55 protein-coding genes (2 of these 55 only partly in view) are annotated in these 55,029 nt (G+C 62.8%); 21 read left to right on the forward strand and 34 right to left on the reverse strand.

Annotated features, from left to right (window positions below):
* From HT585_RS22450 to HT585_RS22475, 6 genes are all read right to left on the reverse strand, one after another.
* Nucleotides 1-136: the 5' end (the start) of an NAD(P)(+) transhydrogenase (Re/Si-specific) subunit beta gene (locus HT585_RS22450; protein ID WP_176355011.1), read on the reverse strand. The gene continues 1,265 nt to the left of window position 1, outside the view; the window shows 136 of its 1,401 coding nt (coding positions 1-136); it begins with the start codon at nt 134-136; its stop codon lies beyond the left edge, outside the window.
* A 9-nt stretch (nt 137-145) separates the two neighbouring features.
* Nucleotides 146-565, reverse strand: a complete 420-nt coding sequence (locus HT585_RS22455; protein WP_173423688.1) for a proton-translocating transhydrogenase family protein — start codon at nt 563-565, stop codon at nt 146-148.
* Entirely contained in the window at nt 565-1,713 is a 1,149-nt protein-coding gene (locus HT585_RS22460) for a Re/Si-specific NAD(P)(+) transhydrogenase subunit alpha (protein ID WP_176355012.1), read from the reverse strand. Before HT585_RS22460 ends, HT585_RS22455 begins: the two co-directional genes overlap by 1 nt.
* A gap of 340 nt (nt 1,714-2,053) precedes the next feature.
* Nucleotides 2,054-2,278, reverse strand: coding sequence for an aa3-type cytochrome c oxidase subunit IV (locus tag HT585_RS22465; protein ID WP_176355013.1), 225 nt, complete (start codon nt 2,276-2,278; stop codon nt 2,054-2,056).
* A 287-nt stretch (nt 2,279-2,565) separates the two neighbouring features.
* On the reverse strand, nt 2,566-3,339 hold the full coding sequence (locus HT585_RS22470; RefSeq protein ID WP_176355014.1) for an N-acyl amino acid synthase FeeM domain-containing protein: 774 nt from the start codon (nt 3,337-3,339) through the stop codon (nt 2,566-2,568).
* Nucleotides 3,340-3,567: 228 nt separating this feature from the next.
* The gene (locus HT585_RS22475) at nt 3,568-5,877 is read right to left on the reverse strand and encodes a putative bifunctional diguanylate cyclase/phosphodiesterase (RefSeq protein WP_176355015.1); all 2,310 of its coding nucleotides are present in this window, start codon (nt 5,875-5,877) and stop codon (nt 3,568-3,570) included.
* A gap of 419 nt (nt 5,878-6,296) precedes the next feature.
* Between HT585_RS22475 and HT585_RS22480 the strand changes: the two genes are divergently transcribed.
* Nucleotides 6,297-7,055: a gamma-glutamyl-gamma-aminobutyrate hydrolase family protein gene (locus HT585_RS22480; RefSeq protein WP_176355016.1), complete on the forward strand. Its 759-nt coding sequence runs from the start codon at nt 6,297-6,299 to the stop codon at nt 7,053-7,055.
* Here HT585_RS22480 and HT585_RS22485 read toward each other — a convergent pair.
* From HT585_RS22485 to HT585_RS22495, 3 genes are all read right to left on the reverse strand, one after another.
* Nucleotides 7,052-8,020 (reverse strand): 2-hydroxyacid dehydrogenase, encoded by a 969-nt coding sequence (locus HT585_RS22485; protein WP_176355017.1) that lies wholly within the window; start codon nt 8,018-8,020, stop codon nt 7,052-7,054. The two genes, HT585_RS22480 and HT585_RS22485, sit on opposite strands and share 4 nt — an antisense overlap.
* 26 nt (nt 8,021-8,046) lie before the next feature.
* A complete protein-coding gene (locus HT585_RS22490) occupies nt 8,047-9,069 on the reverse strand; it encodes a LacI family DNA-binding transcriptional regulator (RefSeq protein ID WP_115419198.1) in 1,023 nt (340 codons plus the stop codon).
* 93 nt (nt 9,070-9,162) lie between these two features.
* Nucleotides 9,163-9,660: a MarR family winged helix-turn-helix transcriptional regulator gene (locus HT585_RS22495; protein WP_176355018.1), complete on the reverse strand. Its 498-nt coding sequence runs from the start codon at nt 9,658-9,660 to the stop codon at nt 9,163-9,165.
* 113 nt (nt 9,661-9,773) lie between these two features.
* Between HT585_RS22495 and HT585_RS22500 the strand changes: the two genes are divergently transcribed.
* The 3 genes from HT585_RS22500 to HT585_RS22510 all read left to right on the forward strand — a co-directional run bounded on the left by HT585_RS22500 (nt 9,774) and on the right by HT585_RS22510 (nt 13,033).
* Nucleotides 9,774-10,565, forward strand: coding sequence for a creatininase family protein (locus tag HT585_RS22500; protein WP_176355019.1), 792 nt, complete (start codon nt 9,774-9,776; stop codon nt 10,563-10,565).
* A 100-nt stretch (nt 10,566-10,665) separates the two neighbouring features.
* Nucleotides 10,666-12,063, forward strand: a complete 1,398-nt coding sequence (locus tag HT585_RS22505) for a polysaccharide biosynthesis protein (protein WP_176355020.1) — start codon at nt 10,666-10,668, stop codon at nt 12,061-12,063.
* Nucleotides 12,064-12,154: 91 nt separating this feature from the next.
* Nucleotides 12,155-13,033: a glycosyltransferase family 2 protein gene (locus HT585_RS22510; protein ID WP_176355021.1), complete on the forward strand. Its 879-nt coding sequence runs from the start codon at nt 12,155-12,157 to the stop codon at nt 13,031-13,033.
* 31 nt (nt 13,034-13,064) lie between these two features.
* On the opposite strand, the gene HT585_RS22515 is transcribed toward HT585_RS22510, so the two are convergent.
* A complete protein-coding gene (locus tag HT585_RS22515) occupies nt 13,065-14,156 on the reverse strand; it encodes a glycosyltransferase (RefSeq protein ID WP_176355022.1) in 1,092 nt (363 codons plus the stop codon).
* A gap of 198 nt (nt 14,157-14,354) precedes the next feature.
* Between HT585_RS22515 and HT585_RS22520 the strand changes: the two genes are divergently transcribed.
* On the forward strand, nt 14,355-15,458 hold the full coding sequence (locus tag HT585_RS22520; protein ID WP_176355023.1) for a CobW family GTP-binding protein: 1,104 nt from the start codon (nt 14,355-14,357) through the stop codon (nt 15,456-15,458).
* 120 nt (nt 15,459-15,578) lie between these two features.
* Nucleotides 15,579-16,568: a WD40 repeat domain-containing protein gene (locus HT585_RS22525; protein WP_176355024.1), complete on the forward strand. Its 990-nt coding sequence runs from the start codon at nt 15,579-15,581 to the stop codon at nt 16,566-16,568.
* Nucleotides 16,569-16,808: 240 nt separating this feature from the next.
* On the opposite strand, the gene HT585_RS22530 is transcribed toward HT585_RS22525, so the two are convergent.
* The 3 genes from HT585_RS22530 to HT585_RS22540 all read right to left on the reverse strand — a co-directional run bounded on the left by HT585_RS22530 (nt 16,809) and on the right by HT585_RS22540 (nt 19,887).
* Nucleotides 16,809-17,996: a ZIP family metal transporter gene (locus HT585_RS22530; RefSeq protein ID WP_176355025.1), complete on the reverse strand. Its 1,188-nt coding sequence runs from the start codon at nt 17,994-17,996 to the stop codon at nt 16,809-16,811.
* Nucleotides 17,993-19,126 carry a multicopper oxidase domain-containing protein gene (locus HT585_RS22535; RefSeq protein ID WP_246707848.1) on the reverse strand — a complete coding sequence of 378 codons (1,134 nt, stop codon included), beginning with the start codon at nt 19,124-19,126 and terminating at the stop codon, nt 17,993-17,995. The genes HT585_RS22530 and HT585_RS22535 overlap by 4 nt, the downstream gene beginning before the upstream one ends.
* A gap of 317 nt (nt 19,127-19,443) precedes the next feature.
* Complete coding sequence (locus HT585_RS22540) at nt 19,444-19,887, reverse strand: glyoxalase superfamily protein (RefSeq protein WP_425513777.1); 444 nt, start codon at nt 19,885-19,887, stop codon at nt 19,444-19,446.
* Nucleotides 19,888-20,147: 260 nt separating this feature from the next.
* On the opposite strand from HT585_RS22540, the gene HT585_RS22545 reads away from it, so the two are divergent.
* The 3 genes from HT585_RS22545 to HT585_RS22555 are packed head-to-tail and all read left to right on the forward strand — an operon-like array spanning nt 20,148 to nt 21,784.
* Nucleotides 20,148-20,777 carry a LysE family translocator gene (locus HT585_RS22545; RefSeq protein WP_176355027.1) on the forward strand — a complete coding sequence of 210 codons (630 nt, stop codon included), beginning with the start codon at nt 20,148-20,150 and terminating at the stop codon, nt 20,775-20,777.
* Between the two features lies 1 nt (nt 20,778).
* The gene (locus HT585_RS22550) at nt 20,779-21,351 is read left to right on the forward strand and encodes a winged helix-turn-helix domain-containing protein (protein WP_176355028.1); all 573 of its coding nucleotides are present in this window, start codon (nt 20,779-20,781) and stop codon (nt 21,349-21,351) included.
* A gap of 25 nt (nt 21,352-21,376) precedes the next feature.
* Nucleotides 21,377-21,784, forward strand: a complete 408-nt coding sequence (locus HT585_RS22555; RefSeq protein ID WP_176355029.1) for a VOC family protein — start codon at nt 21,377-21,379, stop codon at nt 21,782-21,784.
* A gap of 96 nt (nt 21,785-21,880) precedes the next feature.
* Here HT585_RS22555 and HT585_RS22560 read toward each other — a convergent pair whose 3' ends face one another.
* Complete coding sequence (locus HT585_RS22560) at nt 21,881-22,471, reverse strand: GNAT family N-acetyltransferase (protein ID WP_176355030.1); 591 nt, start codon at nt 22,469-22,471, stop codon at nt 21,881-21,883.
* 89 nt (nt 22,472-22,560) lie between these two features.
* Nucleotides 22,561-23,694: an ornithine/lysine decarboxylase gene (gene odc2 / locus HT585_RS22565; RefSeq protein WP_176355031.1), complete on the reverse strand. Its 1,134-nt coding sequence runs from the start codon at nt 23,692-23,694 to the stop codon at nt 22,561-22,563.
* A 704-nt stretch (nt 23,695-24,398) separates the two neighbouring features.
* On the opposite strand from odc2, the gene HT585_RS22570 reads away from it, so the two are divergent.
* From HT585_RS22570 to HT585_RS22580, 3 genes are all read left to right on the forward strand, one after another.
* Nucleotides 24,399-25,292 carry a LysR family transcriptional regulator gene (locus HT585_RS22570; protein WP_176355032.1) on the forward strand — a complete coding sequence of 298 codons (894 nt, stop codon included), beginning with the start codon at nt 24,399-24,401 and terminating at the stop codon, nt 25,290-25,292.
* A 106-nt stretch (nt 25,293-25,398) separates the two neighbouring features.
* The gene (locus HT585_RS22575) at nt 25,399-26,043 is read left to right on the forward strand and encodes a DUF1007 family protein (RefSeq protein ID WP_176355033.1); all 645 of its coding nucleotides are present in this window, start codon (nt 25,399-25,401) and stop codon (nt 26,041-26,043) included.
* Nucleotides 26,037-27,098, forward strand: a complete 1,062-nt coding sequence (locus HT585_RS22580; RefSeq protein ID WP_176355034.1) for a nickel/cobalt transporter — start codon at nt 26,037-26,039, stop codon at nt 27,096-27,098. Before HT585_RS22575 ends, HT585_RS22580 begins: the two co-directional genes overlap by 7 nt.
* 24 nt (nt 27,099-27,122) lie before the next feature.
* On the opposite strand, the gene HT585_RS22585 is transcribed toward HT585_RS22580, so the two are convergent.
* The 4 genes from HT585_RS22585 to HT585_RS22600 all read right to left on the reverse strand — a co-directional run bounded on the left by HT585_RS22585 (nt 27,123) and on the right by HT585_RS22600 (nt 29,676).
* Nucleotides 27,123-27,359, reverse strand: coding sequence for a hypothetical protein (locus HT585_RS22585; RefSeq protein ID WP_057207582.1), 237 nt, complete (start codon nt 27,357-27,359; stop codon nt 27,123-27,125).
* Nucleotides 27,360-27,361: 2 nt separating this feature from the next.
* Complete coding sequence (locus HT585_RS22590; protein ID WP_176355035.1) at nt 27,362-28,051, reverse strand: GNAT family N-acetyltransferase; 690 nt, start codon at nt 28,049-28,051, stop codon at nt 27,362-27,364.
* Nucleotides 28,052-28,143: 92 nt separating this feature from the next.
* Nucleotides 28,144-28,851 carry a tellurite resistance TerB family protein gene (locus HT585_RS22595; protein WP_176355036.1) on the reverse strand — a complete coding sequence of 236 codons (708 nt, stop codon included), beginning with the start codon at nt 28,849-28,851 and terminating at the stop codon, nt 28,144-28,146.
* Nucleotides 28,852-29,037: 186 nt separating this feature from the next.
* The gene (locus HT585_RS22600) at nt 29,038-29,676 is read right to left on the reverse strand and encodes a 2-dehydro-3-deoxy-phosphogluconate aldolase (protein ID WP_176355037.1); all 639 of its coding nucleotides are present in this window, start codon (nt 29,674-29,676) and stop codon (nt 29,038-29,040) included.
* Between the two features lie 201 nt (nt 29,677-29,877).
* Here HT585_RS22600 and HT585_RS22605 point away from each other — a divergent pair, with 201 nt between their 5' ends.
* The 3 genes from HT585_RS22605 (at nt 29,878) to trhO (ending at nt 32,278) form a co-directional block, all read left to right on the forward strand.
* Nucleotides 29,878-30,351 (forward strand): CYTH domain-containing protein, encoded by a 474-nt coding sequence (locus tag HT585_RS22605; RefSeq protein WP_176355038.1) that lies wholly within the window; start codon nt 29,878-29,880, stop codon nt 30,349-30,351.
* Nucleotides 30,348-31,256: a CHAD domain-containing protein gene (locus tag HT585_RS22610; RefSeq protein WP_176355039.1), complete on the forward strand. Its 909-nt coding sequence runs from the start codon at nt 30,348-30,350 to the stop codon at nt 31,254-31,256. The genes HT585_RS22605 and HT585_RS22610 overlap by 4 nt, the downstream gene beginning before the upstream one ends.
* A 77-nt stretch (nt 31,257-31,333) precedes the next feature.
* A complete protein-coding gene (trhO, locus tag HT585_RS22615) occupies nt 31,334-32,278 on the forward strand; it encodes an oxygen-dependent tRNA uridine(34) hydroxylase TrhO (protein WP_176355040.1) in 945 nt (314 codons plus the stop codon).
* A gap of 295 nt (nt 32,279-32,573) precedes the next feature.
* On the opposite strand, the gene HT585_RS22620 is transcribed toward trhO, so the two are convergent.
* From HT585_RS22620 to HT585_RS22635, 4 genes are all read right to left on the reverse strand, one after another.
* On the reverse strand, nt 32,574-33,350 hold the full coding sequence (locus HT585_RS22620) for a MetQ/NlpA family ABC transporter substrate-binding protein (protein WP_077500452.1): 777 nt from the start codon (nt 33,348-33,350) through the stop codon (nt 32,574-32,576).
* Between the two features lie 38 nt (nt 33,351-33,388).
* Nucleotides 33,389-34,054, reverse strand: a complete 666-nt coding sequence (locus tag HT585_RS22625) for a methionine ABC transporter permease (protein WP_176355041.1) — start codon at nt 34,052-34,054, stop codon at nt 33,389-33,391.
* A complete protein-coding gene (locus HT585_RS22630; protein WP_176355042.1) occupies nt 34,044-35,126 on the reverse strand; it encodes a methionine ABC transporter ATP-binding protein in 1,083 nt (360 codons plus the stop codon). Before HT585_RS22630 ends, HT585_RS22625 begins: the two co-directional genes overlap by 11 nt.
* Nucleotides 35,127-35,504: 378 nt before the next feature.
* Nucleotides 35,505-36,137: a TerC family protein gene (locus HT585_RS22635; protein ID WP_176355043.1), complete on the reverse strand. Its 633-nt coding sequence runs from the start codon at nt 36,135-36,137 to the stop codon at nt 35,505-35,507.
* A 242-nt stretch (nt 36,138-36,379) separates the two neighbouring features.
* Here HT585_RS22635 and HT585_RS22640 point away from each other — a divergent pair, with 242 nt between their 5' ends.
* The gene (locus tag HT585_RS22640; RefSeq protein WP_176355044.1) at nt 36,380-37,270 is read left to right on the forward strand and encodes an NAD-dependent epimerase/dehydratase family protein; all 891 of its coding nucleotides are present in this window, start codon (nt 36,380-36,382) and stop codon (nt 37,268-37,270) included.
* A 46-nt stretch (nt 37,271-37,316) separates the two neighbouring features.
* Here HT585_RS22640 and HT585_RS22645 read toward each other — a convergent pair whose 3' ends face one another.
* The 4 genes from HT585_RS22645 to xylA form a co-directional block, all read right to left on the reverse strand.
* On the reverse strand, nt 37,317-38,684 hold the full coding sequence (locus HT585_RS22645; RefSeq protein ID WP_176355045.1) for a GH1 family beta-glucosidase: 1,368 nt from the start codon (nt 38,682-38,684) through the stop codon (nt 37,317-37,319).
* 163 nt (nt 38,685-38,847) lie between these two features.
* Complete coding sequence (locus HT585_RS22650) at nt 38,848-40,029, reverse strand: Gfo/Idh/MocA family protein (RefSeq protein ID WP_176355046.1); 1,182 nt, start codon at nt 40,027-40,029, stop codon at nt 38,848-38,850.
* Between the two features lie 260 nt (nt 40,030-40,289).
* Complete coding sequence (locus HT585_RS22655) at nt 40,290-41,342, reverse strand: sugar phosphate isomerase/epimerase family protein (protein WP_176355047.1); 1,053 nt, start codon at nt 41,340-41,342, stop codon at nt 40,290-40,292.
* 551 nt (nt 41,343-41,893) lie between these two features.
* Nucleotides 41,894-43,204, reverse strand: a complete 1,311-nt coding sequence (gene xylA, locus HT585_RS22660; protein WP_176355048.1) for a xylose isomerase — start codon at nt 43,202-43,204, stop codon at nt 41,894-41,896.
* A gap of 137 nt (nt 43,205-43,341) precedes the next feature.
* Between xylA and HT585_RS22665 the strand changes: the two genes are divergently transcribed.
* Nucleotides 43,342-43,701, forward strand: coding sequence for a nuclear transport factor 2 family protein (locus HT585_RS22665; RefSeq protein WP_176355049.1), 360 nt, complete (start codon nt 43,342-43,344; stop codon nt 43,699-43,701).
* 38 nt (nt 43,702-43,739) lie between these two features.
* On the opposite strand, the gene xylB is transcribed toward HT585_RS22665, so the two are convergent.
* From xylB to HT585_RS22690, 5 genes are all read right to left on the reverse strand, one after another.
* Nucleotides 43,740-45,194, reverse strand: a complete 1,455-nt coding sequence (gene xylB / locus HT585_RS22670; protein ID WP_176355050.1) for a xylulokinase — start codon at nt 45,192-45,194, stop codon at nt 43,740-43,742.
* Nucleotides 45,195-45,269: 75 nt separating this feature from the next.
* Nucleotides 45,270-46,307 (reverse strand): LacI family DNA-binding transcriptional regulator, encoded by a 1,038-nt coding sequence (locus HT585_RS22675; RefSeq protein WP_176355051.1) that lies wholly within the window; start codon nt 46,305-46,307, stop codon nt 45,270-45,272.
* Between the two features lie 88 nt (nt 46,308-46,395).
* On the reverse strand, nt 46,396-47,511 hold the full coding sequence (locus HT585_RS22680) for a metallophosphoesterase (protein ID WP_176355052.1): 1,116 nt from the start codon (nt 47,509-47,511) through the stop codon (nt 46,396-46,398).
* Nucleotides 47,512-47,643: 132 nt separating this feature from the next.
* Nucleotides 47,644-49,233 carry a DHA2 family efflux MFS transporter permease subunit gene (locus HT585_RS22685; RefSeq protein WP_176355053.1) on the reverse strand — a complete coding sequence of 530 codons (1,590 nt, stop codon included), beginning with the start codon at nt 49,231-49,233 and terminating at the stop codon, nt 47,644-47,646.
* 69 nt (nt 49,234-49,302) lie between these two features.
* Entirely contained in the window at nt 49,303-50,520 is a 1,218-nt protein-coding gene (locus tag HT585_RS22690; RefSeq protein WP_176355054.1) for an HlyD family secretion protein, read from the reverse strand.
* A gap of 158 nt (nt 50,521-50,678) precedes the next feature.
* Here HT585_RS22690 and HT585_RS22695 point away from each other — a divergent pair, with 158 nt between their 5' ends.
* The 3 genes from HT585_RS22695 to HT585_RS22705 all read left to right on the forward strand — a co-directional run bounded on the left by HT585_RS22695 (nt 50,679) and on the right by HT585_RS22705 (nt 53,204).
* Nucleotides 50,679-51,386: a TetR/AcrR family transcriptional regulator gene (locus HT585_RS22695; RefSeq protein WP_176355055.1), complete on the forward strand. Its 708-nt coding sequence runs from the start codon at nt 50,679-50,681 to the stop codon at nt 51,384-51,386.
* A gap of 108 nt (nt 51,387-51,494) precedes the next feature.
* Complete coding sequence (locus tag HT585_RS22700) at nt 51,495-52,334, forward strand: AraC family transcriptional regulator (RefSeq protein WP_176355056.1); 840 nt, start codon at nt 51,495-51,497, stop codon at nt 52,332-52,334.
* Nucleotides 52,335-52,448: 114 nt separating this feature from the next.
* A complete protein-coding gene (locus HT585_RS22705; protein ID WP_176355057.1) occupies nt 52,449-53,204 on the forward strand; it encodes a TerC family protein in 756 nt (251 codons plus the stop codon).
* 281 nt (nt 53,205-53,485) lie between these two features.
* Here the strand turns inward: HT585_RS22705 and HT585_RS22710 are convergent, their stop codons facing one another.
* Together HT585_RS22710 and HT585_RS22715 are read right to left on the reverse strand one after the other, a co-directional pair.
* Complete coding sequence (locus HT585_RS22710) at nt 53,486-53,866, reverse strand: VOC family protein (protein WP_176355058.1); 381 nt, start codon at nt 53,864-53,866, stop codon at nt 53,486-53,488.
* A 233-nt stretch (nt 53,867-54,099) separates the two neighbouring features.
* Nucleotides 54,100-54,447: an ArsR/SmtB family transcription factor gene (locus HT585_RS22715; protein WP_176355059.1), complete on the reverse strand. Its 348-nt coding sequence runs from the start codon at nt 54,445-54,447 to the stop codon at nt 54,100-54,102.
* Nucleotides 54,448-54,703: 256 nt separating this feature from the next.
* Between HT585_RS22715 and gltX the strand changes: the two genes are divergently transcribed.
* Nucleotides 54,704-55,029, forward strand: the start of a protein-coding gene (gene gltX, locus HT585_RS22720) for a glutamate--tRNA ligase (RefSeq protein WP_176355060.1). Its footprint extends 1,132 nt past the window's final position; 326 of the gene's 1,458 nt are visible here — the first part of the coding sequence; the start codon lies at nt 54,704-54,706; the stop codon falls past the right edge of the window.

Consider the following 55,029-nt stretch of genomic DNA (forward strand, 5'->3'; position numbering starts at 1 on the left):
CGATGGCGATGCCCATGCCGACCATGCCGTAGGTGTTGCCCTTGCGGCTGGTGGCCGGGTGCGACAGGCCGCGCAGTGCCATGATGAAGAGCACGCCGGAAACGAGATAGAGGAAGGCTGCGAAGTTAGCGTTCATCGGCCGGCCTCACTTGTCTTTTTTCTTGTACATGGCGAGCATGCGCTGGGTAACCAGGAAGCCGCCAAAGATGTTGACTGAGGCGAGCACGAGCGCGATGAAGCCGAAGCCGGTCGCAAGCCCGGAGGCCGAGATGCCGACGGCGAGCAGTGCACCGACAACGATGACCGAGGAGATCGCGTTGGTGACCGCCATCAACGGCGTGTGCAGGGCCGGCGTCACCGACCAGACGACGTAGTAGCCGACGAAGATCGACAGGACGAAGATCGCCAGACGAAAGACGAACGGGTCGATCGCGCCGCCGGTGGCGCCATGTGCCAAGGCACCGGCCGCTTCCGCGGTATCAGGAAGGTTCAGCGCTGCCTGCTGGACGGCGGCCACCGCCTTGTCGAGCGCATCGAGCGCTTTTTCCAATGCTTCGTTCGCCATCAAAGATCCCCCTTCTTCTTCGGCTCGAAATTCGGGTTGACGATGGCGCCGCCATGGGTAAGCGCCGTCGCCTTGACGAGCTCGTCTTCCATGTTGAGTGCCAGCGCCTTGGTTTCCTTGGAGACCATGGTCTCGAGGAAGGTCACGAGGTTCTTGGCGTAGAGACCGGACGCCGATGCGGCAATCCGGCCGGGCACGTTGAGATGGCCGATGACCTTGACGCCTTCGACATCGGCAACCTTGCCGGCTTCGGCGCCCTCGACGTTGCCGCCGCGCTCGACCGCAAGGTCGACCGCGACCGAACCGGGCTTCATGGCCTTCAGCATCTCGCGGGTGACGAGGCGTGGTGCCGGCCGGCCCGGGATCAACGCCGTGGTGATGACGATGTCCTGCTTGGCGATGTGCTCGGCAACGAGGGCTGCCTGTTTCGCCTGATACTCTTTCGACATTTCCTTGGCGTAGCCGCCGGCGGTTTCGGCCGCCTTGAATTCTTCGTCCTCTACGGCGATGAACTTGGCGCCGAGCGAAGCCACCTGCTCCTTGGCGGCGGGACGCACGTCGGTCGCAGAAACCACGGCGCCGAGACGGCGGGCGGTTGCGATCGCCTGCAGGCCGGCAACGCCTGCGCCCATGACGAAGACCTTTGCCGCAGGAACCGTGCCGGCCGCCGTCATCATCATCGGCAGTGCCCGGTCATATTCGTAGGCCGCGTCGATCACCGCCTGGTAGCCGGCAAGGTTTGCCTGGCTCGACAGCACGTCCATCGACTGTGCGCGGGTGATGCGCGGCATCAGTTCCATGGCAAAGGCGCTGAGGCCGGCTGCAGCCATTTCGGCCACCGCATCCTCGTTACCGTAGGGATCCATGATGGCAATGACGATGGCACCGGATTTGTAGCCCGCGATTTCGGCACTGTTCGGCCTGCGAACCCTGAGGACGACATCGGCCGTCTTCGCATCGGCGACAGCACCGATCCGGGCACCCACCTTCTCGTATTCCGTATCCGGAACACGCGACAGAAACCCGGCGCCAGCCTCGACAACCACGTCGAAGCCGAGCCCCTTCAGTTTCTTCACGCTATCCGGCGATGCCGCGACGCGACCCTCGTTCGGATCCGTTTCCTTGGCGATAAAGACAATTTCGCTCACAAGTCCCCCTCCCTGACCGCAATCGAGCCAAGGCTGGAATGCGGGCATCCTGTCCGACTGCAAAGCGGCCGCTCAAACGAGCAGGCGCCCTCCCATGTGCAAAGCACACATTCCCCTGGAGACAGGCCGAGCCCGTCCTCCACTCCCCCTCACGCGGTGAGGATAAAGCGCCGCGCGTTCATCTATAAACGCTTCGAGGCGCTACGAACTTTCATGAGCCTTAAGCAAAACCATCGACGCTCCCCGTCGATGCCATGCGGCTTCAGTCCGGACATCCGGTCCGGCAGCCACGGGCAGGCCTCCCCGGCCTGTCCATGGCAAATCGTGGCAGTAATACCGATTAACGAAGGAAGAAGAAACCGGCGACGTTGAGAAGGATGAACAGCACCAGCGCGCTGAAGAAGCCCATGGTGGTGAAGAAAGCTGCCGCCATGGCGATCAGCAGAACCACGCAGAACATCGTGCCGTATTTCGTTGCACTGAGGAAGAAATTGTACGTCTTCTCATGTTCCGCATAATCCATCGGAGCGCCCATTTCGACCGGTCCAGAATGATGCTCAGCCATCGTCCAATTCTCCCAGAATGCTGCGGCGCGACCCTTGGCCCTCGCCGCCCTTCAACCTTGATCCACGAACGACTTCTGCGGAAAACCGCGCAGAAGTCCATTAGCTGCCCATACACAATGCCGGGGCCGCACGCAACGAAAACCCGTCGCTGCGCCCGGCCTCCTGGGGCGATATGCCGCGCGCATCTCCATTGCGCATCGCGATAACCGCGGATCGCTGTCTGCGCTTCTGCTTCTCCTTCGCAAATCGCTGCAGCAAGATCGCCGCAGGCCCTGCGTGACGGGCGCTAGCGGAAAACGGATGTACGATAGGAACGCCCGGAACCGTTCTGCGCGATGCGCGCCGTCGGCAGGATCGTCAGAGGCGCGAACGGCACTTCGTGGCGGTCCGCGAACATCAGGCGACGCTCGAACGGCTCGGAATCGAAGATCGGGTAGCGGTCGAGGATCGAGGGCCGCTGCCCCCTCACCTGCGCGACAAGCAGCGCACCGTCGGCATTGTAGACCCCGAGGTTCTCCCGCTTGGCGACAACGGTCTCGGACGCAAAGATGCGCTTGTAGAATGCCGCGTGCCGAGGCCGGCAAGCGGTCAGGCAACGATCGGCGGTGAAGTATTCGCACGCCATCGCCACTGGCCTGAGCGTCAGGTAGGGGAGCGCCCGCATCTCGTCGCCGGTGACGTCAGGATCGACCGCCAACCGGCCGGGATCGACCAGCACCATGCCGGCATCGAGAAACACATCGATTTCAGGCGCGAAGATCAGCCCCGAGGTGCTGGCCCTGTGCTCGGGCGTGACGTGATGCACACGCACCGTGCTGACAAGGTTCTCGTCGAGATAGATGCCGAAGACATAGGCATGGCTGTCGAAATCGAGATCGTCGATGAGGGTCGAGCCGGTCAACTCCATCAGGTTGACGGCTTTGTAGGCCTTGTAGCGAAGCCTGGCGATATCCTCCATGTCCTCGCCTGTCTCGACCCGCCGATATTCGACGCGATCGAGAAGAAGCATCAGCTTCTCAGAAAAACTCCCAGGCTCCGCCCGGTGAAGACCTTCACCCATTTCCTGCCCCTCATAGTTAACAAATCGTTAACCTATTGACGGGCGGCCGAGCGGCAACAACAAAATGGCACAACTTGCCTTTAACTTATTGTTAACCTTAATATTTCGTTAATTTCTTTGGTTAACCGAACGTTGCATTGAGGGCTGCGCTGGGCTCTGCAGGCGGCAACTCAAGGCTTGCACCGAGAATGGGGGAAAAGGACCGAACGAAGGCGCTCTGCGCGCGTGTCAGGCGATGCGCTTGCTCGTCGGCGTGGCGACCGGTTTCTGGACACCATTGGTGCAGAATGCCTCGATGGCGGAGGCGGGCATGGGCGCTGCGAACAGAAAACCCTGTATCAGATCGGCACATTGGTAGTCATTGATCAGCTGCAGCTGATCCGCCGTCTCGACACCTTCGACGACGATCTTCAGGCCCAGAGCACGACCGAGGTTGGCCGTGCCGCGCAGCAGCTTGAAGCGGCGCGAATCCTCGCGAATGTTGCGCACGAACGAACGATCGATCTTGATGATGTTGACCGGCAGCACGTCGAGGTAGCTGAGGCTGGAATAGCCGGTGCCGAAATCGTCGATGGCGATGGTTATGCCGCTGTCGCGCAGCTCGCCAAGAATGGCCTGCACTTTCGCCGGTTCATCCATCAGGCAGCTTTCGGTGACCTCAAGATGCAGACGCGAGGCATCGAGACCGGTCGCCTGAAGCGTGTCTGCCACCACGGTGACGATGTCATTGCTGCGCAGATCGAGCACGGAAAGGTTGACGGAAACGGAAACGTGGCTCGGCCAGCTCATGCAGTCTCGGCAAGCCTGCTCCAGCGCGAAGCGCGTGATCTCCGTGACGAGGCCCAGCTCCTCGGCAAGCTGGATGAAGACGTTCGGCGGCACTGGCCCGCGCTCGGGATGTGTCCAGCGCGCCAGAGCCTCGCAGCATTCGAGGCGCGCGCCGTTCGGCGTGAACATCGGCTGGTAGGAAAGCGTCAACGCACCGGCATTGATCGCGTCGCGCAGGTCACTCTTCAGCTTCTGCCGGTCGAGATAGCGCGCATCCATCTCGTCTTCGAATACGGTGCAACCACCCTTGTTGCGCGCCTTGGTTTCCGACAGGGCCAGATCAGCCTTGATCTGCAGCTCTTCCAGCCGGAAGGCGCTGCTCGGCACCAGAACGACGCCGGCGCTCATCGTCATGTTGAAGGTGAAGCCACCAGCCAGATAGGCGCCACGCATTCCCGCATGGACCGCGCGCATCTCGTCTTCGAGATCAGGCGAATGCATCCGGTTCGGGAAGAAGACAACGAACTCGTCGCCCATCAGCCGGGCGGCGATCGCCGTATTGCCAACCAATGTCTTCAACCGCCCGGCTATCGCCTGCAGCAACCGGTCGCCGACGATGTGGCCGCGCATATCGTTGACATGCTTGAACTCGGCGACGTCAAGCACCATCAGGCCGACTTCGACGTCGCCCTTTCCTTCGAGCGCCACGGCGTTATGCGCAAGTTCGGCGAAGTAGTCGCGGCTCGGCAGACCGGTCAGCGTGTCGAAGCGAACCATCTGCAGGATCTGCCTGTCGGCCTGCACGCGCGCGGTCACGTCCTCGAAAATCAGCACGACCTCACCGTTTTCGTGCCGACCGGCGGAAAACTCGAGAAAGAGGTCATTGGTAACCGGCACCAGAACCTGGGTCTTCTTGCCCTTGATCAACAGGTCGAGCTGCCGCGATATCGCGCGCGTCTCTTCGACGCTCAGCGACATGCGGCGCACACCGCGACGCACGACGTCGTCCAGCAACCGATCCCTGAGATCAGCCTTGTCGCCGAGCATCAGCAACGCGCAGGCGCGCTCATTGGCAACCACGATCCGGTTGTCGCGGTCGAGCATAAGCAGCCCGTGCGTCATGTTGTTGAGCGCGGCATCGAACTGGCCGGCAATCGTGGCGATCTCGCGGGCGGCCAGCACGTTTTCATAGAGAAACGCGCGCACATTGTTGGCCATCATCCAGGTCGAGAAGATGAAGGGCAGGATCAGAACCGCGAGGATCAGCATGAAGGGATCCTGCAGCGTGATCAGCCCGATCACGATCGGCAGGCAGGCGGACGAGGACAGAAGCAGCACCGCGCGTTCGGAGCCGTAGTTTCGCCCGACCAGCGAGATCATCGAGGCGAGCGTCACGGAGATGCAGGCAAGCTCCGAGAAAGAATCCTGACTGACGGCAATCGCATAGCCGCAGGCAATCCCGCAGGTGAGTGTCACGCTGACACCGCCGAGAATGTAGCGGTTCTCCCATTTCCTAACCGTCGCCCGGTCGGCGTTGGAGAAATCCTGGCGATCGAAGCGCGCCATGTCGAGGTTGCGCAAGACCCAGAGCACGACGATGGCTGCAGTGCAGATGAGATAGAGCGGATCGGAAGTCTTGAGATAGACGAGCGCGAAAGTCACGACATGCGACAGCATGCCGATCAGCAGAGTCCTGCGATGTTCGTAGAGCGAGCTCACAGACGACAGATAGACATCCGTCGGTAGAGCGCCCCGTTCATTGCGCGTCATGAACCCATAGCTCCGGTTTTCCGGATTTTTAGAGACGATGGTTTAACGAAAGATTTCGTGAAATCACCGGCTCTACGCCTTGTATTGCAACATTTTAACAGCGCCCAGCGGGAGTTTTTCCGGAACTCAACCTAGTATTGCGAAAACCAACGAATGATAGATGCGCCTACAACCATGCATAGACAAAACCGCATTATACCTTCTGACATTGTATTTAAGGCAATTCTGCTTGGCAAACATCATATCCACCGATTCACTCAGGATGTGGTTACCCAAAGCTGAAGAAAAGACATCGATTCCTGCCGGCTGACCGCGGGCCTGGCACCGGCCCACGTCACCACCGGATCATGCACCTTCCCAGTTGACTTTCGGCCGTATCTGGCGGCAAGGCTTTGCTAAGCGAGATACGGAGCCTGATGATGTCGAAACCTGTCGTTGCCATCCCCTGCGATTTCCGCGAATTCGACGGCAATGTCTGGCATGTCGTTGCCAATCAATATGTCCGCGCCGCGGTTGAAGGCGCCGGCGTCATGCCCTTCCTCATTCCAGCGCTCGAGACGGGCAACGATATCGACGAGATCCTCGATCGTGTTGACGGCGTGCTGGCAAGCGGCGCCCGCTCCAACGTTCATCCCTCGCTCTATGGCCGCGAGGCAAAAGACACCGACGGCCCCTTCGATCCCGGCCGCGATGCTACCAGCCTGCCCTTGATCCGGCGCGCGCTCGAGCGCGGCGTGCCGCTCTTTGCCATCTGCCGCGGTATCCAGGAGCTCAACGTCGCGCTTGGCGGTACGCTTGCAACGGAAATCCAGGAGCAGCCCGGTGTCTGGGACCACCGCAAGCCCGACGTCTCCGAGCTGGATGTCGCCTACGGCATCCGCCAGGACGTCGTGGTCAAGGAGGGCAGCTGTCTCGCGCCGGTGCTGGGTGTCGGCCGCGTGCGCGTCAACTCCCTGCATCGCCAGGCCATCGGCGCCGCCGCCCCGCGTCTCGCCGTCGAAGCGGTTGCCGACGACGGCACGATCGAAGCGGTCTCGGTGATCGGCGCCAAGGCTTTCGCGGTCGGCGTTCAATGGCATCCGGAATACTGGGTGCGCACGGACGCTCCGTCGGCGAGCCTGTTCAGGGCTTTCGGCGATGCCGTCCGCGCCTATGCCGCGCGCCGCATGGCGGCCTAACGCTTACGTCGCTCGAAAGGCGTTTCCGGCACCGGCGTCAGCGCCTTGCCGGTCGAAAACCAGGCCTTGAGGTTGTCGACCACCAGATCCGCCATGGCGTTGCGGGTGACGACCGAAGCCGAGGCCACATGCGGCAACAGTGAAACGTTCGGCAGCGCCAGAAGTGCGTCGGGCACATGCGGTTCGTCGTCGAAAACGTCGAGCCCCGCCCCGGCAATGACGCCGTTCTGAAGCGCCGAGACCAGCGCTTCCTCGTCCACGGTCGAGCCGCGGCCGACATTGATGAGAACGCCATTCTTCCCCAGCGCCGAAAGCACCCCGGCATTCACCGTCTTTCGCGTCGCCTCGGTGCCGGGAACGATAATGACAAGCGTATCGACGGCCTCGGCAAGCCCTTCGAGCGTCGGGTGATAGGCGTAGCCAAGGCCCTCGCGCTGCGTGCGCGTATGGTAGGCGACCGACACACCGAAGGCTTCGAGCCGCTTGGCAATGGCAAGCCCGATGCGGCCGAGGCCGTAGAGCCCGACAGTGCGGCCCCGAAGCGACAAGGGCGACAGCGGGAATGCCCCCTCGCGCACCCAGCGCCCCTGACGCAACCATTCCTCCGCCTGCGGCAGAAGGCGCAGCGTATTGATCAGCAGGCCGACAGCGGTGTCGGCGACCTCTTCGCTGAGCACGTCTGGCGTGTTGGTAACGGCGATGCCCTTGGCGGCAGCGTGTTTTACGTCGACCCCGTCATAGCCGACGCCGAAATTGGCGACGATTTCGAGGCCGGGCAGTGCGTCCATCAGGCCGGCAGGAATGCGCCCGGAAACGGCGATACCCTTGATATCGGCCATATCGGCCGTGACGAGACCGGCGTCCGGGCGCTCCAGTCGCACGATTTCAAACATCTCGGGCAGCCGCTGAAGCACCCGCTCGTTGATTTTTCCGGGCACGAGGATGCGGGGAAGGTTCGCGGACATGGGCACTCCTGGTCTTTGGGATTTCGTCAGGCGGGGACGCGCAACGGTCCGGTGGACTGGCGGATGCGCATTTCCGGCTTGATCAGGTGGATGCCATCAGGCTCGTGGCTGCCGGACAACTTGTCGAGAAGCGCGCGGGCAGCACTCCGGCCGACATCGGCCTGGCCGTTCCAGACGGTGGTCAAAGCCGGCGTCGCGATCGACGCCTCCTCAAGATCGTCATAGCCGGTGACGGAGATATCGACGCCGGGGACAAGCCCCGCACGCGCGATGCCGTTCATCATGCCGATCGCCACCAGATCGTTCCAGCAGACGACCGCGGTCGGCTTCTGCGGCAGCGACAAGAGATGCACCGCCGCCTCGAAGCCACCCTGCTTGGAGCGCGGGCCGGGAATTCGCAGCTCCGGATCCACCTCGATATTGGCCTTGCGCAGCGCGTTGACGTAGCCTTGATAGCGGTCACGACCGGTCGACGTCTGGTCGGTGCCGCCGACCATGGCGATACAGCGGTGCCCAAGGCCGATCAGATGGTTGGTCGCCAGCGAGATGCCATAGGCATCGTCGCCGCGGAAGATCGGCACGTCGAGCCCCTCGATCGAGCGGGCGATCAGGATCGCCGGCATGCCATTGTCCTCGGCAAGCTGGATATCCTCCGGCGGGGTGCCGATGGCCGGCGACATGATGACGCCGTCGCCGCCGAGCTGCAGCAGCGTCTCGATGAAATCGCGCTGCTTGTCGACCGAGTCGTAATGGTTGGAAAGAATGAAGGTCTGCTTGTCGCGGTCGAGTTCCGCTTCGATCGCCTTCAGGATTTCCCCGTAGAACGGGTTCATGATGTCGTGCACGACGACACCGATAATGCCGGAGCGCGAGGTCCTGAGGCTGGCGGCGCGGCGGTTGTAGATGTAGCCGAGCGCGCGGGCCTGCTCCTTGATCTTGTCGCGGGTGAGGGTCGCCACCAGGGGACTGTCACGCAATGCCAGAGATACCGTCGCCGTCGAAAGACCGAGTGTTTCCGCGATCGTCGAAAGCTTGACCTTTTGCGCCACGATGCCCCCTGCTTAAGCCTAGTTGCCTACCCTCAAATTTAAATCCTATTTAAACTGTTTAAATCGCCGCCGCAATACGCCGTGAAACGAGGCTCAGTCTGCGGCCCGCGCCGCCTGCAGGTTGCTGTCGACGGCCCGCAAAAGCTTCATAAGCGTGCGCACCTGCTTGTCGGTCAAACCGCGCGTGGCAAGGTTTTCCGAATGTTGCCCGGCTTCGGCAATCGTCTGCAGCCGGTTACGCCCAGGCTCGGTGAGGAAGACCTTGGTCAGCCGCGCATCGTCGTCATCAGGGCGGCGCTCGAGGAAGCCCTGCGCTTCCATGCGGCCGATGGTGCGTGTCATCGTCGGCGCCTTGACCCCGAGCTTGGCCGCAAGCCCGCCCGCCGTCAGCCCGTCGGTTTCGGCAAGCGCCAGCATCACGCCGTCCTGGCCGGCATAGAGGCCACTTTCGAGCAGGTTGCGCGACAGAACGGTACGCATGGAACGCGCCGCCTGGACAAGGATCGAGGCGAGATCGTGCGGTTCGGCGAGAAGCTCGTCCTTCTTCTTGCCGTTCTTGCTCTTCTTTTCGGCCTTGTTCTTCTTGCCCATTGGACCTCCTGCCGAATCCCGTCTCAGACATTTATAGCAATACAGCTTGCGATTACGAACTGTATGACTCAAATAACATTTCTACGACAATTGACGTGAAGGATCGAAGAGAAATGTCGATGCCCAAGGCCCGATGGCAGGACAATTCGACCGCTCTTCCGCAACGGGCTCGCCGCGACTGGATCGCCGTGCTGCCCCTCGGCGCCCATGAGCAGCATGGCCCGCACCTGCCCTTCGACACGGACACGCTGATTGCCGACGGGATCGTCGAACGCTCGATCGCCGCCCTGCCCGAGACCCTGCCCGCGACCTTCCTGCCGACAGAACCGGTCGGCTATTCGATCGAGCATATGGATGTCGCCGGCACGCGCTCGCTCGGTTATGACGACGCCGTGCGCCGCTGGCTCGGCATTGCCGAAAACCTGCACGCGCTCGGCATCCGCAAGTTCGTGATGCTGAACGCCCATGGCGGAAATTCGCCCCTGATGACCATCGTTGCGACCGAGGCACGGGTGCGTTTCGGCATGCTGGCGGTCGCGACCAGCTGGACCCGCTTCGGCCAGCCCGACGGCTGGATCGCACCGGACGACAAGGCGATCGACATTCACGGCGGCGATATCGAGACCTCGGTGATGCTGGCGCTCCATCCGGAGAAGGTGGCGATGGAAAAGGCCCGCGCCTTCCCCTCGCGCCAGAGCGACTATGCCGAACGCTTCAGACATCTGCGCGCCTATGGCCCGCATGCCTTCGGCTGGAAGATGTCCGACCTCAATCGCGAAGGCGTGGCCGGCAACGCATCCGCCGCCACCGCCGCGCGCGGCGAGCAATTGTTGGCCCACGCGGTCAACGGCGTGATCGAACTTTTGACCGATGTCGCCGATTTCGACATGGCCGAATTCACCTGAACAACCGGGCCGCCCGCGACGGCAAACACTTTGTTTGTGCTTTTGCGCTATCAGCATCAACAGCAGCAAACGACGACAGGCGGCACTGAGCCGAAACACTATGGCGAAGATCATCGCGCTCGGCGCCTATTTTTATCAGGCCCTAATCGCCTTCGGCCTTCTGATCATCGTCGCCCATTGGCTGGCCCCGGTCGATTACGCCGCCTATTCCCTCTTCATCTCGCTCAGCCAGTTCGGTGCGATCGCCGCCTTCGAATGGGTGCGTTACTCCTGCATGCGTTTCTACCCCGGCCAGACGGCGGAAAGCGAAGCGGCGGAGCGGCGGACGATCGTGGCCGAGGCGGCAGCCTGCGCGCTTTTCTGCCTTGTCGCCGCCGCCGTGTCGCTCGCCTTCGGCGTGACGCCGCTTGTGGCGCTGGTCGGTGGCCTCGTTGCCGTTGCTCAAGGGGGCAGCGACCTGCACCTGACCATGCTGCGCTTCCGCCAGGATTTTCGCGCCTTCTCGGTGCTGCAGGGGTCTCGCGCCACAATCCTGGCCGCAGGAACGTTGCTCGGCACGCTGGTATCGCCAACCTTCCTGTCGACGGTTATTGGCCTGCTCGCCGGCTACGCGCTCTACGCGCTGCTCGCCGCGTTACTGTCGCGCAGATCCGCCCCCCAGCCTTCCGCCCATCTCGACATGGAGCGCGTAAAAAAACACCTCGTCTATGGCAGCGTTTCGGCAGGTGCGGCCACCGCCTCGATGTTTGCGCCGCTTGCGCTGAAGGCGATCTTCACCTCGGCCCTCGGGCCGGCCGGTGCGGCCGGTGCGCTGCTCGCACTCGACCTGCTGCAACGCCCCTTCGTGCTGATCGTCTCCGCCCTGCAGGCGATCCAGTATCCCGAAATCGTCGCCGCGCACGACAAGGCCGGGGAAACCTCGGCGCTTCGCCACCAGCTCGGGCAATACTATGCGCTTTTGACGAGTTTCGCGCTGATGATGGCGGCCGGCATCTTTGCCGTGCTCACGCCGGCGACGTGGTTGGTGATCACCCCCGATCTGCAAGCCGGCTTCCTCGCGACGGCCCCGTTCGTCATTCTGCTTTCGCTCGTCCGTGTCCTGACCCAGATCATGCTGCCGACGCCGCTGCACCTGAAGCAGCGCCTGGCCGCGATCTTCGCGCTTGCCGCCATCGACTGTGCGCTCCTCAATCTGGGCGCCCTTGCCAGCGGCTTTCTGCTGGCGCCGACCGACGCCACTATGATGGCCGGCAGCGCACTCGGCGCCCTTATGGCAGCGTTGATCGGCCTGCGGCTGATGGCGATATTGCCCTTCGACTTCACCTGGCCGCCGGTCCTGCTCGGTGCCGCGGGCCTCGTCGTGACCATTGTCGCCTTCGTCCTGTCGTACCGGTCTGCTTACCTCGCCACCGCAGCCGGGATCATCGTTGGCGGAGCCTGCTGCCTGCTGGCGCTCGATCGGCTACGGATTGGCATGCGCGCTGCAAACGCAGCTTGAACTCGGGCGTGAAAAACGCCACCCGGGCGCGATAAGGAAAATTGAACCTCTTTCGGATTAGATCAGAGCAAAGCAAGAGGCGACGAACACCATGAAGATCATTGTCGGAATAGCCACGGCGGGTCGCCGCGAGGTGCTATCCGAAACGCTTCTGCACCTGACCCGGCAGGATCGCAAACCGGATGCGATCCTCGTCTGCCCTGCTTCGCCTGATGATGTCGATCTCGACCTTGTCCGCACACTCGCTCCCGACGTTACCGTGGTCAGCGGCAGAAAAGGTTCCTGCGCGCAGCGTAACGCCATTCTCGACCGGACAGGAACCGCCGATGTTGTCGCGTTTTTTGATGACGACTTCCTGCCCCGGCATGATTTTCTGGCTAAAGTCGAGGACCTTTTCAAAAGACAGCCCGACATCGCCGTGGCGACAGGCCTGGTCTTGGCCGATGGCATTCATGGCCCAGGCATCTCGGTCAAGGCAGGGTTGGACATCCTCGAACAAGATCAGGCGGCAACGCCCCCGACGACACTCGAACCTGTCTACAACGCCTATGGCTGCAACATGGTGTTCCGTGTGTCGGCTATAGAAGCCGACGCAACCCGCTTCGACGAAAGGCTGCCGCTTTACGGCTGGCAGGAAGATGTCGATTTCTGCCGCCGTCTCGCGCGCCACGGCCGCATCGTTCGAAGTGGCCAATTGCGTGGGGTGCACCTCGGCAACAAGCGCGGCCGCACCTCGGGCCTGCGCTTCGGCTACTCTCAGGTCGCTAACCCGCTCTACCTCTTGCGCAAGGGCAGTGTCGGCCTGAGGTGGACCCTCCACCTCATGGGGAGCAACGTCGCAGCGAACACGATCGGCAGCCTGAAGCCACAATCCCTTGTCGACCGGCGGGGTCGGCTCAAGGGAAACCTCATTGCCTTCGCCGATCTCCTGCGCGGCAGACTAGACCCCTCGCGCGTGCTCGAACTGTGATTGCGTGTTTATCTCCGACCTGACAAGTTGATCAGCCGCGCCCTGCCGCCAAGAGGTTGAGCAGAACCACGGCGCTTGCATCCCATGAAAACCGCTCGGCATTGTCGTGCCCGGCGCGCGCAAGCTGCCGCCGGAGCGCGCCATCGGCGGATATCGTCCGCATCGCGTTGACCAGTGATTCCGGCTTTGTCGGATCGAAGTAGAGCGCCGCCTCGCCGCAGGCTTCCCGGACTGGCGGGATATCGGCGGCAAGCACGGGGCACCCTTGCGTCATCGCCTCAAGCGGCGGAATGCCGAAGCCTTCATAGAGGCTTGGAAACAGGAAGGCGGTGGCGTGGCGCTGCAGCCCGGCGATCTCCGCGTCCGACAGTCGCCCCGAAAAGATCAGGTTGCCGCGCGACGTCGGAGCGATATCGCGAAAGACGCTCGGATCCGTGCCGCCGACGACCACGAGCTTGCCGCCCGCATCCCCCAGGTCCTCGAAGGCACGCACCGCGAACTCGACATTCTTGTTGGGCTTCAAAGTGCCGACGAGAAGGAAGAACGGGCGATCGGCAAGGCCCAGCTTCGCAACGATATCCCGATCCGGCTGAAGGTCGGAAAAGTGGTCGGTGGCGTTGTAGATCACGTCGATGCCATCAGCGGGAACGCGAAAGACATCCGCCAGTTCGCGGCGCGAAAAACAGGAAACCGTACCGATCTTCGCGCGACGCGTCAGGATGTAGCCAAGCGCTCCGTGAAAGAGCCGATAGCCGCGACCGAAGGAGGCCGGATGGCGAAAGAGCGTGACGTCGTGGATCACCACCACCTGGTCGGAATGCAGCACCGGTCCGCTGCCGCCAAGGCCAATCAGCGTGTCGCGCCGTGCCCGCCAATAGAGCGGCCCCTGTTCCCAGAGATGACCAGGGCCCGAGCCGAAGCGTTCGATCGAGATCGCCGACAACGGCAGGTCATCCGGTGCTGACGCCGGCGCCAGCAGCCGCCAGCGCACGTCCTTCAGCGCCGCCGGCACGTCGCCGGCCGCAATGCGGGCATCGAGCGCGCGGGTGATCTCACGGGCAAAGCGCTGTACGCCGGTGAGCGGCTGGGTCAGGAACCGGCCGTTGATGGAAATCGTCTTCACGCACGCACCCTTTCGACAGGATGCGGACTCTCCCCGATTTTGATGAAAGGAGCGTTATCGCAGCCGGGTTCCGCCGTTTCGACAGTGGCAAAGGCGTGGCCAAAATGGGCTTGGCCATTTGCGCATCGCCGCTGCATCTCCTATATGAAACGCGACATGGATGCCCGCTCCCCGCATCCCGAGATCCCAGAGGTTCCCATGACCGAAACATCCCCGCAGAAGCCGATTCCCGTCACCGTGCTCACCGGATATCTCGGCGCCGGCAAGACGACGCTGTTGAACCGCATCCTCACCGAGAACCACGGGCGCAAATACGCCGTCATCGTCAACGAATTCGGCGAGATCGGCATCGACAACGACCTGATCGTGGAATCCGACGAGGAAATCTACGAGATGAACAATGGCTGCGTCTGCTGCACCGTGCGCGGCGACCTGATCCGCGTGGTGGAAGGCCTGATGCGCCGGCCCGGCCGCTTCGATGCCATCATCGTCGAGACCACCGGCCTTGCCGACCCGGTTCCGGTCGCCCAGACCTTCTTCATGGACGACGACGTGCGCGCCAAAACCGAGCTTGATGCCGTCGTCGCGCTGGTCGACGCCAAGCACCTGCCGCTCCGGCTGAAGGACAGCCGTGAGGCCGAAGACCAGATCGCCTTTGCCGATGTGGTGCTCCTCAACAAGACCGATCTCGTCAGCCCGGAAGAGCTGGAGCGGATCGAGGCGACGGTTCGCGTCATCAACCCGTCGGCCCGCATCTACAGGACGCAACGCTCCGAAATCGACCTGACCAAGGTTCTCGACCAGGGCGCGTTCAACCTCGAGCGGGCGCTGGAAAACGACCCGCACTTCCTCGACCAGGACGATCACGAACACGATCACACCTGCGGTCCCGATTGCGGCCACGATCACCATCATCACCACGATCATGACCACCATCATCACGACCACGATCACGATCATGGCCATCACCACCATGATCACGCTCCGTCGCCGATCCATGACGTGACGGTGCAGTCGATCTCGCTGCGCGGCGGCGAGATGAACCCCGACCGCTTCTTCCCCTGGATCCAGAAGATCACCCAGACGGACGGCCCGAACATCCTGCGCCTCAAAGGCATCATCGCCTTTGCCGGGGACGCCGAGCGCTATGTCGTGCAGGGCGTGCACATGATCATCGAGGGCGACCATCAGCGCGCCTGGAAGGAAGGCGAAAAGCGCGAAAGCCGCCTGGTCTTCATCGGCCGCGACCTCGACCGCGAAAAGCTGGAGCGCACGTTCAAGGCCTGCGAAGCTTCAGCCTGATTTCGGAAGCCGCGCGGCGGCCATGATCAAATAAGGAGAGCATGATGCCGGCGGAAAACCGCTTGCACTTTCGGCATCACGCTCTAACCGCATGCCCAACCAGGGGACCAGAACAATCTGATGCCGACAGTCGCTCCGCTCGATCTCGAAGGCCACGTCGTTGGCGTGACCTTTCTCAAGGGTATACCTTTCTTTGCCGAAGCCACCGGCGCCATCCACCGTCTCGACCTCGGCCACAAGACAACGGAAGTCCATGAGGGTCTGCTGTCGCTGGTTGTCGACGAGGCGAACGAGACGCTTCTCACCGGCGGCGAGGACGGCAAGGTGATGCGCACGGCCGCCGACGGCACGACGACGCTGGTCGCCGAGGCGCCGCGCAAGTGGATCGCCCAGGTCGCCGCCGGACCTCAAGGCTCGGTCGGTTACGCCTATGGCAAGACCACGCACGTGCGTCTCGCCGACGGCAAGACCAAGGAATTTGCCGAGGAGCGCACGGTCGAGGGCATCGCCTTCGCACCAAAGGGCCTGCGCGTCGCCGCTGCCCGCTACAATGGCGTGTCGATGCACTGGGTCGGCACCTCCGGCCAGCCGATCGATCTCGACTGGAAGGGCGCCCATACCGGCGTCACCTTCTCGCCCGACGGCCGCTTCCTCGTCACCACCATGCAGGAAAACGCCCTGCATGGCTGGAAGCTCGACGCCAAGCCCGGCGCCGAAGCACGCCACATGCGCATGACCGGATACCCCGCCAAGGTGAAGTCGCTCTCCTGGTCGGCCAAGGGCAAGTGGCTCGCCTCCTCCGGCGCGCCAGCCGCCATCGTCTGGCCCTTCCAGGGCAAGGACGGTCCTATGGGCAAGGCACCGCTGGAACTCGGCACCCGTGCCGACATAATGGTGACGTCCGTTGCCTGTCATCCGGCCGAGGACATCGTCGCGATCGGCTACCAGGACGGCATGATTCTCGCCGCCCGCTTCGCTGACAGCAAGGAAGTGCTGCTGCGCCGCCCCGGAAAGGGTGCCGTTACCGCCATGGCCTGGAGCAAGGACGGGCGCCAGCTCGTTTTCGGTTCGGCCGAGGGCGATTGCGGCGTCGTCGATATCGCCGGATAACATTCGCTCGACGCTCTTCGGAAACGTCAGCGCCATTGCCCCTCACCCTAATCCTCTCCCCGCAAGCGGGGCGAGGGGACGTGGCAGACGCTCCGTCAAAGAGTGGCGGAAAATGACCGGACGAAACCGCGCCACAAGTCCCTTCGCCCCGCAGACGGGGAGAAGGTGGCGGCAGCCGGATGAGGGGCAGATGCAGCCACGACCTGCAACGCCCAGCCACACGGCAGCGATCTCCAAAAATCAAATCTTCACCACCGCCGCGGTCACGTACATGAAGGCAACACCGGCCGCGAGTCCGCCCATCACAGGCGGCGTCAGAAAGACCTCTGTGCGCTTGCCGCTCTGGCGCATCAGATAGGCGCCGACCTCGACGATCACCTGCAGGATCGCCCCCGCCCCGACAGCCAGCGCCAGCGCCGACCATTGCGCCGACGTTGCCAGGCTGCCGAGCCATATGCCCAGCACCGCCGGACCGCCGGCGAGGAATGTCAGGCCGGCAAAGGCCCACAGTGACGGCCGCTGCTTCAGGATCGGCGCAGCAATACCGATGCCCTCGGTCACGTTGTGCAGGGCGAAGCCGGCCACCAGGAAGGTGCCGAGCCCGGCCGATCCGGCGGCAAAGGCCGCCCCGATCGCAAGCCCTTCGCCAAGATTGTGCAGGCCGATGCCGAGCGCAATATAGGTGGAGAGCGCCAGTCCTGTCGGCACGCCGCCGCGTCGGCCGATCGCCATCAACACGAGAAAGCTGCCCAGGCCCGCCAGCACCACCATGACCGGCCCCTGGAAAATGGCTGCCGCCTGCGACGCCAGTTCCAACGCTTCAGCGCTTGCATCGACCAGCAGAAAGGCGAGAAGCCCAATCGTCAGCGATAACAGAAACGCCATTCCCGATGCACCGACGCCGCGCAGCACCGGATAGAACATCAGGCCGACGGCGACCGGCACGATGCCGACGAGGATGCCGACCAGCGCCTGCAATCGCAATTGACCCGGCGTCGCCTGCGGCGTCGGCACGGCGACGGCGATGTCGTGCGCGAAGGTCGCGCCGGTATTGCTCACCACTTTCAGCGCATGCGCCTCGCCGAGCATCCAGGGGAACGGCAGGCTCAGCCAGGCCGTTTGGCCACGGGCGATCGGACCCGGCGGATCCTGGGTGAATTGCCAGTAGGCGTCATCCACCTGGACTTGCGCCACCGTCATCGGTTCCGAGCCACCGGCGCGAACCAGCAGGCGCACACCGCTGTCATCGAGCACTGTTCGCTCGAAGGTCAGGTTTTCGACCGGCGGCGCCCCGTTGCGAAAGCTCGACAGCGGATCGGTCGACAGGATCCAGGCAACGGCGATGCCAAAGGCGATGAGCGGCAGCGCCAGCCATACGAGATTGGTTTTTGCCGCGCGGATGGCGGCTCTCGGCAAGGTCTCGTTCATACCAGCGCCTCCACCACGTCGAACATGCCGACCCACCCCAACTCGGTAAACTCGGTCTGGTGCGGATGAAACATGTAGAGGCCGGGTTCGTGCTCGGCGAAGGTGAACTCCAGAATGCCGCGCTGCGCCTGGCACTGGGTGATGAGATCGACGGTTTTCAGCGTCGGTGTCAGCGTCGTTCCCTGATCGTAGTAATCGAAGAAATTGGCGTGCAGGTGGAACGAGTTGATCGGATCGAACTCGATGACATTGACGAGATAGATGCGCACCGGCTTGCCCTTCACGATCCGGATCGGCCGCTTCATGAAGGCGTGGGCGACGGTGTTGACCGCATAAAATTCGTTCTCGGCATCGAAATTGGTATCGAAGGCGTTCATCACCATCACCAGTTCCTGCCAGCCGGCATTCTCCGGCGTGCCGAGGAGCCGCGAACGGGCGACGTCCACGTTTTCAGGGTGACGCTCGGGGTCCGGGTCGATGACGAAGGCGCCGTACATGCCCTTGTGGATATGCCGGCGCAGCGGCATCGCATGGCAATGGTAGAGATGGCAGCCGAAGGGCTTGGCATCGAATTCGTAGACAAACTCGTCACCGGGATCGACCATGCCCGCGCCCGGCACACCGTCCATCCGCGCCGCGTGAATGCCGTGAAAATGGATCGAATGCGGATGCGAAGCGTAGTTGCGAAAAACAATGCGCAGGCGTTCGCCCTCCTTGGCCCGAAGCGCCGGCCCAGGCACGCGGCCGTTATAGGTCCAGGCCGGAAAAGTGATGCCGGGCGCGATCTCGATGTCACGATCCTGCGCCGTCATCTCGAAGGTCCGGAGCGTGCGCCCGTCCGGCAACACCGAGACGGTGCCGGTGTCCCAGTCGGTCAGCATGTCTGTCGGATCGAAACCATTGACGCTGCTATCGACGTCGCCGACCGTCATCATGGCGCCATGCCCCATTGCCGGCATGGGCGCAGCCATATCCCCCGAAGTCTGCGCCGCCATCTGGTGACCGCCGCCATGGGTCGCCTGTTGCGCCAAGGCAGCCCCGGCGCAGATCGCGGTGCCACCGGCCGCCGCCAGCCCGCCCATCAGAAGACTGCGTCGTTTCAGCAGGTCTGGTTTCACCGGATTGTCCATGGATGTCGCCCCTCGCCCGATACGGCGCCACGTGTCCGCTCCGATTTGCAGAGGCGATGCCACAAAGCCCGAATTGACCGGCGCGCCTAATTGCGAACCGTTCGCAACTACATTGATAATGCAAATGCAACTCATTCGCAATTGATGAAGGCGCAAGCGGAGACGATTAACGGATTGACCCCGGCGGTATCGTTGAAGGGTAAGACGGCAGGACCGTTACATCCCCGAAGCGTTTGGCTTCGGGGATGTTGGCTGAACAGCAAGTGCCCGGTAGGCGGCAAAGACAATGGTCGGGCCGCAACCGCAACAACCGTCGCTCACCATTCCAGTTCCAATTGCGGGCGACCGTTCGACGTCTTCTCGACCGTGCGCCCGTTCTCGTCGACCGTCGCGGTCACCCGCTGGCGGAAGGCAGAGAAGCTCTCGAAAGTGACGACATCGACGGGTTCGTCGAATTTCATCGTCAACCGGTAGCGCCCGGACTGCGACGTCAGCGCGTGCACCGCGAGGATCTCACCTTCAAAGGGCTGGCCGAGATAACGGCCCTTCACCCGTGAACCGAGCATCCAGGGATTGAACGGCGGTCGATTGCCGACGGCCGCGTGAAGCGTGTTCCAGTCGCGATAGCCGTATTGGGCAGCGATCAGTTCAAGCGAACGGGAGTGGGTGATGGTCTCGCCTTCGCCCGATAGCCGCGATCGCAGACGTTTCGCCTGGTCCTTAAGGGCATCGAGCGATGGCAGCGTGTTTGATCCGCGCATCATGACAGGGTCTCCTGCTGCGGCATGCAATGTTAAGAGATGGGAGCCCGCATTGCCACCGGTTCGCATGCCGTTTCGGCTGACCGTGTATGAAAAGAAGGGCTTCACCAAAGCATGACGCTCGCGGACGGCAGGGGCCCTTGCCCTGCCCTCTCCATAGGGTAAGCACCCGAAGCTGTCAAATGCGGCCCGAGCCTCCTGTTGCACAGTCGCTTGAGGTGTGGGACGACTTGCCCTGCTGCGCTACGCTGGAGATCATCATGAGTGAAATCACCCTCCTCGCATTCGCCCTTGTCGCTTTCATCGGTATTGCCACGCCCGGCCCGACGGTGCTTTTGGCGCTGACCAACGGCTCACGTTACGGCATCAGGCGCGCGTTTGCGGGCATGGTCGGCGCCATACTCTCGGACTTCGTGCTGATCGGCGCGGTTGCGCTCGGTCTTGGGGCCTTGCTCGCCGCTTCGGAATTCTGGTTCACCGTCGTTAAATGGCTGGGTGCCGGCTATCTCGCTTTTCTCGGCATCATGCTCTTGCGCTCGAAGGGCACGCTCGACGTCTCCACCGACAAGAACACCGCCGACGCCACGACATCAGCAATTTTTCTGAAGAGCTTTCTGGTCGCCGTCACCAACCCGAAGGGCTATCTGTTCTTCTCGGCCTTCCTGCCGCAATTCATCAACCTTGGTTTGCCGCAGGCGCCGCAATATGCAGCACTTGCTGCCGTGTTCGCCTCAGTCGATCTTGTCGTCATGCTCGGCTATGCCTTGCTCGGATCGCAGGCGGCCCGATTCCTCAAGCATTCCGGCGCCGTCTGGCTCGAACGCATCTGCGGCGGAGCCCTGCTGGCGCTGGCAGGCTCCCTCGCCTTCTATCGCCGCACCACCAACTGACATGCTGTTTCGCAAGGAGATCCTCGACAACATCGCCAAGGGAAAGGTGACGCTCGCGTTCCGGCGCTGGACGAAACCGACGGTCAAGGCCGGCGGCAGCCTGCGCACCGCAGCAGGCGTGTTGTCGATCGACACGATAGAAGCAATAGAGGCCGGCGATATCAGCATGGCAGATGCGTACTGCGCCGGCTTCCCGACGTGCGATGCGCTCTTTGCCGAGCTCGGCAGCCGCTCCGAAGGCACGCTATACCGCATCGCCTTCCACCGCTCGGGCGACGATCCGCGCCTCTCGTTGCGCGACGAGGAAACGCTAGGGCAGGCCGATCGTGATGCGATTGCCGCCCGCCTCACCCGCTTCGACAAGGCGGCCGGACAGATCTGGGCGGAAGCGACGCTCCAGCTGATCGCCTCGCGGGACGGCATCACCGCTGCCGAGATTGCGGAAAAGGTCGGCATGGAGAAGCTGAAACTCAAGGCGCGCATCCGCAAGCTGAAGGAACTGGGGCTGACAGAAAGCCTCGCTGTCGGCTACCGGCTGTCGCCGCGCGGCCGATCGTTTCTCGGCCAGGCTTGAACGACACCACAACAAGGGAGATGACATGATCGGGTACACGATGGTCGGAACAACCGATCTCAAGCGGGCCGAACACTTTTACGATCCGCTGATGGCGCTGATCGGCCAGGAGCGCTGCTATTGTGACGAGCAGGTCTCCTCCTGGGGGCGCAAGGACGACGGCAAGGCACCGCGTTTCTTTGCGTGCCACCCGTTCGACGGCGGAACCGCCTCCGTCGGCAATGGCGCCATGACCGCCTTCCTGGCGGAAAGCGCCGGGCTGATCGACCGATTGTTCGAGGTCGCCATGGAGCGTGGAGGCAGAGAGGAAGGAAAGCCCGGCTTTCGTCCGCACTATGGCGAGGGCTTCTACGCGGCCTATGTGCGCGACCCCGACGGCAACAAGCTTGCCTTCGTCTGTTATGATGCGCGGCCGTCGAAACCCGAGGCGTGACTTGCTATTGATATGACGTGCTCCCCCATCCCTCGCACGTGACAGATGGGGGAGCAGCGAAAAATCCGCCTCCGCAGGGTTGGAGGCGGAAAGACGTCAGGCGGCGCGCTGGACCCGCGCCAGCGCCAGCTTGCGGCCGCTGGCGACGATCAGGCCGGCAGCGCCTTCGAGCCAACCATCGCGAAGCTCGAGCGCCAGGAAACGGCTGCGCTCGAACGGGCCGGGCATGACCAGATGCTGCGCACCCGCGGCAAAGAAGCCGAAGCGCTCGTAGTAGGCGGCATCGCCAACCAGCAGGATCGCGCCGTGGCCGCGGCTCTTGGCCTCTTCGATCGCCGCCCGCATCAGCATGCCGCCGATGCCCTTGCCCTCATGGGCCGGATCGACCGCCAGCGGGCCGAGCAAAAGCGCTGGAATGCTGTGGCCTTCGCGGTTGACGCCTGCCTCGACATTCCACAGGCGAACGGTCGCGATGACATGGCCATCGAGATCGCGGGCGACGAAGGCGAGGCCTTCGGCCGGCACACGGCCGCTGCGCAGCTTTTCCGACGACTTGCGACGCCGCTCCGGCCCCATGGCACGGTCGAGCAGGTTTTCGCGGGCGACGACGTCACCCGGGTTTTCGCTATCGATAACAAATGTGGACGGCGCGAAAAACGCGCGCAGGGCATCAACAACAGCGGCCATCCGGGCCTCCCGTCATCAAAACCGCTTCAGGCGGCATCTGGAGAACATTGTGAAGTGGCGCTCCCGCCCGAAGACGGGAGCAGGCCGGATCAGATCACGTAGGACTTCAAGGGCTCGAAGCCGTTGAAGGCGACGGCCGAGTAGGTCGTCGTATAGGCGCCGGTGCCTTCGATCAGAACCTCGTCGCCGATCGAGAGCGTGATCGGCAGCGGATACATCTTCTTCTCATAGAGCACGTCGGCCGAATCGCAGGTCGGGCCGGCCAGCACGCAAGGCTCCATCTCGTCGCCGTCGCGCGCTGTGCGGATCGGGTAGCGGATCGCCTCGTCCATGGTTTCGGCGAGACCGCCGAACTTGCCGATGTCGAGGAACACCCAACGGTGCGCGTCGTTGTCCGACTTCTTCGAGACGAGAACGACTTCCGCCTTGATCACGCCGGCATTGCCGACCATGCCGCGGCCCGGCTCGATGATCGTTTCCGGGATGTGGTTGCCGAAGTGCTTCTTCAGCGCGCCGAAGATCGCCTGACCATAGGCTTCAGCAGTCGGCACGTCCTTCAGGTACTTCGTCGGGAAGCCACCGCCCATGTTGACCATCTTGAGCTCGATGCCCTGCTTGGCCAACTGCACGAACACGCGCTTGGCATCAGAGAGAGCTGCATCCCAGGCGTCGAGCTTCGTCATCTGCGAACCGACATGGAACGAGACGCCGTAGGAGACCAGGCCATGCTGATGGGCGTAGACGAGCACGTCGACGGCCATCTGCGGGACGCAACCGAACTTGCGCGACAGCGGCCATTCCGCACCTTCGCCATCGGTGAGCACGCGGCAGAACACGCGGGCGCCGGGGGCTGCACGGGCAACCTTCTCGACTTCCTCATGGCTGTCGACGGCAAAGAGCGACACACCGAGAGCGTGAGCGCGGGCAATGTCGCGCTCCTTCTTGATGGTGTTGCCGTAGGAGATGCGGCTGGCGGTCGCACCGGCGTCGAGCGCCATTTCGATTTCAGCGACGGACGCGCAATCGAAGGAGGAGCCCATGCCGGCGAGCAGGCGCAGGATTTCCGGCGCCGGGTTTGCCTTGACCGCATAGTAGATCGAGCTGTCCGGCATCGCGTGGCGGAAAGCCTTGAAATTGTCGCGCACGACGTCGAGGTCGACGACGAGGCACGGGCCATCGGGTCGTCGGGTGTTGATGAAGTCGATGATGCGAGCCGTGGTCATGGCCTTATTCCCCTGATCCAAAATGCTCCGCCTGCGCGGAGGACAAAGGGCATACGCGCGAATGCTCTGGAACCAGCCGGTGGAGACCCCGGAACCAAGCATGCGCTCGATGCGCGAACGGTGAACCGAAGCCCGCCTAGGCTTCAATTCGGCTTTGTCTGCCATGGATTGGAGGGGATAACCCAACCGCACTTCCGGCAATGAAGGTGTGCCTCTTCAGTAACCCCGGCTGTTGGAGAGCCGGCAGACACCAGAAAGGCCCGCACCGTCGTTGCTTCAAGATGTCCTCGCATTTCCCGGTTGGCCGGAATAGCGACTGGAGGGGTTAGTTCCAGGTACCTTACCGATACCCTCACCTAATCGAGGGTCGGCGGACACCCACAGGCACGTGCGACTTTGGGCAAGGCGTAGGTAAGAAAAAACCTTGTCGTAATCAAGAGTTTTTTCATCGCTGCTGTTGAATTTTTTTCGAGACCGGCAACACTCGCAATGTTCACGTTTACTGAACAATCGAAGCTGACGTCATGACCGCCGCAAGCGATTGAAAGAACTGGATTTATTTCGACGTCTCGCCTATCCGATCATTGAACTCCGGATAGCGGACGAAATCGGCTGCAAAGACAGCCGCAGAACAAAGAAACCTGAAAGAAGCACTCGCGGCGAATCAAAGCCCCGCGGCGAGGCAAGACGAGGAAAGACCGGCCATGGACACGCTCACCCGCATCCGCGCCTTTATCGATGTGGTGGACGCCGAAGGGTTTTCGGCCGCGGCCCGCCGTGTCGGCCGGTCGAAGGCGCTGCTTTCAAAATATGTGCGTGAACTCGAGGACGAACTGGGTGCGCTACTGCTCAATCGCACCACACGGCAATTCTCGCTGACGGAAGCCGGCCATACCTATTATCGCACGGCGTCGGAGATCCTGAAGGAGATCGACAATCTCGCCGACCTCGTGCGCGCCAACAATTCCGACCTCAAGGGCAGGCTGCGGATCACCGCGCCGCGCACCTTCGTCGATGCCGAGATCGGCCAGTCGCTGATCGATTTCGGCCAGCAGCATCCGGAGCTGTCGCTTGAAATCGTTTCCGACGATCGTTTCGTCGACCTCGTCGAAGAAGGTTTCGATGTCGCCATCCGCATCACACGGCTCGAAGATTCAACGCTGATCGCTCGCAAGCTCGACGATTTCCAGGTGTTGATCTGTGCGTCCCCGGATTTCCTGGAGAAGGTCGGGCCCATCGAACATCCGAGCGACCTGTCCAAGATCCCATGCATTCTCGACACCAACGGCCGGTCCTATTCCAACTGGCGCTTCATCGAGCCCGACGGATCCTCCTTCACCGTACCCGTCAGCGGCCCGATCGAGGTCAACAGCCCGCTTGCCTCCGTGCGCGCCGCCGTATCGGGCATCGGCGTGGCACTGGTGCCCGACTTCATCGCCCGCCCCAAGGTCGCCACCGGCGAACTCGTCACGCTCTTCGACGACTTCCTGCCGCGCGACCGCGGCATCTACGCGATCTATCCGCATCGCCGCTACCTGCCGGCCAAGGTGCGCACGCTGGTCGACTACCTCCACACCTGGTTCCGCAAGCCGCGTTGAGGCGGCAAGGTCCCAAATCCGTCCCATTTCCAGTACATTGCGGGACCGAATCGGAGGCGCCAACACGCCTCCGACCAGAAGGCCCGACCAGAAGGATTGCCGTTTCATGAGAATTAAGCGCCTCGTCATGGCCGGCCTTGCCACACTGCTTGCGCCGACCCTGGCCTTCTCCCACCCGCACATCTTCGCCGAGGCGCGGCTCGAAGTGGCCTCCGACGACAAGGGTGAAGTGAGCGAGCTCAGGAACGTCTGGCGTTTCGACGAGCTGTTTTCCGCCAGTGTCGTGCTGGATTTCGACAAGAACTCGAACGCGACGCTCGACCCGGACGAGCTGGCGGAAGTCGGCCAGACAGTGCTGGAATCGCTGGCAGAGTACAACTATTACACGACAGCGCTCGAAAACGGCAAATCCATCAAGGTCAGCAAGCCCGAGCATATCACCGTCGACTACAAGGACGGCCAGTTGCTGATGATCTTCGCGGTCAAGCCGGCCGAGCCGATGCCGCTCAAGGGCAAGCTCTCCTTCGGCGTCTACGACCCGACCATGTATACGGCCATGGACTTCCCGACCGACGACGACCTGACCGTGGTCGGCCACAAGATCTCAGCCTGCGAGCACAAGGTCGTGCGCCCTGATCCTGACGAAGTCCTTGCCGAAAACAAGGACACGCTGACCGACGCCTTCTGGAGCGACCCGACCGGCACCGACATGTCGAAGCTCTTTGCAACCAGGATAGAGATCACATGCTGAACACCCGGCTGAACACCCGCAAGGTCGGCGGCCTGATTGCCGCAACGCTTGTGTTGACCGCGCTTAGCGCCGGCCTTGCCTCGGCACAATCGCCGCTTGGCATCGGCACGGCAGAACCATCCTTTCAGACCACCGGCTTCCTCGGCGGCTTCTTTGCCTGGGTGAACGCCGAGCAGCAGGGCTTCTATCGCACACTGACCGGCGCGCTGAAGGGCATGCGCGAAAACCCCTGGCAGCTCTGGTCGCTGATCGGCCTCTCCTTCGCCTATGGGGTCTTCCACGCCGCCGGTCCCGGCCACGGCAAGGCGGTCATCTCGTCCTACATGATCGCCAACGAAACCGAGCTGAAGCGCGGCGTGCTGCTCTCCTTCATGTCGTCGATCCTGCAGGGCGTCGTCGCCATCCTGCTCGTCGGCGCCGTCTATCTGGTTCTGCGCGGATCCTCGATCAGCATGACCGACGCGACGCGCTCCCTGGAGATTGCGAGCTACGCACTGATCGCCACCTTCGGTGGCTGGCTCCTGTTTCGCAAGCTGCGCTCGATGATGCGCCCGTCGGCCCTGATGGCAACGGCCGGCGGCGGACATGTCCAAATCGAGCATGACCATGATCTTCACGATCATACCCATCATCGCCACGGCCATCATCATCACGACCACAGCCATGGCGCCGGCGAGGTCTGCTCGACCTGTGGCCATGCGCATGCGCCGGATCCCTCGATGCTGAAGGGCGATCGCTTCGCCGTCAGCGAGGCCTGGTCGGCGATCGTCGCCGTTGGCCTGCGGCCATGCTCGGGCGCACTGATCGTCCTGTCCTTCGCCCTGCTCAACGGCCTTTATCTCGGCGGCATCCTCTCGGTCTTTGCCATGTCGATCGGCACGGCCATCACGGTTTCGATCCTGGCGACGCTCGCCGTCACGGCAAAGGGTTTTGCGGTGCGCTATGCGTCAAGCGCCCAATCGGCCGCCCGCATCTCGAACGGCATCGAGATATCAGGCGCCCTGCTCGTGATTATCTTGGGATTGGTCCTGCTCGGCGCCGCGCTGCAGAGCTGACGCTCTTACGGCATCCTCAGCGGATCAAAGGCCGCGCTTGCGCTGATGGCGCGCGCGCAGCCAGAAGATCAGGAAGAATCCGAGAACGAAGACGACGCCGAAGGCACCCGCGAGCCAGACCGATATATCGCCGAGCCGCAGCATGATCGATGGCAGCACGAAGAAGCCGACGCCGACGACGGCCAGAATGACGGCCGCGGCAATCGCCGGCGACTTTTCCTTGGGGGCCTGGTTTTCTCTGGTCTTCTCGGGCGCGTTCACGCTCACTCCTTTGGCGCGAGGTCCGCGCGAATATCTTCCAGCCGCCGCTTCTGGCGACCATCGGCATCGAAATTATCAGGCGACAGCCAGTTTTCGAATGCGGCATTGAGCAGCGGCCATTCGCTGTCGATCATCGAGAACCAGGCCGTGTCGCGGTTGCCGCCCTTGGATATCATATGCTGGCGGAAAATGCCCTCGAAACTGAAGCCGAGGCGCAGTGCCGTCGTCCGGCTCGGCTCATTCTCGCTGTTGCATTTCCACTCGTAGCGGCGATAACCGAGATCCTCGAAGACGTGCTTGGCCATGAGGTAATGCACCTCGGTCGACAGCGGCGAACGGGCCATCGCCGCGCCATGCGCAACGGACCCGACTTCGACAACGCCGTTGGCAGGATCGGCGCGCATATAGTTCGCCATGCCGACGACCTTGCCGCTCGCCTTGTCGCGAAACACTTCCGTGACCCAGCCGCCCTTTTCCTGGGCTGTGGTCAGCCAGGCGTCGAAATCGTCGATGCCGCCGAAATCGGCCTGCGCGAAATATTTGAGCAGCGGATTGATGCCCATACCGCCGAGCCCATCCCACAGGTCCTGCCTGTGCGTCGCACGGTCATAGGGCTCAAGCCTGACGTATCGACCTTCGATCGCCACCGGCTTTGGCGCCGGACATCCCTTCCAGTTGCTCAGATCACGCATCGGCCACCTCTTCCGCTACTCCTGTGCCCGGCATAGGACAGAGAAGCGGCCGACACAAATTCAAACTCGTGATCAATCCATGAGCGATTTGATCAGGCCGGAACCTTGGCCGACGACACGGTTGCCTCGATATGATCGACGAGCGCATCGGGAAGGCCGAGGCGACCGGCGAGAAGATCGAGATAGCCCCGCTCGGCGCGGCTTTCAGGTTCGATCGTCAGGCGCGACGCGGTATAGACCTCGACGCGCTCTTCCTCGGTCTTCGCGGCGTTGACGATGGCGTCGATATCGACCGGATTGGCCAGCTCGACCTCGAGGAACGCCGACGCATCAGCCGACAGGCCGGACACCGAAAGCTTGTCGATGATGTGCCGACGCTCGGCCTCGTCGATATGGCCGTCGGCGCGCGAGGCGGCGATCATGGCGCGCACGAGAACGAGCGCGAAATCGTGGCTGATCTTCTCCGGCTCGGCGGCAAATCCGGAATCGGTCGGCGGCGGCAAGAGTTCAGGCTGCCTCTGGGCGGCAGGATCGGTAACCGGGGCATTGCCGGACTGGTAGTTCTTGTAGGCCTGGTAGCCGAGGCCGGCGATGGCGGCGAGCCCACCGAGCACGGCCGCATTGCCGGTCAGCTGCCGGCCCGACTTGGTTCCGAGCAGGACCGCGGCGATGGCGCCGGTTGCCAGCGGATTGTCCTTGGCGAGCTGCGTCACCTGGCCGGCGCGGTCACGCACCGATCCACCGGCTCCCGGCACCTGCGATCCCAGAAACTGGTCCAGCAATTTCTTCGCGTCGAACATGGGGTCTCGCTCCTTGTCGGTTCCAGGCGGTTGAAACAACATACGGAACAGGGCGCCGCCTGCACCCGTTCCATCAAACGGATTGAGACATAGGAACGTTGCAGTGAAAATACAAATTCGCGTTGCACACGAAAAGGGCCGAGCACTTGGCCCGGCCTTAAAATTCTTCAGGCGATAGAACGGGTCTCAGCCCTTGAGCGCAAAGGCTTCCGCCGCAAGCTTGGTGATGCCGGCCCAGTCGCCCTTGGCCACCAGATCCTTCGGCGCCACCCACGAACCGCCGACGCAGATGACATTCGGCAGCGACAGGTAGTCGCGCGCGTTTGCAAGCGAAATGCCGCCGGTCGGGCAGAAGAAGGTGCCGGCAAGCGGCGACGACAGCGACTTGAGATAGGCGGCACCGCCGGCCTGTTCGGCCGGGAAGAACTTCATGACCTCGTAGCCCTCTTCGCGCAGGCCCATGACTTCGCTCGCGGTCGCAGCGCCGGGCAGAAGCGGGGCGTCGTGGTCCTTGGCAACGTCGATCAGCTCCTGTGTCGTGCCGGGGCTGACGATGAACTGCGAACCCGCTTCGATCGCTGCCTCGAATTGGGCAGCATTGAGGATGGTGCCGGCGCCGGCCACCGCACCCTCGACCTCGTTGGCAACGGCGCTGATCGCTTCAAGGGCTGCTGGTGTGCGCAAGGTAATCTCGATCGCTCTCAGCCCACCTGCGACAAGTGCGCGCGCCAGCGGCACGGCGGTCGCCACGTCGTCGATCACCAGCACCGGAACGACCGGCTGAAGTTTGAGGATGGAAAGAAGCTTGTCGGTTTTCACGCTCATGCAGATCGTCCTTTTAAAACGATTGAATATGCGTCCCCGCATACTCCGCCCGCCGCCGCTTGTCGAGGCCGAAGGAAGATCAAGGTCATCGATCGTATATGAGAAAATAAGAAAATAATTTCGACAACAAAGAGATACTTGAGCCCTTCCCGTAAAACGATAGTTTGATGACAATCAACCCTCTCGAAATGCGGGATACCCATGGCGAAGGAGATAGAGCGCAAGTTCCTGGTGGCCTCCGACGGATGGCGGGAGCATGCCGACAAGGGCACTGAGCTCCGGCAAGCCTATGTCGTCACCATGGACAACCGTTCCGTGCGCATTCGAATCCACGGCAACAAATGGGCGCGGCTGACGATCAAGATCGGCAAGTCGGCGCTGGTGCGCAACGAGTACGAGTATGACGTGTCGATGGACGACGCGAAGGAGATGCTGACACAGGCGGTCGGCGTCGTCATCGAGAAGCGGCGCTTCCGCGTGCCGCACAAAGGCTTCACCTGGGAGGTCGACGTCTACGAGGGCGCGCTCAAAGGGCTCGTTGTCGCCGAGGTCGAGATGAAGCGGGAAACGGATCTGCCGGCACTTCCCGAATGGCTCGGCCGTGAGATCACCGGTGACCGCCGCTACTCCAACCAGTCGCTTGCCATCAACGGACGTGTGGAAGAACAGGAATGAGTTACGCCTTCCGACCGAGCCGCAGCTTCACCGACGACTTCAGCAGAGTGGGCGCGGAACAATTCGAGCAGGCGATCGAGCTTCTTCGGCTTTGCCCCGATGGGGTGCACGAGGCGATCCACGGCGCCCGCAAGTGCTTCAAGCGCGTACGCGCGCTCTACCGGCTCGTTGCCGCCGACGCGCCGCTGTTTCAAAGACAGGAGAATGCCCGCATCCGCGACATGGCGCGCAATCTCTCCACCGTCCGGGACGCGGCCGCGCTCGTCGAGAATGCCCGCTATCTGCATGAAGGCGCCCGCAGCGACGACGAGGAGAAGGCTCTCGACCACGTCTGTTCGCGATTGCTGGAGCGGCGCGACCGGATTGCGGCCAGCGAAACCGATCTCGACGACAGGATCGCGGCTACCATCGTCAATTGCGAGCAGGCGATGGCAGCACTCGCCCATGTCTCCTTCGACGACCGTCGCCGCAGGACGGCGGACCGGCTGGCGAAAGGCTGGCGCCGCACGCTGAAGCGCGCAGCCCGCGCCCGCGACGCGTGCGAGGCCAGCACCGAGGCGGCCGCTTTCCACGAGTTGCGCAAGCGGGCGCAGGATTATCGCATGCACCTGGCCCTGATGCATGAGGCATGGCCCTCGGCGATGGAAGCAAAACGCCTGGATGCAAAGGCGCTGGTCGATGTCCTTGGCCACCTCAACGACCTCGACGTCATGACCTCGGTCGTCAACGAGAATCCGGGTCTCGCCGGTAACAGCCAGGATCAGGCCTATCTGATCTCCGCCGTCATCGCGCGACAGGAGACCCTGCGCTTGGCTGCGCGGGACCGTGCGAGGAACGTCTTCCTCGACGCGCCGGATGACGAGAGCCGGACCGTCCGGCTGCTCTGGCTTGAGGCCAGCCGCTAGCTCCGAACCGCGACAGATGGCCCTGCGCGGGAGGTCCGGATTGCACTTATCGCACGAAAGCTGTATTTGCACGGCCCATGACCGACATTTCCACGACCCCGCGCCCGGAGACGCATGGCCAGTTCATGGTCGCAGCGCTCTATCATTTCGTCGCCTTCCCGCAGTTCGCCGAATTCCGTGAGCCGCTGCAAGCCGTCTGCGACGAGAACGGCGTGAAGGGAACCCTGCTTCTCGCCCATGAAGGCATCAACGGCACGATCGCCGGCACCGACGCCGGCATCACGACAGTCCTTGCCTATCTGCGTTCTCAGCCGGAATTCGCCGGCCTGGAGCACAAGGAAAGCCGTGCCTCCTCGATGCCGTTCCTGCGCATGAAGGTGCGGCTGAAGAAGGAAATCGTCACCATGGGCGTCGACAACATCGACCCCAACAAGATCGTCGGCACCTATGTCGACGCCAAGGACTGGAACGCCCTGATCTCCGATCCCGAGACGATCGTGATCGACACGCGCAACGACTACGAGACGGCAATCGGCATCTTCAAGGGTGCGGTCGATCCGCAAACCAAGACCTTCCGCGAGTTTCCCGACTGGGTGCGCAACAATACCGGCCTGCACAACAAGCCGAAGATCGCAATGTACTGCACCGGCGGCATCCGCTGCGAGAAGGCTACCGCCTTCATGAAGGAACAGGGCTTCGACGAGGTCTTCCATCTCAAGGGTGGCATCCTGAAATATCTCGAAGAAGTGCCGCAGGAAGAAAGCCTCTGGGAAGGCGCCTGCTTCGTCTTCGACGATCGCGTGTCGGTCACGCACGGACTTGAAGAGGGCGAGCACACGCTCTGCCACGCCTGCCGCCAGCCCTTGACCGTGGCCGACCTTGCCTCTCCGCATCACGAGGACGGCGTGTCCTGCATCCATTGCCATGAAGTGCGCACCGACGAGGACCGCGAGCGCTATCGCCAGCGCCAGCGCCAGATCACGCTGGCCAAGAAGCGCGGCGAAAAACACCTCGGAAGCTGAAGCGAGAAGGCGAGTTGGCCCCTCATCCGCCTGCCGGCACCTTCTCCCCCGCAAGCGGGCCGAAGGCAGTTGCCGCACCGCCCGAACGCCGAAGAGCCACCCGTCCACATCCAACTTGCCACATCCGGTAAGTCCGCGTCCCCTCGCCCCGCCTGCGGGGAGAGGGTGAGGGTGAGGGGCAAACCTCGATGCCCGCCTGACGTGATGTCCGAGCAGAATACGACGCGATTGCAGAACAGAAAAACCGCACGCCGGAGTGCGGCGCGCGGTCCAGATTTCCGGTCGAACAGAGAGCTTACCAGCTCGGGATCAGCGCACCCTTGAAGGTCTCGTTGATGAAGGTACGGACCTTCTCATCGTGGTAGGCCTCGACCAGCGTCTTCACCCAGGGAGCATCCTTGTCGGCGGTGCGCACGGCAATGACGTTGGCGTAGGGCGACTTTTCGCCTTCGATGGCGATCGCGTCTTCCTTCGGGTGAAGGTCGGCCTCGAGCGCGTAGTTGGTGTTGATCACGGCCGCATCGACGTCAGCCAGCGAACGCGGCAGCTGGGCTGCGTCCAGTTCGGCAAATGTGATGTTCTTCGGGTTTTCGGTGATGTCGGACGGAGTGACCTTCAGGCCGACTTCCGGCTTGACCTTGATCAGGCCCTTGGAAGCGAGCACGAGCAGCGCGCGGCCGCCGTTGGTCGGGTCGTTCGGGATGCCGATCGTCGCGCCGTCCTTCAGCTCGTCAAGGCTCTTCACCTTGCTCGAATAGACGCCCATCGGCGTTGTGATAGTGGTGCCGACGCTGACGATATCGAAACCGCGATCGGCGATCTGGTTGTCGAGGTAGGGCTGGTGCTGGAACGAGTTGGCATTGAGGTCGCCGTCGGCAAGCGCCTGGTTCGGAACGACGTAGTCGGAGAATTCGAGGATCTCGATGTCGAGGCCCTTGGGTGCTGCGACTTCCTTCACCTTCTCCATGATCTGGGCATGTTCGCCCGGCGTGACGCCGACCTTGATGGTTTCGGCGAACGCCGCACCGGCGGAAAGTGCTGCGATTGCCGCAGCAATGATGAGCTTCTTCATGGGTATCTCCTTGTTGGTGACATAGGTGTCTTGGGAAATCAGTTCTTGCGGCTGCGCCTGTCGAAGCGACGCGCCAGCCCGTCGCCGGCGCTCTGCACCAGTTGCACGAGCACGATCAGCACGATGACGACGACCAGCATCACGTCGGGCATGAAGCGCTGGTAACCGTAGCGGATGCCGAGATCGCCGAGCCCGCCGCCACCGACGGCACCGACCATGGCGGAGTAACCGATGAGACTGACCGCGGTCATGGTCAGCGCCATAGTCAGCGCAGGGCGTGCCTCCGCCAACAGCACCTTGAAGACGATCTGCATCGGCGTCGCGCCCATGGCGCGGGCCGCCTCGATCAACCCCTTGTCGATCTCGCGGATCGCCGCCTCGACGAGGCGCGCGACGAAGGGAATGGTGGCGATCGTCAGCGGCACGATCGCCGCCTTGGTGCCGATCGACGTCCCGGTGAGAAGCCGGGTAAAGGGAATAATGGCAACGACGAGAATGATGAACGGCGTCGAGCGCGCCGCATTGACGATCAGCCCGACGATGCGGTTGGTCATCGGCGCCGGGAAGAGTTCGCCCTTGCCACTGGTGGCCAGGAATACGCCGATCGGCAGGCCGATCAGCGAGCCGATCAGGCCGGCGGCGGCCACCATGTAGAGCGTGTCGAGCGTGGCGCCCCAGATCTTCAGCAGGATATCAGGCGACATAACCGAGCACCTCCGTGACCAGACCGTTTTCGGTGAAGAAGCGTTCGGCGCGGCCTGCGGTTTCCGCGTCTGCGCCATAGGCGACGACCAGCGAACCGTAGGGCCGGCCACCGATCTCGTCGATCGTACCGGCAATGATGTTGACCTCGGCACCGACAGACTTGATCAGCTGCGAAATCAGCGGTCGTTCCGCCGCCGCACCGAAGAAGGTCAGACGCACGACGGCGCGGTCACCTGTAGTCGCCTGCGGCTTCAGCGCCCGCGATACGGCATCAGGCAGTTTCGAGCCCGGCAACCCGGAAAGCATCGCCCGCGTCGTCTCGTGTTTCGGATGCGTGAAGACGTCGAAGGTGTGGCCGCGTTCGACGATGCGGCCGTGATCGATGACGGCAACGTCCGAGGTGACCGCCTTCACCACTTCCATCTCGTGGGTGATGAGCAGCACCGTCAGGCCGAGGTCGGCATTGATGCGCTTCAGGAGTTCGAGAATCGACTGCGTCGTCTCGGGATCGAGCGCCGACGTCGCTTCGTCCGAAAGCAGCAGCTTCGGCTCGGTCGCCAGCGCCCGGGCGATGCCGATTCGCTGCTTCTGGCCGCCGGAAAGCTCCGAAGGATAACGGCCATGCTTGTCGGCAAGCCCGACGAGATCGAGCAGCGGGCGGACGCGCTTTTCGATCGCATGTTTGTCCATGCCGGCGATTTCGAGCGGCAGTGCCACATTGCCGAACACGGTGCGCGACGAGAGCAGATTGAAATGCTGGAAGATCATGCCGACCGAGCGCCGGAGATCGCGAAGGCCTGCCGCGTCGAGCGCGCCGACATCGACGCCATCGACGAGAACCTTGCCGCCGGTCGGCTTTTCCAAGCCGTTGACGAGGCGGATCAGCGTCGACTTGCCGGCGCCGGAACGGCCGATGATGCCGGTGATCGAGCCGCGGCCGACCGAAAGCGAGACGTTGTCAAGCGCGGTAAAACCGCCACTCTTGCCGGACGCAGCGAAGTGCTTCGAGACGCCGTCGAAGATGACGGCGGCATCGCCAGGCGCCGGGGCTTTGTAGGCGGAAACGCTCATCGCTCGGATACCCCCGAAAGAGGCGTTATCGTTATGGACGGGTACATAGGTGCTCTCGGATGCTCGAAACTCGAAATCCCGGGCTCAGTGCGCGGGATGGAAGGCGCGTCTTGTCAGGCCGACATTCGACAACGCATTCGGAACAGGGAGCACTTCTCTAGCATTAGCCAACCGGTGAGTTCAACGCCGTTGCCGCAGGAAGAACATGCGACATAATCCACGGTGCTTATGGACAATGGAGCCCCGCGTTTACAGGTATGTTTTTTCGGCTTGCGAGGCGTTTGCGGAAAAAACCGCTCTTTCCCAGATAGCTCTCGCAGTGGAGAGCCGTGCACCGGCCCGGCAAGGGGGCCGATGCAAAGGGCCTGTCCGTGACGGTCAGACCCCGATGGCGTGAGCCACCGGCGCCAGATGCGGCCAGACTTCGAGCGAGCCGCGATAGATCATGTTGAGCGCCACATAAAGGATGATGGCGAGACCGACATAGGCGATCCAGTGATAGCGGTTGAGCAGCCGAGCGATGAAGCTGGCCGCGATGCCCATCAGCGCGATCGAAAGGATGAGACCGAAGACGAGGATCGTCGGATGCTCGCGCGCAGCACCGGCAACGGCCAGCACGTTGTCGAGCGACATCGACACGTCGGCAATGACGATCTGGATAGCGGCCTGCAGAAAGGTCTTGCGCGGCGCCGAATTGACGCCCTCGCCTTCAAAATCCTCCGCTCCGCCGGCGCGGATCTCACGCCACATCTTCCAGCAAACCCAGAGCAGCAGGAGCCCGCCGGCCAAGAGCAGTCCGATGATGTCGAGAAGCTGCACGGTAACGCTGGCAAGCGCGATGCGAAGCACCGTGGCGGCGAGAATGCCGACCAGGATCGCCTTGCGGCGCTGCTCGCTCGGCAGGCCGGCGGCGGCAAGGCCGATGACGACGGCGTTGTCGCCGGCCAGAACCAGGTCGATAACGATGACCTGCAGAAGTGCCAGCAGCCCGGCGGAGGTGAAGATTTCCATGAACGATGGTCCCCCAGGCGTGCCCCGCACGCCTATTCGCTATCGCTAACGCTTAGAACAACGGCAGTTGGCGGATCAAGGGGCTGAGGTGGATAGCTTCGGACTACGCACCGGAATGATGTCCGCCGCCGGTCGATTGGCCCTCTGCTCGCGGAGGCGGGACTGTGGCAGGGTTCACGGTTTACTGACCACAGTTCTCTGATAGGAAACAAGCAAAGCTGAGTCGAAGGACAGGAAATCTGATGCGCATCGTATTGACCGGAAGTTCGGGACGCGTCGGCAGGGCGATCTACAATGCGCTGGCGCCTCGCCATGACGTGGTCGGCATCGATCGTGCGGCCTTCGCTACGACTGAGATCACCGGCGATTTTGTCGATGGTATCCTGCTCGAGCGCGCCATGCAGGGGGCTGATGCCGTCATCCATACTGCAGCGCTGCATGCGCCGCATGTCGATGCGGTCGCCGATGTGGAGTTCGAGCGCGTCAATGTGATGGGCACCCACCTGATCATAGCCGCCGCTCAGGCCGCAGGCGTCAGCCGGATCGTCTTCACCAGCACGACGGCGCTCTACGGCCATGCGGTAAAAGCGGGTGCCTGCGCCTGGATCACCGAGGAGACGGCGCCGCAACCTCATACGATCTACCACCACACCAAGCTTGCCGCCGAGGCGCTTCTGGAAAACGTCGCCGACCGGTCGCTGCACGTACGCGTCCTGCGCATGTCCAGGTGTTTCCCCGAGCAGGCCGATCGCATGGCCGCCTATCGGCTGCACCGCGGCATCGATGTGCGCGATGTTGCCGACGCGCATGTCGCCGCACTCGACAATGACGGACCCGCCTTCCAGCGCTTCATCGTTTCGGGCGAACCGGCCTTCCTGCCGACGGATTGCCGGCACCTGGCAAGTGACGCCGCCGCGGTCCTGCGCGAGCGGGCAAGCAAATTTTCCCAGGCCTTCGCCGAACGCGGCTGGTCGCTGCCCACCGCGATCGATCGCATCTACGACCCCAGCGCCGCCATCGGCGCGCTCGAATGGAAGCCGCGTTTCGGCTTCAAGGAAGTGCTCGCCCAGCTCGATCGCGGTAGCCTCGAAGTGCTGCCGGTGCGCAAGGTTGCCGCGGGACGCTTCGACTGAAGGCAAGCAGCCTTGCGCGCCTGAGTGACGCGCAAGGCGTTAGCCGTCAGATGTGGTTGCCGCCAGGAAATTCCTCTGCCAGCGCCTTGTACCAGTGGCCGCTCTTCTTGATCGTGCGCACTTGCGTTTCGTAATCCACATGCACGATGCCGAACCGCATCCTGTAGCCTTCGGCCCACTCGAAATTGTCCATCAGGCTCCAGGCGAAATAGCCACGCATAGGGTAACCCTTGGCAATCAGGTCCGCCGTCACCGACAGGTGTTCGGCGATGTAGTCAAGCCGCGGCTGGTCGTCGACCGCACCGTTCTCGACGCCCATGTTGTAGCAGGCACCGTTCTCGGTGATGTAGCAATCGGGCAGCTCGTAGCGGGCATTGAGCGTCTCGACGAGCTGGCCGAGCGCCGGTGCATAGACCTCCCAGCCGATATCGGTCTTCACGTCGCTGACCGGCTTGGCATTGACCGTCGCCGGGTATTCGGTGCCCGGTGTTGCGTCGTCGCTGACCCGCATCGGCGTGTAATAGTTGAGGCCCCACCAGTCGAGCGGGCGCGAGATCGTGGCCATGTCGCCGTCTTCGATCTCGGGCATACGATGGCCGAGCGCGCTCATGAAGCTTTCGGGATACGCGCCCTTGAAGATCGGCCCGAAGAACACGCCGTTGTGGAAATCGAAGGCGCGCTCGGCGGCCGCCTTGTCGGCATCGCTGTCGCTGCCGGGATAGACCGAATGGGCATTGATGACGATGCCGGCGGGCAGGTTCGGCCGCTCCGAGCGGATAGCGTCTACACCCAGGCCATGGGCGAGGTTGGTGAAATGCAGCGCGTGCAGGGCGGCATCCATGTTGCGCTCGCCCGGCGCGTGAATGCCGTAGAGGTGGCTGAGCCAGACCGAGCACCAGGGTTCGTTGAAGGTCGCAACTGCGTCGAGCCGGTCGCCGAGGCGGGCGATGACGGTCTTGGCATAACGCTGGAAAGCGTAGGCCGTGGTGCGGGACGTCCAGCCACCGTCGCCCATCAGCGCCAGCGGCAGGTCCCAGTGATAGAGCGTAGCGAAGGCCTTGATATCGCGCGCCTTCAGGCCATCGACGAGCCGGTCGTAGAAATCGAGGCCCTTCTCGTTGATCGGACCGACGCCCTCGGGAATGATGCGCGGCCAGGCGATCGAAAACCGATAGGCCTCGACCCCGAGGCTCTTGATCAGATCGAGATCCTCATCGAGCCTGTTGTAGTGGTCGCAGGCGATGTCGCCATTGTGCCGGCCGAAGACCCGGCCCGGCATGTTGGAGAAGGCGTCCCAGATCGATGGCTTGCGCCCGTCCATCTTGGTGGCGCCTTCGATCTGGAAGGAGGCCGTCGCCACCCCGAACACGAAATCGCCCGGGAAACGCCGGGCAAGGGTTTTTGCTTCGATCATCAGCCTGTCTCGTCCTTCGCAGCGGCCCGCATCCGGCGGGCGGCCGCTCTCTTGGTGTATTTTCGTTTTTCTTGCGGGCCGGCCTAAAGCGACGCCTGCAAAAGTCAACTCGCGAAAAAGGGCGGGGTCCACCTCGCCCTTGCCCTGTCGGCAACCTTTCCCGCTACAGCTTTACCCATGCCCCATTTCGTTTTGACGACTGGACGCAGGCGTCGACGAAGGCCATGCCCTTCATGCCGTCGTCGATGGTCGGATAGGTGACGGCGGGGTCGATGGCCTCGCCTTTTCGTTTGGCAAAGATCGCCCGCGCCGCTTCGGTGTAGATGTTGGCAAAACCTTCGAGATAGCCCTCGGGATGACCGGAGGGCACGCGGCTGATGCGGGCGGCGGCCGAACCGGAGCCGGCGCCGGCCCTTGTGATCTGCCGCTTCGGCTCGCCGAACGGCGTGTACCAGAGATAGTTCGGATCCTTCTGCGTCCATTCGAGCCCGCCCTTGGTGCCGTAGACCCTAACCATCAGCCCGTTCTCATGGCCGGGCGCCACCTGACTGCACCACAAGAGCCCCTTGGCACGCTGACCGTCCTTGGCCTTGAAGCGCATCATCACATGGGCATTGTCGTCGAGCTGTCGGCCCGGCACGAAGCTGTCGAGATCGGCTGCCAGTTCTTCGAGCTCCAGCCCGGAGACGAAGGCGCCGAGATTATAGGCATGCGTGCCGATGTCGCCGGTGGAGCCGCCGGCGCCCGAGCGGGCCGGATCGGTGCGCCAGGCCGCCTGCTTCTGGCCCGACTGCTCGATATTCTCCGTCAGCCAGTCCTGCGGATATTCCATCTGCACCAGCCTGACGGCACCGATGTCGCCGTTTTGAACCATTTCGCGCGCCTGGCGCACCATCGGATAACCGGTGTAATTGTGGGTCAGCACAAACAGCGCATCGCTGTCGTCGGCCGCCTTCTTCAACTTCTTCGCATCCGACAGCGTCGAGGTCAGCGGCTTGTCGCAGATCACATGGATGCCGCGCTTCAAAAACTCTTTTGCCGCTTCATAGTGCACGTGGTTGGGGGTGACGATCGCCACCGCCTCGATGCCGTCCTTCAGCTTGGCCTCGCGGATCGCCATCTGCTTGAAGTCGGAATAGACGCGCGACGGATCGAGCCCGAGTTCGCGGCCGGAGCTTTCGGCCTTGCCCGGTGTCGACGACAAGGCGCCGGCCACCAGCTCGTAGTGATCGTCGAGCCGGGCGGCGATACGGTGCACCGCGCCGATGAAGGCCCCCGAGCCGCCGCCGACCATGCCGAGCCGGATCCGCCGCTCGCGCCTTTCGCTCGTTCCCTCGATTGCCATCGTCCTGTCTCCTCGTGTCGGTTTGTCGTGTTCTCTCGTGAAGCTGCCCGCATTGTCGAGGCTGCCCCTCATCCGCCTGCCGGCACCTTCTCCCCGCCAGCGGGGAGAAGGGATATGCCGCACCCTCTTCGCTTCCGCCCTGGTTCTTCTCATCCTCGCCCGCACCCTGTGGCACGTCCCCTCTCCCCGCCCGCGGGGAGAGGGTTAGGGTGAGGGGCTGCGGCTGGCGCTGCGGTTAAGTCCGGACCTGCCGCCCCGCCTCAAATCCCCAACAGCCGCCGGTTGGCCGCCTCGTCGGTGCCGCTATCGGCAAAGTCGTCGAACGCCTTCTCGGTGACGCGGATGATGTGGTGCTTGACGAAGTCGGCACCCTCGCGCGCCCCGTCTTCGGGATGTTTCAGGCAGCACTCCCATTCCACCACCGCCCAGCCGGCAAAATCATTGGCTGCCATCTTGGAAAACACCGCGCCGAAATCGACCTGGCCGTCGCCGAGCGAGCGGAAGCGGCCGGCCCGGTTGACCCAGCCCTGGTAGCCGCCATAGACGCCCTGCCGACCGGTCGGGTTGAACTCCGCATCCTTGACGTGGAACATCCGGATGCGATCCTTGTAGATGTCGATGTTGTCGAGATAGTCGAGGCACTGCAGCACATAGTGCGAGGGATCGTAGAGCATGTTGGCGCGGGCATGGTTGCCGGTGCGCTCCAGGAACATCTCGAAAGTGATGCCGTCGTGCAGGTCCTCGCCCGGATGGATCTCGTAGCAGATGTCGACGCCGCAATCCTCGGCGTGGTCGAGGATCGGTTTCCAGCGCTTCGCCAGTTCGTCGAAGGCGGTCTCCACCAGACCGGCCGGGCGCTGCGGCCAGGGATAGACGAACGGCCAGGCAAGCGCGCCGGAAAAGCTCGCCATCGCATCAAGCCCCAAATTCTTCGAGGCCGTCAGCGCCAGCTTCACCTGCTCGACCGCCCATTGCTGCCGTGCTTTCGGATTGCCGCGCACTTCCGGCACCGCAAAGCCGTCGAACACCTCGTCATAGGCCGGATGGGTGGCGACCAGCTGGCCCTGCAGATGGGTCGAAAGCTCGGTGATCACAACGCCGTTGTCGCTGGCAATGCCCAAAAGCTCGTCGCAATAGGTTTTTGACGTCGCCGCCTTGTTCAAATCGATCAGCCGCGAATCCCACGTCGGCACCTGCACGCCCTTGTAGCCGCAGTCGGCAGCCCACTTCGTAATCGACGCAAACGAGTTGAACGGTGCGACATCCCCCGCAAACTGCGCCAGAAACAGGCCGGGGCCCTTGATCGTTTTCATCCCGAATATCCTCCTGATGCTATGGCTGTCGGCAAGCCGGCCTGTTAGGCCAACGACAGGAAGAAGCAGAGTTTGGCTTCATTTTCGCCTCAACCGAAGAACCTGAAACGTTGCAGGCGCAGAAACTAGCAGATTTTTTGCAAGGGGCAACCGGCCGAGGGGCAGTTTTTGAAGATGGACTCGATGCCCCTTCCGGACAGGCAGACGAGGTCGACATCGAGCCATAGCCGCCTGCGCGACCGCCGTTGCCGCAACGAAAAAGGGAAGCCGTCATCGCGCCCCTTCTCCTCGTCCGCGGCGGATTGTGATAATCCCCATCGCGCTGGTTGCCGACCGCAAAGCCGAACCTTGCCTGGCGCGCCGGTGATACGGTGAATTGATCGACCGGCGCCTTCAGCGTGGCACCCATCTGCATGAGCATGGCGGCCTTGACCACGGCGGCGACGTCCGTGCCGATCTCCTTTGACGTTGGAGCAGGCGCGTATTGAGAATGAAAAAGGGGCGAAGGTTTCCCTCCGCCCCGTGTTCACGAAACGTCTGCGAGTGCCGCATCAGACGTAACGGTTGACGACGTTCTCCAGCAGTTCCTGCTTGCCGGACTTCGGCTGCGGGTTGAGATCGGACTTCAACACCCAGGCCTCGATCTCTTCGAGCGAGAAACCGCCTTCGAGCATCTTCTTGGCTTCGGGGACCTGCCAGCCGGCATAGCGCTGATCGAGCGGCGCGGACAGGGCCTTGTCTTCGATCATCTGGGCTGCCGCCTTGAGGCCGCGGGCGCAGCAGTCCATGCCGCCGATATGGCCGATCAACAGGTCTTCCGGGTCGAGCGACTGACGGCGCAGCTTCGCGTCGAAGTTGGTGCCGCCGCTCTTGAAGCCGCCACCGGCCAGGACCTGGTAATAGGCGAGCGCCATTTCCGGCACGTTGTTGGGGAACTGGTCGGTATCCCAACCCGACTGGTAGTCGTTGCGGTTCATGTCGATCGAACCGAAGATCCCGAGCGCATTGGCAAGCGCCAGCTCGTGCTCGAAGGAATGGCCGGCGAGGATCGCATGGCCCTGCTCGATATTGACCTGCACTTCCTTTTCCAGGCCGTATTTCTTCAGGAAGCCGTAGACGGTGGCGACGTCGTAGTCGTACTGGTGCTTGGTCGGCTCTTGCGGCTTCGGCTCGATCAGGATCGCGCCCTTGAAGCCGATCTTGTGCTTGTATTCGACAACGAGGTTGACGAAGCGGCCGAGTTGGTCGAGCTCGCGAGACAGGTCGGTGTTAAGCAGCGTTTCATAGCCCTCGCGCCCGCCCCACAGCACGTAGTTCTCGCCGCCGAGACGATGGGTGGCGTCAAGGCAGGTCTTGACCGTCGCTGCCCCGAAGGCAAAGACATCCGGATCGGGATTGGTGGCGGCACCCGACATGTAGCGCCGGTTGGAGAACAGATTGGCCGTGCCCCAGAGCAGCTTGACGCCTGTGTCGGCTTGCTTCTTTTCAAAGTAGTCGACGATCTCGTTGAGGTTCCTGGTGTTCTCGACGAAGTTGCGGCCTTCCGGGCGCACGTCGGCGTCATGGAAGCAGTAATAGGGAACGCCGAGCAGCTGGAAGAATTCGAAGGCGACGTCTGCCTTCAGCTTAGCCGCGTCCATCGTGTCCTTGAACCAGGGGCGCTCGAAAGTCTGTCCGCCGAAGGGATCTCCACCCGGCCAGACGAAGGTGTGCCAGTAGGCGACCGCAAAGCGCAGATGGTCTTCCATGCGCTTGCCGAAGACGACCTCGTCCTTGTTGTAGTGGCGGAAGGCGAGCGGATTGCTGCTCTCCGGTCCTTCATACTTGATCTTGGCGATATCGCCGAAAAATCCCGTGCTCACGGTGTAGCTCCTCTTGAAAGTTGGTGTGCCGTCGTCGCCGAGGCAAAACGTCCGGCCATTACGTGGAAGGTAATTGGTTTCATTCCCTCGGCGGGCGATAGCTGGGGCATCGAAACGCCAACCATGGGAACACTCAGATGAACGACTTCAACGAAATCGCCGAAGCCTATATCGCCGCCTGGAACGCGGAGGCCGGCAGCCGCAACGAGCTGATCGAAAAGGCCTTTACTGCCGATGTCGCCTATCGCGACCCGATCATGCAGGGTGACGGGCACGAGGGCATCGGCGGCCTGATCGCCGGCGTGAAGGGCCAGTTCCCCGGCTTCGTCTTCACGCTCAAGGGCACGCCCGACGGGTTTGCCGACACGATCCGCTTTTCCTGGGCGCTCGGCCCCGAAGGCGTCGATTCCGTCATCGAAGGCACCGACATCGGCCTGATCGAAAACGGCCGGCTGAAGCAGGTGACCGGCTTCATCGACAAGGTACCGGCGCAGTAAAGCCGGTTGATCGACAGGCGTGGAAGGGCGCGAGGCGGTCACGTCGTCGCGCCCTTGATGGCAGGATAAAGGCGCCGATAGCGCTGGTAGGCTTCCTCGTAGGCGGGCACCAGGCCGGCCTCGGGCGCGATTGTTTCCGCAGTTTTCGGCGCGTAGCAAGTCGCAACAGGGTCGGCACCGGTCGCTGCGATCAGACCGAGGCGCGCGGCACCGAAGGCGGCACCGAAATCGCCGTCAGCGGGCAGGTCGACCGGCAGATCGAGTGCCGTGGCGATCGACTTCAGCCAGTAGCGTGAGCGCGAGCCGCCGCCGATTGCGGTCACCCGCGACAGCGTCGTACCCGCCGCGCGCAAGGCCTCGAGGCTGTCGCGGATGGCAAAGGAAACGCCTTCCATCACCGCCTGCGTCAGCACCACGCGGCTGCTTTCATGGCCGAGCCCGGCAAAGGCGCCGCGGATGGCCGCATCGTTGTGCGGCGTGCGCTCGCCGGAAAGATAGGGAAGGAAGGTCACGCCGCCGGGCGCCTTCAGCGTCTCGCCAAGCTCGGTGCTGAGATCGGCGGCGCTGCGGCCAGCGATCCCCGAATACCAGTTGAGCGCATCGGTCGCCGACAGGATGACACCCATCTGATGCCAGGTGTTCGGCAGCGCGTGGCAGAAGGCATGAACGGCGCTTGCGGGATTGGGCAGGTAGCTGGCATTGGCGGCAAACAGCACGCCCGACGTGCCGAGCGAAACGAAGGCGTGGCCCTCACCCACAGTCCCCATGCCGCAGGCGGAAGCGGCATTATCACCGGCACCGCCGGCGACCACGACATCGCCCGAAATTCCCCAGCCTGCGGCGAGTTCGGACCGCAAAGTTCCGGCCGCATCCGTACCTTCGACGAGGGCCGGCATCTGCCGTTCCTCCATGCCCGTGGCGGAAAGCAGGCTTTCCGACCAGCGGCGGTTGGCCGTATCGAGCCAGGCGGTGCCGGCCGAATCCGACATTTCCGAGATATGCTCGCCGGTCAGCCACAGGCGCAGATAGTCCTTCGGCAACAGCACCCGGCGCACCCTGGCGAAAATCTCGGGCTCGTTGTCACGCACCCAGACGAGTTTCGGCGCAGTGAACCCGGGAAAGACGATGTTGCCGGTGACGGCGCGGAATTGCGGATCGGCGTCGAGTGCGGCCGCCTCGCGAAAACTGCGAGTGTCGTTCCAGAGGATGCAGGGGCGCAACACCTTGTCGTCGGCATCCAGCAGCGTTGCGCCGTGCATCTGCCCGGACAGGCCGATGCCACGCACCGCCGCAAGGGCTGCCGGATGCGCCGCCTTCAGGCCGGCAATTGCCTGCTCGGTGGCGCGCACCCACTCGGCCGGATCCTGCTCCGACCAGCCCGGATGCGGTCGGGAGACGTCGAGCGCGCCGGAAGCCGAGCCGATAATGCGCTGACTGTCGTCGATCAGCATCGCCTTGACGCCCGACGTGCCGAGATCCAGTCCGAGATACATGTAGGCCTCCATTGAGAACAACCTCAGGAAAAGCGCACAGCGATTTTCCGTCGGGAATTGTGTAAATTCAAAGCATTACGCCGGTTCGACCGGCAGGTTGTCTTTCAGGAAGATGTCGATGCGGATGCGCTCCTGCGCCTCGATCATCGACAGCCCGTCGGCGCGCGCCTTCAGCACGCGAATGGCGCTCCTCACCTCATGACCCGCATCCTGGTTGAGCAGCGCATCGATGGTGCCCGAGACCAGTGCGGCACGGCTGTAGGGCGTCAGTTCGTGCGCAATCGCGCAGATCTCGGACTGCCGCCCGGCCTTTTCGAGCGCCGCGATCAGGCCGCGGTTGCCAGCGCCGAGGCTGTAGATGCCGGCGAGATCCGCGTGCGCAGCCAGCAGATCCCGTACCAGTGTCTCGACCTCGGTCGGATCGTCGTGCCCCTCGACCACGGGCAGCAGATGGCGTCTGGCGACCCCTTCGCCAACAGCGGCGCTGAAGCCTTCGAGACGATCGCGATGGTCTCTGACCAGCATCGAGCCGGCAACGATGGCGACCGGACCTTCACGACTGCCGAGAAAGCGGCGCATCAGGCTGCCTGCCGTGCGCCCGGCTGCAATGTTGTCGACACCGGCAAAATGGTCGCGCTCCGACCCGGTCAGATCGGAGACGAGCGTAACGACGGCAATGCCGTCTTCGCGAAGCCGCCCGACGGCTGCCACCACTTCCGGCGCTTCAACAGCAACGACGGCAACGCCGGCCGGCCCGCGGCGGCGCGCTTCGTCGAGAGCATCGGCCAGTGCCGCCGCATCGAAGGCTGGAACGGAGAGGATGGTAATCTCGGTGCGCTCGACGGCGGAACGGGCTCTTGCGAATTCAATCTCTGCCTCAAGACCGCGCATGAAGGCGTTCTCGCCTTCAGGCAGGATGAAGATCAGCGGATAGCTGCGGCTCTTGGCAAGGTTGGCCGCCGCCACGTCCCTGACATAACCGAGCGTCGCGATGGCGCGCTCGACCTTGTCGCGCGTGATCGACCTGACCCCCGGGCGATTGTTCAAAACCCGGTCGACGGTCGCAAGGCTGACGCCTGCTTCTGCAGCAATATCGTGAACTGTAGGGCGCATCATTTCCTCCCGCAAACTGCCTTAGAGGAATTTTTGATGTACGTAAATCAAAAATGCGAGCGAGACCGCCGAACGCTGTTTTCGCTGGCTAAAACCGCTTGCTGAACGCCTGGGTGAAAGCAACCTCGCCGTGACCTTTTCCGGCTTCGCCAAGCGCCACGTCCATGAAACCGTCGGTCACGCGCACAAGCGCGAAACCACCCATATAGGCCGCCTTCGGCTTGAACAGGTCCAGGCCCCCGCGGCGATAGATCATCGCGGTTTCGTGCTGATGGCCGTGAAAGAGACCGATGACGTTGTAGTTCTTCATCGCGTCGGCGAGCGCCTGCCGCTCGGCAGGACTCCACCAATGCGGCGGACCATCCCCCTGATCGTCGAAGGTTCTGGCGGAGGCATCCCAGACTTCGGTCGAAAAAGCGTCCCAGCCGTAATGCTGGAACAGGATCACTGGCCGGCCGTCGGCCGCATAGGTCGTCAGATCCTGCTTCAGCCACGGCAGCGCGTCGACCGCGCCCTTGCTGACATCGCCGCCGAAGCGCTGGAGCTGGACGAGATGCAGCCCGCCCCAGTCCCAGGAGTAGCAGTCCGACAGTGGATCGTAATTGGTCACCGGCACCGGCGGCCTGTAGAACACCGTCTGGCGATGGTTGAGTTCGACATAGTCCCGCAGTTCGCGGCGATACCAGTCCACATGCGGAGGCGGCCCGTCCTGGTCGAGGTCATGATTGCCGAGACCCACATAGACGGGGAAGTGGACCCGGTCGGCACCCGGCCCTTCCTGATAGCGACTGGAAAACTGCTGCAACTGCCGCCCCTCGCGCGGCTGGCGCACCTGCCCGCCGCCGTCATCGGTCAGGTCGCCGCCCAGCACCAGGCCAAGCGGATGGCCGATCCGACGGCCGGCGCTGCCGAGCCCGCTCGCCTCACCGGCAACGCTTTCGGGCCACCGCATCGCCGGCAGGCCATTGAGCGCCGCCAAGTGACGTAAAAGGTTCTCGTCGGTCTTGCCCTCCGCCGCACAGTTCGGCGCAAGGCCTTCGGTCGAGACGAGGCACGCATGGATGTCATTGGAAAACAGGAAGGTGGCATCGATGGGCGGGCGCCCGGCTGCCCGTGTCGGGCTTGCCAGCAATGCCGCACCCATGCCGGCCGCACCGGCAAGGAAGGAACGCCGGGAGATGGCGAAGCGCCTGGATGGCTGCATGAATGACCCCGTTTCCGCCCGACCGACGGCATCGGATCGACGATCACGGGCCGGCCGGAGATTGTTTTCCGGCCGGATTGTGCAGCAACGCGACGATCGCGTAAACCGTGCGGATGGGCTTGGTTGCCGGGCCTAGTGACCGCCGCCGCTTGGGCCAACGCCTTCCGGTTTCTTGATCATCATCACACCCAGGATCAGCGACAGGAAGAGCACCGTCAGGATGACGAAGACGTCGCTGAACGACAGGATCATCGCCTGCTTCTGTGCCATCGCTGCCAACTGCTTGATGGCGATCGTCGCACCGTCGAGGCCATGGGCGTCGAACTTGGCCGTCATGTTGTTGAACTGCTCCATCGCTTCCGGGTTGCCCCACTGGATATGCTCGGAGAGCCGGGCATAGTGCAGGTCCTGGCGCTGGGTCAGGATGGTGTTGATCACCGCAAGGCCGACCGCGCCGCCGAGGTTGCGCGTCAGGTTGAAGAGGCCGGATGCGCCGCGCATGCGCGCCGGCGGCATGGTGCCGAGCGCGATGTTGTTGATCGGCACCATGCACAGCATCAGCCCGACGCCACGCAGGATCTGCGGGATGAACAGCTCGTAGAAGTCCCAATCGGCCGTCAGGTGCGCCATGATCCAGGTGCCGCTGGCAAAGCTGGCAAAGCCGATGGTCATCAGCACGCGCGGATCGAGCTTGCCCGACAGGATGCCCGCAACCGGCGCGGTCAGGAACATGGCCAGGCCCGAGACGAACATCGTCTCGCCGATCATCAAGGAATCGTAGCCGCGGATGCGCCCGAGATAGAGTGGGTAGAGATAGGTGAGGCCATAGAGCCCGATGCCCATGACGAAGGAGAACATCGAACCGAAGGCAAAGTTGCGGTTGGAGAATGCCCGGAGGTCGACCACCGGGAATTCCACCTTGAACGCCCTGTAGAAGAAGATCACCGCGGCGATGACGGTGGCAACGGCGCCCATGACGATGTGATCGTCATTGAACCAGTCGTTGGCGTTGCCCTCTTCCAGAACATATTCGAGCGACCCGAGGAAGACCGCCATCGAGGCGAGCCCCCACCAGTCGAACTTCTTGAAGAGGCTGAGCTCCGGCTTGTCGAAATCGATGAAGGTCCAGGTCAGCGTTGCGACGATGATGCCGGGTATGACATTGACGAGGAACAGCCAGTGCCAGGAAAAGGCGTGGCTGAGGTAGCCGCCGACGGTCGGGCCGATGGTCGGCGCGAGCGTGGCGATCAGGCCGATGATCGGCGAAACGATGTTGCGCTTCGACGGCGGGAAGATGGTGAAGGCGGCCGCAAAGACCGACGGGATCATGCCGCCGCCGATAAAGCCCTGGATCGCCCGGTAGACGATCATCTGGTCGATGTTGGTGGCGGTCGCGGCGAGCGCGCTTGCCGCGGTGAAGCCCGCAGCCGACACGGAAAACAGGACGCGGGTCGACACGATCCGCGCGAGCGTGCCCGACAGCGGGATCATGATGACTTCGGCGATGAGATAGGATGTCTGCACCCAGCCGATTTCGTCCGAGCCGGCCGAGAGGCCCGCCTGGATCTCTGCAAGCGAGGCCGAAACGATCTGGATGTCCAGGATCGCCATGAACATGCCGACGACCATGGCGAAGAAGGCGATCAGCCTTCTCGGATCCATATGTTCCTCGACCTTCGGTGCGGCTACCGCCACCGAGCCTGCTGTTGCCGTTGCGGCCATCTGAGCCACTCCCTGCGTGTAAAGGCGCGGCGGCGCGTTCCATCGAACACGCCGGCGCGTCAGGCCCGATTACTTCGTGGCGGCGACGTTGGTCTCAGCGGGCGCTGTGCGCGTGTCGACATCGACGACGACGCTCAAGCCCGCCCGCAGATGGCGCTGCGCCAGCACATCGGCCGGCAGCGTGATGCGCACCGGCACGCGCTGGATTACCTTGGTGAAGTTGCCAGTGGCGTTTTCGGCCGGCAGCAGCGAGAACACAGAGCCGGACGCCGGCGAGATCGAGGCAACCGTGCCTTCGATCGCGTGCTCGTCATAGGCGTCGATATGGACCTTGACCTTCGAGCCGGGGACCAGATGCGCGATCTGCGTCTCCTTGAAGTTGGCGTCGATATAGAGCTGGTCGACGGGCACGAGAGCGGCCAGACGCTGACCGGCCGAGACGAGATCGCCGACCTGGACGGCGACGTTGCCGATGACGCCGTCATATGGCGCCTTCAAGACGGTAAAACCGAGGTCGCGATTGGCCTTGTCGCGGGCAAGCTCCAGCGAGCGGATCTGGCTTTCCGCTTCGGCGCGCTGCGCCTGCAGCACGGTGATGTTGGCGTTTGCGGTCGCGATGTTGGCATCGGCGCCGGCAAGGTTGGCCCGGGCCTGGTCCAGCGCAACGTCGGCATTGTCGCGGGAAGCAACGGTGCCGACGTCCTTGGACTGGAGGTCGCTTGCGCGCTTTTGCGCAAGTTCGGCGCCGCGCACCGTTGCTTCGAGAGCGTTTTTCTGGGCTTGCGCCTGGGCAAGGCTCGCCTTTGCCCCGGCGATCTGCGCGTCGAAGCGGCTGAGCGCCAGCTTCTGCGTCGCGATCTGGGCCTCGGTCTGCTCGGCGGCGATGCGGTAGTCGCCGTCATCGAGCGTGACCAGTGGGTCTCCGGCCTTCACCTGCTGGTTGGCGACGACGTCGACCTTGGCGACATAGCCCGAAACCTTCGGGGAGATCGTGGCGATGTCGCCCTCGATATAGGCGTCGTCGGTCGAAACCATGAAGCGGCCATTGGTCCACCAGTCATAGCCATACCAGCCGCCTGCGGCCAAAGCGGCGAGGCCGAGAACGGGCAAGATCGGGCTGCGCTTCTTCTTTTTCGAAGCAGCTTCGACAGCGGGCTCCTGCGTGACCGCAGGCGCCTCGGCAGTCGCCCCCTTGGCTTCGGGCACGGCCTCATGGGTCTGCGGAACTTCAAAATCCTCGCCAACAGGGCGAACGCGAGCGGCGCTGGACGTTTTGGATGCGGACATGGGTACCGGCCTGGTTAATGAGAGGTAACTGAACTGAACCGTTCGGTTCGATCGAAACTTGACTTAATCGCTTTGACGTCGCATATCAAGAGGGAATCGAACCACGCGGTTCGATGGACGAAATTTTAATGCGAACAGGACGGGCACAGACGGCGATCATGGAACCAGCAAAGACCGGACAGAACGAGACCATCCAGGCTGCCAACGGCATGGACGAGCAGCTTTGTCCCGGCGGCGGGCGCCATGCGGCGGGCGAAGACCCTGCCAAGCGCCAGCAGATACTCGAGGGCGCGCGGCGGGTCTTCATGAGCCAGGGCTTCGATGCCGCCAGCATGAACGACATCACCCGCGAGGCCGGCGTCTCGAAGGGGACGCTCTACGTCTATTTCGAGAACAAGGAAGATCTGTTCAAGGCGCTGATCATCCAGGGCAAGACCCGGGTGGTGCAGACTGCCAAGCATGCGCTCAACGATCATGACGATGTCGAGGAATCGCTTTTTGATTTCGGCGTGACGCTGACGACCAGCATGACGGCGGAAGAGACGATAAGGTCCATGCGCATGGTGATCGGCGTCATCGACCGCATGCCGCATCTGGCCGAACGCTTCTTCAGCGAGGCGCCGGAAAACGGCTACACGGTGCTGAAGGCCTATCTCGATCGCCAGGTTCCGGCCGGCACGCTGGACATCGAGAATACTGAGATGGCCGCCAGGCAGTTCATCGAAATGGCGCAGGCAGGGCTGTTCAAGCATCGGCTGTTCGGCGGCATGTGTTCGGCACCGCCCCGCGAGCAGATCGAGGGCACGGTTACCGCCGCCGTCAGGGTCTTCATGGCCGCATACGGACCGAAGACGAACGCGGGCTGAGCAAGCCCGACGGCGCACCCCATTCTCGCGCCCTCAATCCAGCAATTGCGATCAAGCGCGCCTTGCGGCAAGACCCTATGAGCATGGGTGTCTGCCACGGGAGTGAACATGAGTGCCATTGGAAGGGCGATCTGGTTCATCGAGAGCCATTTTGCAAGGGACATATCGCTGGAGGAGATCGCAGAGGCCGCCGGCCTTTCGCGCTTTCACCTGTCGCGCGTCTTCGGACTGGCGACGGGTTACTCCATCAGCGCCTATATCCGCGCACGCCGCCTGAGCGGTGCTGCGCAAACCCTTGCCGACGGCGCCTCCAGCATTCTCGCGGTGGCCCTCGAAGCGGGCTACGGTTCGCACGAGGCCTTCACCCGTGCCTTTCGCGAGCAGTTCGGCTTGACGCCGGAGACCGTGCGCAAGCAAGGGCACCTCAGCAACATCGCACTGACGGAGCCGATCAGAATGGACGACACCCGCCTCCTCAAACTGGACCCGCCCCGCTTCGAAGACAGCCCGGCCTTGCTTTTGGCCGGCCTTGGCGAAACCTATGCCTATGGCCGCGCAGAAGGCATCCCCTCGCTGTGGCAGCGCTTCAACGCCCATTTCGGCAACATCCCCGCACAGAAGGGCAATGTCGCCTATGGCGTCTGCAGCCAGAGCAACAGTGAAGCAGGTACATTTCACTATATGGCCGCAGCGGAGATCGAAGACGCCGGCACCCTGCCCGCAGGCTTTTCGACGATCAGGCTGCCTAAGCAGCGTTACGCCGTGTTCCTGCACCGCGGCCATATCTCGTCGATCGCGACGACCGCGCAGCATATCTTCGGCACCTTTCTGCCGGAGGCCGGTCTTCAGCATGGCGAAACACCCGACCTGATCGAGCGTTACGACGAGCGCTTCGACCCGCATTCGGGCATGGGCGTGGTGGAAATGTGGATTCCGCTGAAACCGTAAACGGTAAAGCGCCGCCGCAAATGGCCGGCGGCGCTTGTCACTTTCGCAATGTTGCTTAAATACTGCCGCGATTCTTGCGCGACGACGCGCCACCGAGACAAGGAAAGATCGCTGATGCAGGATTTAATGCTGCTAGCCCAGGACCCGGCCGCCTGGGTTGCCCTCATAACACTGGTTGTCATGGAGGTGGTTCTCGGCATCGACAATCTGATCTTCATCTCGATCCTCACCAACAAACTGCCGCCCGAACACCGCGAAAAGGCCCGCCGCATCGGCATTGGCCTGGCACTCGTCATGCGCCTCGCTCTTCTCGGCACCGTCGCCTGGATCGTCAAGCTGACGACACCGGTCTTCGAGGTCTTCGGACATGGCTTCTCCTGGAAGGACCTGATCCTGATTGCCGGTGGCCTGTTTCTCGTCTGGAAGGCAACCAAGGAAATCCACCACAGCGTCGATCCGAGCGACCACGGCGAAGATTTCATCGCGTCGTCTGCGATTAACAGCTTTAGCGCCGCAATCGGCCAGATTCTGTTGCTCGATCTCGTCTTCTCCGTCGACAGCATCATCACCGCCGTCGGCATGACACCGCACCTGCCGATCATGGTCATCGCCGTGCTCGCCGCCGTCACCGTGATGCTGGTTGCCGCAAACCCGCTTGCCAACTTCATCGAGAGGAACCCGACGATCGTCATGCTGGCGCTCGCCTTCCTCCTGATGATCGGCACGACGCTGATCGCCGAAGGCATGGGCCTGCACGTGCCGAAGGGCTACATTTACGCCGCCATGGCGTTTTCGGCTCTGGTCGAGGTTCTCAACATGGTGGCGCGCAACGCGCGGCTGCGAAAGAAGGCCGCCGGCAAGCCGCACTGACGTACTGCGACTGGCAAGATCAGGAGGGCGGAGCTTCATGGCTCCGCCCTTTTTCGTGAATAGCACAAAAAAAGCCTGCATCACGGAGGATGCAGGCCATCTTGCTGTGGGCGTTCGTGAGAGCGCAAGCCGGACGGGTCAGGGAGCTCGACTGCCGTTTCGTTGGCCACGGGAAGAAATCGGAAAAATTCCCGTGTTCACTACCTCCGTCTTGTCCGATTGGCACAGCCAGCGCCTCTCGCACGGATAACGTCCCATCCGGTCAATCGTTCCTGGAAACCTCAGGTGTCAGGACGATGGCCGATCTCCACCAGGATGTTGCCGGGGACGACCATATAGAAGACATAGGCACCATGCCGCTCTTCCGGATCGGTCATGCGGATGCCCGTCGGCAGGATGCGTCTGTAGGCATCCTCGACCTGTACCCTCTCGGGCAGCAGGAAGCCGACATGGTAGGTCTGTAGGCCGAGGCTGACCTGGTCGCCACCGCCGAGCCTGGCGATCGGCGGGCTGATCACCAGCACCATGCCGGCTTCGTCCGTCAGGCGATAAAAGGCATCCTTGCCGCGCGTTTCGACAGCCATGAAGCCAAGGTGGTCGATGAAGAATGCCGCCGTTTCGGCAACGACGGGGCTGTGAAGATCGAGATGGTTCAGTCGCATGTGCAGTCTCCGTGTTTGAGAAACGCGGCGGACTGCGTCTGGTCCGGATACACCCCGCCGCGGACCGATGCGGATGCATCGGAACCACGCCGCGGGTTCGAACGATCAGGTTCGAGCAGAGCTTCGCAACCGCCTGGACGGCGACGAAGGGACCGGGCTTACCATATCCGGTCCTGCCTTTTTCGACACAGGATGTGTAGCGCAGGCACAGCGCGCCAGCAAGATCGCCGCGATCAGTTCTTCTCTGCGTCCGGGTTCCCCTTCTGCAACTCCTGCAGATAGAGGTCGAGGCGATCGAACTTCTCTTCCCAGAAGCGGCGGTAGCTGTCGAGCCAGCTGTTGATGTCGCGCAAGGGCGCGGCCTCGAGCCGGCAGGGGCGCCATTGCGCCTCGCGGCCTCGGCTGATCAGGCCGGCGCGCTCAAGGACTTTCAGGTGCTTGGAAACAGCCGGCAGGCTCATATCGAATGGCTCCGCCAGTTCGCCGACCGAGGCCTCGCCGAGCGAGAGCCGGGCGAGGATGGCCCTGCGCGTGGGGTCGGCAAGGGCTGAGAGCGTGGTCGACAGGCGATCTTCCGGCATTTTCTAAAAAACCTTTCAGTTAAATAACCTTACGGTTCAATATAGCTAGCCATCGGCAGTGTCAACAAAAACCGGAGTGATCCACTTTCCGTTGACATGCTCCATGTTCTATGGTCTCACGCGAGCCGACTGGAATTGCCCGCCGATACCGCTGGTGCGGCACCCCTACGGGCCTTTCCTTCCCATAAAATGCGCGCCCGGCGGCCGGACTTGTCTTCCGGCAAGGGGCGAAAAGCACGTCAAACGGGCAAAGACCATGACCGATTCAGCAGTACGGGTACGCATCGCACCCTCCCCCACCGGCGAGCCGCATGTCGGCACAGCCTATATCGCACTGTTCAACTACCTCTTCGCAAAGAAGCACGGCGGTACCTTCATCCTGCGGATCGAGGATACCGACGCCACCCGCTCGACGCCGGAGTTCGAGCAGAAGGTGCTGGATGCGCTGAAATGGTGCGGGCTGGAATGGTCGGAAGGCCCTGACGTCGGCGGCCCCTATGGCCCCTACCGCCAGAGCGATCGCAAGGACATCTATCTCGACTACGTTCGCCAGATCGAGAAGAACGGCCACGGCTTCCGCTG

This window comes from Ensifer oleiphilus (assembly GCF_013371465.1).
GTDB classification, from domain to species: Bacteria; Pseudomonadota; Alphaproteobacteria; order Rhizobiales; family Rhizobiaceae; genus Ensifer; species Ensifer oleiphilus.

What these genes read in the sequence shown, in the direction of transcription:
- HT585_RS22455 (WP_173423688.1), bottom strand. Translation starts at nt 565, where the DNA reads ATGGCGAACGAAGCATTGGAAAAAGCGCTCGATGCGCTCGACAAGGCG.
- HT585_RS22465 (WP_176355013.1), bottom strand. Translation starts at nt 2,278, where the DNA reads ATGGCTGAGCATCATTCTGGACCGGTCGAAATGGGCGCTCCGATGGAT.
- HT585_RS22470 (WP_176355014.1), bottom strand. Translation starts at nt 3,339, where the DNA reads ATGGGTGAAGGTCTTCACCGGGCGGAGCCTGGGAGTTTTTCTGAGAAG.
- HT585_RS22475 (WP_176355015.1), bottom strand. Translation starts at nt 5,877, where the DNA reads ATGACGCGCAATGAACGGGGCGCTCTACCGACGGATGTCTATCTGTCG.
- HT585_RS22480 (WP_176355016.1), top strand. Translation starts at nt 6,297, where the DNA reads ATGTCGAAACCTGTCGTTGCCATCCCCTGCGATTTCCGCGAATTCGAC.
- HT585_RS22485 (WP_176355017.1), bottom strand. Translation starts at nt 8,020, where the DNA reads ATGTCCGCGAACCTTCCCCGCATCCTCGTGCCCGGAAAAATCAACGAG.
- HT585_RS22495 (WP_176355018.1), bottom strand. Translation starts at nt 9,660, where the DNA reads ATGGGCAAGAAGAACAAGGCCGAAAAGAAGAGCAAGAACGGCAAGAAG.
- HT585_RS22500 (WP_176355019.1), top strand. Translation starts at nt 9,774, where the DNA reads ATGTCGATGCCCAAGGCCCGATGGCAGGACAATTCGACCGCTCTTCCG.
- HT585_RS22505 (WP_176355020.1), top strand. Translation starts at nt 10,666, where the DNA reads ATGGCGAAGATCATCGCGCTCGGCGCCTATTTTTATCAGGCCCTAATC.
- HT585_RS22510 (WP_176355021.1), top strand. Translation starts at nt 12,155, where the DNA reads ATGAAGATCATTGTCGGAATAGCCACGGCGGGTCGCCGCGAGGTGCTA.
- HT585_RS22520 (WP_176355023.1), top strand. Translation starts at nt 14,355, where the DNA reads ATGACCGAAACATCCCCGCAGAAGCCGATTCCCGTCACCGTGCTCACC.
- HT585_RS22525 (WP_176355024.1), top strand. Translation starts at nt 15,579, where the DNA reads ATGCCGACAGTCGCTCCGCTCGATCTCGAAGGCCACGTCGTTGGCGTG.
- HT585_RS22530 (WP_176355025.1), bottom strand. Translation starts at nt 17,996, where the DNA reads ATGAACGAGACCTTGCCGAGAGCCGCCATCCGCGCGGCAAAAACCAAT.
- HT585_RS22535 (WP_246707848.1), bottom strand. Translation starts at nt 19,126, where the DNA reads ATGGACAATCCGGTGAAACCAGACCTGCTGAAACGACGCAGTCTTCTG.
- HT585_RS22540 (WP_425513777.1), bottom strand. Translation starts at nt 19,887, where the DNA reads ATGCGCGGATCAAACACGCTGCCATCGCTCGATGCCCTTAAGGACCAG.
- HT585_RS22545 (WP_176355027.1), top strand. Translation starts at nt 20,148, where the DNA reads ATGAGTGAAATCACCCTCCTCGCATTCGCCCTTGTCGCTTTCATCGGT.
- HT585_RS22550 (WP_176355028.1), top strand. Translation starts at nt 20,779, where the DNA reads ATGCTGTTTCGCAAGGAGATCCTCGACAACATCGCCAAGGGAAAGGTG.
- HT585_RS22555 (WP_176355029.1), top strand. Translation starts at nt 21,377, where the DNA reads ATGATCGGGTACACGATGGTCGGAACAACCGATCTCAAGCGGGCCGAA.
- HT585_RS22560 (WP_176355030.1), bottom strand. Translation starts at nt 22,471, where the DNA reads ATGGCCGCTGTTGTTGATGCCCTGCGCGCGTTTTTCGCGCCGTCCACA.
- odc2 (WP_176355031.1), bottom strand. Translation starts at nt 23,694, where the DNA reads ATGACCACGGCTCGCATCATCGACTTCATCAACACCCGACGACCCGAT.
- HT585_RS22570 (WP_176355032.1), top strand. Translation starts at nt 24,399, where the DNA reads ATGGACACGCTCACCCGCATCCGCGCCTTTATCGATGTGGTGGACGCC.
- HT585_RS22575 (WP_176355033.1), top strand. Translation starts at nt 25,399, where the DNA reads ATGAGAATTAAGCGCCTCGTCATGGCCGGCCTTGCCACACTGCTTGCG.
- HT585_RS22580 (WP_176355034.1), top strand. Translation starts at nt 26,037, where the DNA reads ATGCTGAACACCCGGCTGAACACCCGCAAGGTCGGCGGCCTGATTGCC.
- HT585_RS22590 (WP_176355035.1), bottom strand. Translation starts at nt 28,051, where the DNA reads ATGCGTGATCTGAGCAACTGGAAGGGATGTCCGGCGCCAAAGCCGGTG.
- HT585_RS22595 (WP_176355036.1), bottom strand. Translation starts at nt 28,851, where the DNA reads ATGTTCGACGCGAAGAAATTGCTGGACCAGTTTCTGGGATCGCAGGTG.
- HT585_RS22600 (WP_176355037.1), bottom strand. Translation starts at nt 29,676, where the DNA reads ATGAGCGTGAAAACCGACAAGCTTCTTTCCATCCTCAAACTTCAGCCG.
- HT585_RS22605 (WP_176355038.1), top strand. Translation starts at nt 29,878, where the DNA reads ATGGCGAAGGAGATAGAGCGCAAGTTCCTGGTGGCCTCCGACGGATGG.
- HT585_RS22610 (WP_176355039.1), top strand. Translation starts at nt 30,348, where the DNA reads ATGAGTTACGCCTTCCGACCGAGCCGCAGCTTCACCGACGACTTCAGC.
- trhO (WP_176355040.1), top strand. Translation starts at nt 31,334, where the DNA reads ATGACCGACATTTCCACGACCCCGCGCCCGGAGACGCATGGCCAGTTC.
- HT585_RS22620 (WP_077500452.1), bottom strand. Translation starts at nt 33,350, where the DNA reads ATGAAGAAGCTCATCATTGCTGCGGCAATCGCAGCACTTTCCGCCGGT.
- HT585_RS22625 (WP_176355041.1), bottom strand. Translation starts at nt 34,054, where the DNA reads ATGTCGCCTGATATCCTGCTGAAGATCTGGGGCGCCACGCTCGACACG.
- HT585_RS22630 (WP_176355042.1), bottom strand. Translation starts at nt 35,126, where the DNA reads ATGAGCGTTTCCGCCTACAAAGCCCCGGCGCCTGGCGATGCCGCCGTC.
- HT585_RS22635 (WP_176355043.1), bottom strand. Translation starts at nt 36,137, where the DNA reads ATGGAAATCTTCACCTCCGCCGGGCTGCTGGCACTTCTGCAGGTCATC.
- HT585_RS22640 (WP_176355044.1), top strand. Translation starts at nt 36,380, where the DNA reads ATGCGCATCGTATTGACCGGAAGTTCGGGACGCGTCGGCAGGGCGATC.
- HT585_RS22645 (WP_176355045.1), bottom strand. Translation starts at nt 38,684, where the DNA reads ATGATCGAAGCAAAAACCCTTGCCCGGCGTTTCCCGGGCGATTTCGTG.
- HT585_RS22650 (WP_176355046.1), bottom strand. Translation starts at nt 40,029, where the DNA reads ATGGCAATCGAGGGAACGAGCGAAAGGCGCGAGCGGCGGATCCGGCTC.
- HT585_RS22655 (WP_176355047.1), bottom strand. Translation starts at nt 41,342, where the DNA reads ATGAAAACGATCAAGGGCCCCGGCCTGTTTCTGGCGCAGTTTGCGGGG.
- HT585_RS22665 (WP_176355049.1), top strand. Translation starts at nt 43,342, where the DNA reads ATGAACGACTTCAACGAAATCGCCGAAGCCTATATCGCCGCCTGGAAC.
- xylB (WP_176355050.1), bottom strand. Translation starts at nt 45,194, where the DNA reads ATGTATCTCGGACTGGATCTCGGCACGTCGGGCGTCAAGGCGATGCTG.
- HT585_RS22675 (WP_176355051.1), bottom strand. Translation starts at nt 46,307, where the DNA reads ATGCGCCCTACAGTTCACGATATTGCTGCAGAAGCAGGCGTCAGCCTT.
- HT585_RS22680 (WP_176355052.1), bottom strand. Translation starts at nt 47,511, where the DNA reads ATGCAGCCATCCAGGCGCTTCGCCATCTCCCGGCGTTCCTTCCTTGCC.
- HT585_RS22685 (WP_176355053.1), bottom strand. Translation starts at nt 49,233, where the DNA reads ATGGCCGCAACGGCAACAGCAGGCTCGGTGGCGGTAGCCGCACCGAAG.
- HT585_RS22690 (WP_176355054.1), bottom strand. Translation starts at nt 50,520, where the DNA reads ATGTCCGCATCCAAAACGTCCAGCGCCGCTCGCGTTCGCCCTGTTGGC.
- HT585_RS22695 (WP_176355055.1), top strand. Translation starts at nt 50,679, where the DNA reads ATGGAACCAGCAAAGACCGGACAGAACGAGACCATCCAGGCTGCCAAC.
- HT585_RS22700 (WP_176355056.1), top strand. Translation starts at nt 51,495, where the DNA reads ATGAGTGCCATTGGAAGGGCGATCTGGTTCATCGAGAGCCATTTTGCA.
- HT585_RS22705 (WP_176355057.1), top strand. Translation starts at nt 52,449, where the DNA reads ATGCAGGATTTAATGCTGCTAGCCCAGGACCCGGCCGCCTGGGTTGCC.
- HT585_RS22710 (WP_176355058.1), bottom strand. Translation starts at nt 53,866, where the DNA reads ATGCGACTGAACCATCTCGATCTTCACAGCCCCGTCGTTGCCGAAACG.
- HT585_RS22715 (WP_176355059.1), bottom strand. Translation starts at nt 54,447, where the DNA reads ATGCCGGAAGATCGCCTGTCGACCACGCTCTCAGCCCTTGCCGACCCC.